The organism is Enterobacter sp. Taxon_8, assembly GCF_058354585.1.
Map to the genome: position 1 here is coordinate 1 of NZ_CM177989.1, position 57,189 is coordinate 57,189.

Here is a 57,189-nt window from a genome sequence, read left to right on the forward strand (position 1 = left end):
GTGTCACTTTCGCTTTGGCAGCAGTGTCTTGCCCGATTGCAGGATGAGTTACCAGCCACAGAATTCAGTATGTGGATCCGCCCGTTGCAGGCGGAACTGAGCGATAACACGCTGGCTTTGTATGCGCCAAACCGTTTTGTGCTCGATTGGGTAAGGGACAAGTACCTTAATAACATCAATGGATTGCTGAACGATTTCTGTGGGTCAGATGCCCCGCAGCTGCGCTTTGAAGTGGGCACAAAGCCGGTCACCCAAACCGTACGTGAAACCGTGAACGTCGCAGCGCCTGCTCAGGCCGCTCCTGCTCCGGCCCCTCGCGTCGCACCCGCTCGTCAGGGCTGGGATAATGTCCCTGCACCGGCTGAGCCAACCTACCGCTCTAACGTTAACGTGAAACACACGTTCGATAACTTCGTTGAAGGTAAATCGAACCAGCTGGCGCGCGCGGCGGCTCGTCAGGTTGCTGATAATCCCGGTGGAGCCTACAACCCGCTGTTCCTTTATGGCGGCACGGGTCTGGGTAAAACGCACCTGCTGCATGCGGTGGGCAACGGCATCATGGCGCGCAAGCCCAATGCCAAAGTGGTGTATATGCACTCCGAACGCTTCGTTCAGGACATGGTAAAAGCCCTGCAAAACAATGCGATCGAAGAGTTTAAACGCTACTATCGTTCCGTTGACGCGCTGCTGATCGATGACATCCAGTTCTTTGCCAATAAAGAACGATCGCAGGAAGAGTTTTTCCACACCTTCAATGCCCTGCTGGAAGGCAATCAGCAGATCATTTTGACCTCGGATCGTTACCCAAAAGAGATCAACGGCGTTGAAGATCGTCTGAAATCCCGCTTCGGCTGGGGCCTGACCGTGGCGATCGAGCCACCGGAGCTGGAAACCCGCGTCGCGATCCTGATGAAGAAAGCCGATGAAAATGACATTCGCCTGCCGGGTGAAGTGGCGTTCTTCATTGCCAAGCGTCTGCGCTCCAACGTCCGTGAGCTGGAGGGGGCACTGAACCGCGTTATCGCCAATGCCAACTTCACCGGTCGTGCGATTACCATCGATTTTGTGCGTGAAGCGCTGCGCGATTTGCTGGCATTGCAGGAAAAACTGGTCACTATCGACAATATTCAAAAGACGGTGGCTGAGTACTACAAGATCAAAGTGGCAGATTTACTGTCTAAACGTCGTTCCCGCTCGGTGGCGCGTCCGCGTCAGATGGCGATGGCGCTGGCAAAGGAGTTAACCAACCACAGTCTGCCGGAAATCGGGGATGCGTTTGGTGGCCGTGACCATACGACCGTGCTGCACGCTTGTCGCAAGATTGAGCAGTTACGCGAAGAAAGCCACGACATAAAAGAAGATTTTTCCAATCTAATCAGAACATTATCATCGTGACGCTATGAAATTTACCGTTGAACGTGAACATTTATTAAAACCGCTGCAACAGGTGAGTGGCCCATTAGGCGGCCGCCCAACGCTGCCTATTCTCGGAAACCTGCTGCTTCAGGTCGCGGACGGTACGCTGTCGCTGACCGGTACAGATCTGGAAATGGAAATGATCGCGCGCGTTACGCTGACGCAGCCGCACGACGCGGGCGCGACCACGGTTCCGGCACGTAAATTCTTTGATATCTGCCGCGGGCTGCCGGAAGGCGCTGAAATCGCCGTGCAGCTGGAAGGCGACCGTATGCTGGTGCGTTCTGGCCGCAGCCGTTTCTCGCTCTCCACGCTGCCAGCAGCGGACTTCCCGAACCTGGACGACTGGCAGAGCGAAGTTGAATTCACCCTGCCTCAGGCGACGATGAAGCGTCTGATTGAAGCCACGCAGTTTTCCATGGCGCATCAGGACGTTCGTTACTACTTAAACGGCATGCTGTTCGAAACCGAAGGTGAAGAGCTGCGTACCGTGGCAACCGACGGCCACCGTCTGGCGGTCTGTTCTATGCCGATTGGCGACTCACTGCCAAACCATTCGGTGATCGTGCCGCGTAAAGGGGTGATTGAGCTGATGCGTATGCTCGACGGTGGCGACACGCCGCTGCGCGTGCAGATCGGCAGCAACAACATCCGCGCACACGTGGGCGACTTTGTCTTCACATCGAAGCTGGTTGACGGCCGTTTCCCGGATTATCGCCGCGTATTGCCGAAGAATCCGGACAAAACGCTGGAAGCAGGCTGCGACAGCCTCAAGCAGGCCTTTGCCCGTGCCGCCATCCTCTCTAACGAGAAATTCCGCGGCGTGCGCCTGTACGTGAGTGAAAACCAGATCAAAATCACCGCTAACAACCCGGAGCAGGAAGAGGCAGAAGAGATTCTGGACGTCACCTACGCCGGGGCTGAGATGGAAATCGGCTTTAACGTCAGCTACGTACTGGATGTGCTGAATGCGCTGAAATGCGAAAACGTGCGCATTCTGCTGACCGACTCCGTTTCAAGCGTACAGATTGAAGATGCCGCATCACAGTCGGCTGCCTATGTTGTTATGCCAATGAGACTGTAATGTCGCTCACCCGTCTGTTGATCCGCGACTTTCGCAATATCGAAAGCGCGGATCTCGCTTTATCCCCTGGCTTTAACTTCCTGGTTGGCGCAAACGGCAGCGGCAAAACCAGCGTGCTTGAGGCCATCTATACGCTCGGCCACGGTCGGGCGTTTCGCAGTTTGCAGATTGGTCGCGTCATTCGCCATGAGCAGGAATCCTTTGTTCTGCACGGGCGTTTGCAGGGCGAGGAGCGGGAGACCGCCATCGGCCTGACCAAAGATAAGCAGGGCGACAGCAAGGTGCGCATCGACGGCACTGACGGCCATAAAGTGGCGGAGCTGGCGCTGCTGATGCCGATGCAGCTGATAACGCCCGAGGGGTTTACTTTACTCAACGGCGGCCCCAAATACAGAAGAGCGTTCCTCGACTGGGGATGCTTTCACAACGAAGCCGGTTTCTTTAACGCCTGGAGCAACCTGAAGCGTCTGCTCAAGCAGCGTAACGCCGCGCTGCGCCAGGTTACCCGTTACGCCCAGCTGCGTCCGTGGGACATGGAGTTAATCCCTCTCGCGGAACAAATCAGCAACTGGCGTGCCGAATACAGCGCTGGTATCGCCGAAGACATGGCCGACACCTGCAAACAGTTTTTACCTGAATTCTCTCTCACCTTCTCCTTCCAGCGCGGCTGGGAGAAAGAGACGGACTATGCCGAGGTGTTAGAGAGAAGCTTCGAGCGCGACCGCATGTTGACCTATACCGCGCACGGCCCGCACAAGGCGGATTTCCGCATTCGTGCTGACGGTGCGCCAGTGGAAGACACGCTGTCGCGCGGGCAGCTCAAGCTCCTGATGTGTGCGCTGCGCCTGGCACAGGGAGAGTTTCTGACCCGCGAGAGCGGAAGACGCTGCCTGTACCTGATAGATGATTTTGCCTCGGAACTTGACGACGCGCGGCGCGGGCTGCTTGCCAGCCGCTTAAAAGCCACGCAGTCGCAGGTTTTCGTCAGCGCCATTAGCGCTGAACACGTTATAGACATGTCGGACGAAAATTCGAAGATGTTTACCGTGGAAAAGGGTAAAATAACGGATTAACCCAAGTTGAAATGAGCGAGAAACGTTGATGTCGAATTCTTATGACTCCTCCAGTATCAAAGTCCTGAAAGGGCTGGATGCGGTGCGTAAGCGCCCGGGTATGTATATCGGCGACACGGATGACGGCACCGGTCTGCACCACATGGTATTCGAGGTGGTAGATAACGCTATCGACGAAGCGCTCGCGGGTCACTGTAAAGACATCGTGGTCACCATCCATGCGGATAACTCCGTCTCCGTCACCGATGACGGTCGTGGCATCCCAACCGGTATTCACCCGGAAGAGGGCGTCTCTGCGGCGGAAGTGATCATGACCGTCCTGCACGCAGGCGGTAAGTTCGACGATAACTCCTATAAAGTTTCCGGCGGCCTGCACGGCGTAGGTGTTTCGGTAGTAAACGCCCTGTCGCAGAAGCTGGAGCTGGTTATCCAGCGCGAAGGCAAAATCCACCGTCAGCTTTATACGCACGGCGTGCCGCAGGCACCGCTGGCCGTCACTGGCGACACCGACAAAACCGGTACCATGGTGCGTTTCTGGCCGAGCCTCGAAACCTTCACCAACGTCACCGAGTTTGAGTACGACATCCTGGCGAAACGCCTGCGTGAACTGTCGTTCCTGAACTCCGGCGTCTCGATTCGCCTGCGCGACAAGCGTGACAACAAAGAAGACCACTTCCACTACGAAGGCGGTATCAAGGCGTTCGTTGAGTATCTGAACAAGAACAAAACGCCTATTCACCCAAATATCTTCTACTTCTCCACCGAAAAAGACGGTATCGGCGTGGAAGTGGCGCTGCAGTGGAACGACGGTTTCCAGGAAAACATCTACTGCTTTACCAACAACATTCCACAGCGTGACGGTGGTACTCACCTTGCAGGCTTCCGTGCGGCGATGACCCGTACCCTGAACGCCTACATGGACAAAGAAGGCTACAGCAAGAAAGCGAAAGTCAGCGCCACCGGTGACGATGCCCGTGAAGGCCTGATTGCCGTGGTTTCCGTGAAGGTGCCGGATCCGAAGTTCTCCTCACAGACCAAAGATAAGCTGGTCTCTTCTGAGGTGAAATCGGCGGTTGAGCAGCAGATGAACGAACTGCTGAGTGAATACCTGCTGGAAAACCCGTCCGACGCGAAAATCGTGGTGGGCAAAATTATCGATGCGGCGCGTGCCCGTGAAGCGGCGCGTAAAGCGCGTGAAATGACACGTCGTAAAGGCGCGCTGGACCTGGCAGGCCTGCCGGGCAAACTGGCTGACTGTCAGGAACGCGACCCGGCATTGTCCGAACTGTACCTCGTGGAAGGGGACTCCGCGGGCGGTTCTGCGAAGCAGGGCCGTAACCGTAAGAACCAGGCGATTCTGCCGCTGAAGGGTAAAATCCTCAACGTTGAGAAGGCGCGCTTCGACAAGATGCTCTCTTCTCAGGAAGTGGCGACGCTCATCACCGCGCTGGGCTGCGGCATCGGCCGTGACGAGTACAACCCGGACAAACTGCGCTACCACAGCATCATCATCATGACCGATGCGGACGTCGACGGCTCGCACATTCGTACGCTGCTGTTGACCTTCTTCTATCGTCAGATGCCTGAAATCGTTGAACGTGGCCACGTCTACATTGCCCAGCCGCCGCTGTACAAAGTGAAGAAAGGCAAGCAGGAACAGTACATCAAAGATGACGAAGCGATGGATCAGTACCAAATCGCGATCGCCCTTGATGGCGCGACCCTGCACGCGAACTCGCACGCCCCTGCACTGGCCGGTGAGCCGCTGGAGCGTCTGGTATCCGAGTTCAACGCCACGCAGAAAATGATCACGCGTATGGAACGCCGTTATCCGAAAACGCTGCTGAAGGAACTGGTTTATCAGCCAACCCTGACCGAAGCAGATCTGAGCGACGAGCAGACCGTCACCCGCTGGGTGAACGCCCTGGTGACCGATCTCAACGAAAAAGAGCAGCACGGCAGCCAGTGGAAATGCGATATTCAGCAGAATGCCGATCAGCAGTTCGAGCCGATCGTTCGCGTGCGTACCCACGGCGTCGACACCGACTACCCGCTGGAGCACGAATTTGTGACCGGTCCGGAATACCGTCGTATCTGCACGCTCGGCGAGAAGCTGCGCGGCCTGATCGAAGACGATGCGTTCATCGAACGTGGCGAACGTCGTCAGCCGGTAGCCAGCTTCGAGCAGGCGCTGGACTGGCTGGTGAAAGAGTCCCGTCGCGGCCTCGCGATCCAGCGCTATAAAGGTCTGGGCGAAATGAACCCGGAGCAGCTGTGGGAAACCACCATGGATCCGGAAAGCCGCCGCATGCTGCGCGTTACCGTTAAGGACGCGATTGCTGCAGACCAGCTGTTCACCACCCTGATGGGCGATGCGGTTGAACCACGTCGTGCCTTCATCGAAGAGAACGCCCTGAAAGCGGCAAATATCGATATTTAATCGACGTTATACCGCACGATAACTGGCCGCGCGTTTAGCGCGGCTTTTTTATGGGCGCAGGCATATCCAGCGACATCACGGATGGTAAACGGCTCGCCAGCGTATCTATCGCTATTCTTACCCTCAGCGGCAGATGCGGCGTCTGCTGCCACACGGCATGAACGTTGAAATGCACATCCGGTGCCTGCTTCAGGAGCGGGACGAGTTTACCCTGGTGAATATCTTTGACGACCATCCAGCAGGGCAGCCATGCAATGCCGTGTCCGGCCAGCGCAGCGTCGCAGATCGCCTGCAAATCATCCATATTGAGTGATGACCGGGGTGTAAAGGTGTGCGACGTTCCTTCGTTATCCATCAGCTGCCAGGAAAACACTCTGCCTGCGCTCAAATAGTTGATGGCCGTATGCTGGGATAAATCATTAACGCTTTGTGGGTGGCCTTTCTTCAGCAGATACTCCGGCGTGGCGCACAGCACCATGCGGTGTTCTCCCAGCTTTCTGGCGACCAGCACGCTGCTGTCCTGAAGCGTGCCATTACGCACCGCCATATCAAACCCTTCCTCCACCAGATCCACCACGCGGTCGCTGAACGACATTTCAAGCTCAAGCCCGGGGTGTTCCTGCGCCAGTTCAATCAGCAGCGGCGCGACGCACTGGCGGCCAAACAGTACCGGCATGGCAACGCGCAGGCGGCCGCTGACCTGCTGTTTCCCCGTTTCAAGCAGCGACTCTGCGCCCCGAATCTCCTCCAGCGCGCGCAGGCAGCGTTCATAAAAAAGGGCGCCGTTATCGGTCAGCCTCTGGCTGCGGGTGGTGCGCTGAAAGAGCCGTACTCCAAGGCGTTCCTCTAGGCGAGCAATGCTTTTTCCCACCGCCGAGCGCGACAGGTGCAGGCGAACTGCGGCCTGTGCAAAGCTTCCTGCCTCCACGGCAGCGACAAAAACAGGAATATCCTTCAGCGTATCGGTCATGGATTGTATCCATTCAGGCATCAATAAAGAGAAAACTTATCGCCACTGGTGACGAAGAGTCAACGCTAGACTGTCGGTACTGAAGCTTATTTGATCGCAGGAGAGAGAAATGACAGAGACAATGCAACGCTGGACGATGAGCACCCTCGGGCGCGAGAGCCTCACGCTTATTCAGGAGCCCATTCCACAGCCAGGTCCGGGTGAAGTGCGCGTACGGGTGAATGCCGTCGCGCTCAACTATCGCGACAAAATGGTGATTGAAGGCACGATGCCGATTCCTCTTTCCTTCCCGTTTACCCCGGCGTCTGACATGGCGGGCGTCGTCGACAGCATTGGTGAAGGCGTCACGCGTTTCCAGCCAGGCGCCCGCGTCATCTCAACCTTCTTCCCGGAGTGGATCGACGGTAAACCGCAGGCTGACGCGCGCAATTTGCCCTATAAAACGTCCGGCGGATACTTCCAGGGAATGCTGGCCGAGTACGTGATTGTGAAGGAAGACGCGCTGGCGGCCTCCCCGGAGACCCTGGATGACGCCGAGGCCAGCACCTTACCCTGCGCAGGGCTTACCGCCTGGTTTGCGCTGGTGGAACGCGGCCAGCTGCGCGCCGGGCAATCGGTGCTGGTACAGGGAACGGGCGGCGTGGCGATTTTCGCCCTGCAAATTGCAAAAGCGCACGGCGCGGAGGTGTTTGTCACCTCGGGGAGCGATGAAAAACTGGCGCTGGCCAAAACGCTGGGGGCCAGCCAGGGCATCAACCGTCTGAAAGGCGACTGGGCTGAAAATACGCTGGCGCTGACTCAGGATCGCGGCATAGACCATATTATTGAAACCGTGGGCGGGGAGAACCTGAAGCATTCCCTGCGCGCCGTTGCCGTTCATGGACGCATATCGGTCATTGGCGTGCTGGCCGGGTCTGACATTTCGCTCTCTGCTGGCGAACTGTTGCTGAAATCTCCCGTCATTCAGGGGATCGGCGTAGGCCCCCGCAGGGCGCTGGAAGATTTCGTTCGCGCTGTTGACGTCACGGGACTGAAGCCGGTGATTGAGCATCGCTACCGCTTTAACGAGCTTGAACAGGCACTTGAACATCTGGATCGCGGCGCGTTCGGTAAAATCGTTCTCACCCGCGAGTAAGCCTTTGTTCCCCGGAATAAACGTAAAAGGGGTGTTCCTGTTGCGCAATGTAGCTCTATTTTTGTGTGCTTAATCGCGTTAGCATGAGGCAGCACTCATTTATCCCGGGGAACTCATGGCTATCAAACTCATTGCAATCGATATGGACGGCACGCTGCTGTTGCCGGACCACACCATTTCTCCAGCTGTTAAAAACGCGATCGCCGCGGCGCGCGCAAAGGGCGTGAATGTGGTCCTAACCACGGGGCGTCCGTATGCGGGCGTGCACAGCTACCTGAAAGAGCTGCACATGAATCAGCCTGGCGACTACTGCATCACCTATAACGGCGCGCTGGTACAGAAAGCCGCGGATGGCAGTACGGTTGCGCAAACCGCGCTAAGCTACGATGACTACCGGTTCCTGGAAAAACTGTCCCGTGAGGTGGGTTCCCACTTCCACGCTCTCGATCGCAATACGCTTTACACCGCCAACCGTGATATCAGCTACTACACGGTACATGAATCCTACGTTGCGACCATTCCGCTGGTGTTCTGTGAAGCCGAGAAAATGGACCCGGCGACCCAGTTCCTGAAAGTGATGATGATCGACGAGCCGGAGATCCTGGATAAGGCGATTGCACGCATTCCGGCCGAGGTGAAAGAGAAATACACCGTGCTGAAAAGTGCGCCGTACTTCCTCGAAATACTCGATAAACGCGTCAATAAAGGCACCGGCGTTAAATCGCTGGCCGACGCGCTGGGCATCAAGCCGGATGAAATCATGGCGCTGGGCGATCAGGAAAACGACATCGCGATGATTGAATTCGCGGGCATGGGCGTGGCGATGGATAACGCTATTCCGTCGGTGAAAGAAGTGGCTAATTTTGTCACCAAATCCAACCTCGAAGACGGCGTGGCCTACGCGATCGAGAAGTTTGTGCTGCAATAACGCTTATTTTTAATCATCTGCCTCGGTTATCACCCGGGGCTTTTTTTTGCGCTGAATTTATTGAATTGTTCTTTTTGTGATCTTGATTGTAGTACAACATTAAATAATTGTACTACATTGCAGCCATGACAAAGACGAACTCCCTCACGTTTGTACTGCAAAAGTGAGGTGAAATTCAGCGGTCGCGGTAAAGTAGTGATGGACATACAGAGCACAAGGACTCTCCATGACACTCAATAAAACCGATCGCATCGTCATCACGCTGGGCACACAGATTGTGGGTGGCAAATACGTTCCCGGTTCGCCGCTGCCGGCAGAGGCCGAACTGTGTGAGGAGTTTGAAACCTCGCGCAACATCATCCGGGAAGTATTCCGCTCGCTGATGGCGAAGCGGCTGATTGAAATGAAGCGCTATCGCGGCGCGTTTGTTGCCCCGCGTAACCAGTGGAACTATCTCGATACCGACGTGCTGCAGTGGGTGCTGGAAAACGACTACGACCCGCGGCTTATCGGCGCGATGAGCGAAGTACGAAACCTGGTTGAACCGGCCATCGCCCGCTGGGCGGCGGAACGCGCAACTTCCGGCGATTTGGCCCAGATCGAGTCGGCTTTAAACGACATGATCGCCAATAACCAGAACCGGGAGGCGTTTAACGAGGCAGATATTCGCTACCACGAAGCGGTGCTGCAGTCGGTGCATAACCCGGTATTACAGCAGCTTAGCGTAGCGATCAGCTCGCTACAGCGAGCAGTATTTGAACGTACCTGGATGGGCGATGAGGCCAACATGCCGAAAACGCTCCAGGAACATAAAGCGCTGTTCGATGCGATACGGCATCAGGACGGCGATGCGGCAGAGCAGGCGGCACTTACCATGATTGCCAGCTCGACACGAAGGCTGAAGGAAATCACATGACATCTCGCTACATCGCAATTGACTGGGGATCGACCAATCTGCGCGCCTGGCTGTATCAGGGCGAGCAGTGCCTGGAAAGCAGGCAATCAGAAGCAGGCGTGACGCGCCTGAACGGTAAATCCCCCGAGGTGGTGTTAGCAGAGGTCACACAAAACTGGCGCGACAGCGCCACGCCGGTGGTAATGGCGGGAATGGTAGGCAGCAATGTAGGCTGGAAAGTTGCGCCTTATCTGCCGGTTCCCGCCCATTTCTCCGCGATTGGCGAGCAGTTAACGTCCGTTGGCGACAATATCTGGATTATTCCCGGCTTGTGCGTTTCTCGCGACGACAACCACAACGTGATGCGCGGCGAAGAGACGCAGCTGCTTGGCGCGCGCGTGCTTTCTCCTTCTTCTGTCTACGTCATGCCCGGAACACACTGCAAGTGGGTCCAGGCTGACGCTGAGCAAATCCACGACTTTCGCACCGTAATGACCGGCGAGCTGCACCATTTGCTGCTCAACTATTCGCTGGTCGGGGCCGGTTTACCTGAGCAGGAAGCCTCGGCAGAGGCGTTTGCTGCCGGGCTTGAACGTGGGATCGCTTCTCCTGATGTCTTGCCGCACCTTTTTGAGGTTCGCGCCTCGCACGTGCTGGGAAATCTCCCGCGCGAGCAGGTCAGCGAGTTTCTTTCTGGCCTGCTGATTGGCGCTGAGGTTGCCAGCATGCGTGATTTCATCGCGCACGAGCAGGCCATCACCATTGTCGCAGGCGCATCGCTGACGCCGCGCTACGAGCAGGCGTTTCGCACCGTTGGGCGTATCGTTTCAACGCTATCCGGCGACACGGCATTTCAGGCAGGAATAAGGAGCATCGCTCATGCAGTGGCAAACTGATCTTCCCCTTATCGCAATTTTGCGCGGCATCACGCCCGATGAGGCGTTAGCCCACGTCGGCGCGGTTATTGACGCCGGGTTCGACGCGGTGGAAATCCCGCTTAACTCTCCGAAGTGGGAAAAAAGCATTCCGGCCGTGGTGGAGGCCTTCGGCGATAGGGCGCTGATTGGCGCAGGCACAGTGTTACGGCCTGAGCAGGTGGATGAACTGGCGAAAATGGGCTGCAAGCTTATCGTCACGCCCAACATTCAGCCTGAGGTGATCCGCCGCGCGGTAGGTTACGGCATGACCGTCTGCCCGGGCTGCGCCACCGCCACGGAAGCCTTTACTGCCCTTGAAGCAGGCGCACAGTCGCTCAAAATTTTCCCGTCATCGGCTTTTGGTCCGGACTACATCAAAGCGCTGAAAGCGGTATTGCCCGCCAGCGTGCCGGTCTTTGCCGTGGGCGGCGTAACGCCAGAAAACCTGGGCCAGTGGATGAGCGCTGGCTGTGTGGGCGCGGGGCTGGGAAGCGATCTTTATCGTGCCGGACAGTCCGTGGAGCGTACCGCACAGCAGGCGGCAGCATTTGTGAAAGCGTATCGAGAGGCAGTGAAATGAAAATAACCAAACTCACCACGTACCGTTTACCCCCGCGCTGGATGTTCCTGAAAATCGAAACCGATGAAGGGGTTGTGGGCTGGGGCGAACCGGTGATTGAAGGGCGGGCGCGTACCGTAGAAGCGGCGGTGCACGAGCTGGGTGAATACCTGATTGGTCAGGATCCTGCGCGCATTAACGACCTTTGGCAGGTAATGTACCGCGCGGGCTTCTACCGCGGGGGGCCGATCCTGATGAGCGCCATCGCCGGCATCGACCAGGCGCTGTGGGATATCAAAGGCAAAGTGCTGAACGCGCCGGTATGGCAATTGATGGGCGGCCTGGTGCGCGACAAAATCAAAGCCTACAGCTGGGTCGGCGGTGACCGTCCTGCGGAAGTGATTGATGGCATCACGCAGCTGCGCAACATCGGCTTCGACACTTTCAAGCTCAACGGCTGCGAAGAGATGGGCATTATCGACAACTCGCGCGCGGTAGACCGGGCGGTGAATACCGTGGCGCAAATCCGTGAAGCCTTCGGCAACGAGATTGAGTTTGGCCTGGATTTCCACGGCCGCGTCAGCGCGCCGATGGCCAAAGTGCTAATCAAAGAGCTGGAGCCGTATCGTCCGCTGTTTATCGAAGAGCCGGTGCTGGCCGAGCAGGCCGAGTACTACCCGAAACTGGCTGAACAGACCCACATTCCTATCGCGGCGGGTGAACGTATGTTCTCGCGCTTCGAGTTTAAACGCGTGCTTGAAGCGGGCGGCATAGCGATTCTGCAGCCGGACCTTTCTCACGCGGGCGGCATCACCGAATGCTATAAAATTGCCGGGATGGCCGAAGCTTACGATGTGGCGCTGGCACCGCACTGCCCGCTTGGCCCGATCGCGCTGGCTGCCTGTTTGCACGTCGACTTTGTCTCCCGCAATGCGGTGTTCCAGGAACAGAGCATGGGGATTCACTATAACAAGGGCGCGGAACTGCTCGATTTTGTGAAAAATAAAGAAGACTTCTGCATGGAAGGCGGTTTCTTTAAACCGTTAACGAAGCCGGGCCTTGGCGTGGAAATTGACGAAGCCAAAGTCATTGAGCTGAGTAAAAATGCGCCGGACTGGCGCAACCCGTTGTGGCGTCATGAGGACGGCAGCGTAGCGGAATGGTAATCGCCATCCCGTAGACCCGATAAGCCTCCGGGCAAAAATCATACATACAAAAATATAACCCTCTGTAAATTACAGGGCATGGTGAGCGGCTTCGCTATGCCCAAAATCTGGAGACAGATTGCGATGGATATTCCAGTTACCGCTACAAAAACCGGGCGTCGCCGCTACCTGACGCTGATTATGATCTTTATTACCGTGGTCATTTGCTATGTAGACCGCGCCAACCTTGCCGTGGCATCGGCCCATATCCAGGAAGAGTTTGGCATCACCAAAGCGGAAATGGGCTACGTCTTTTCTGCGTTTGCCTGGCTGTATACGCTCTGTCAGATCCCGGGCGGCTGGTTCCTTGACCGCGTGGGCTCACGTTTGACCTACTTTATCGCCATTTTCGGCTGGTCCGTGGCGACCCTGTTCCAGGGCTTCGCGACCGGGCTGATGTCGCTGATTGGCCTGCGCGCGATCACTGGGGTGTTCGAAGCGCCCGCGTTTCCTACCAACAACCGCATGGTGACCAGCTGGTTCCCGGAACACGAGCGCGCTTCCGCCGTTGGCTTTTACACCTCCGGGCAGTTTGTCGGCCTGGCGTTCCTGACGCCGCTGCTGATCTGGATCCAGGAGCTGCTGAGCTGGCACTGGGTATTCATCGTTACGGGTGGGATTGGCATTATCTGGTCGCTGATTTGGTTCAAGGTTTACCAGCCGCCGCGTCTGACCAAAAGCATCACCAAAGCCGAGCTGGACTACATCCGCGACGGCGGTGGCCTGGTGGACGGCGATGCGCCGGTGAAAAAAGAGGCGCGTCAGCCGCTGACCAAAGCGGACTGGAAGCTGGTCTTCCATCGTAAGCTGGTGGGCGTTTATCTGGGCCAGTTCGCGGTGACCTCAACGCTGTGGTTCTTCCTCACCTGGTTTCCGAACTACCTGACCCAAGAGAAGGGGATCGCGGCGCTGAAGGCGGGCTTTATGACCACCGTGCCGTTTCTCGCAGCATTCTTCGGCGTGCTGCTCTCCGGCTGGCTGGCCGATAAGCTGGTGAAAAAAGGCTACTCGCTGGGCGTGGCGCGTAAAACGCCGATCATCTGCGGCTTGCTGATCTCAACCTGCATCATGGGTGCCAACTACACCAACGATCCGGTGTGGATTATGACCCTGATGGCGGTGGCGTTCTTCGGTAACGGTTTCGCCTCTATCACCTGGTCACTGGTCTCATCCCTTGCGCCGATGCGGCTGATTGGTCTGACCGGCGGCGTGTTCAACTTTGTCGGCGGGCTGGGGGGGATCACTGTACCGCTGGTCATCGGCTACCTGGCGCAGGACTACGGCTTCGGCCCGGCTCTGGTCTATATTTCTGCCGTGGCGCTGATCGGGGCACTCTCCTACATCCTGCTGGTGGGTGATGTGAAACGAGTAGGCTAATCCCTGCGGATGTTTTACCCTGATGCACTCACCGTGCATCAGGGTATCCTCATGAAACAAATCACCTTCGCTTCCCGCAACCACCAGCTGACCAACATCAATACCTGGACGCCGGACAGCCAGTGGCTGGTCTATGACGTGCGCCCGTCAGGTGCGTCGTTCACCGGTGAAACCATCGAGCGGGTCAACGTCGGCACGGGTGAGGTGGAGGTGGTTTATCGCGCCACTGACGGCGCGCACGTCGGCGTGGTGACCGTTCATCCGGCACAGGACAAATACGTCTTTATCCACGGTCCGAGAAACCCGGATGCAGACTGGCACTACGATTTTCATCATCGTCAGGGGGTGATTGCGCATCACGGCCAGTTGAGCAACCTGGACGCGATGGATATCACTTCGCCGTACACTCCTGGCGCGCTGCGCGGCGGAAGCCACGTCCATGTCTTCAGCCCGAACGGCCTGCTCGTCAGCTTTACCTATAACGACCACGTGCTCCACGAGCGCGATCCTAAACTTGATTTACGCAACGTCGGCGTGGCGGCGCCTTACGGGCCGGTGAAGCCGCAGGGTAACCATCCCCGCGAATACCCGGGCGCTTACTGGAGCGTGCTGGTCAGCCGCACGACGCCCAATCCGCAGCCGGGCAGCGACGAGATTAACCGCGCTTACGAAGAGGGCTGGGTGGGCAACGACAGGCTGGCGTTTATCGGCGATACCCTGTCTGCAACGGGCGAGAAAGTGCCTGAACTTTTTATTGTTAATCTGCCCGAAGACGAGCAGGGCTGGAAGCGTGCGGGCGATGCGCCGCTACAGGGCACGACGGATACCCTGCCAGCTCCGCCAGCGGGAGTAGAGCAGCGTCGTTTAACCTTTACGCATCAGAGGGCGTATCCGGGTCTGGTAAACGTGCCGCGTCACTGGGTTCGCAGTAATCCGCAGGGGACACAGATTGCGTTTCTGATGCGGGATGATAACGGCATTGTGCAGCTGTGGCTGATCTCGCCGGAGGGCGGCGAGCCGTGCCAGTTGACGCGAAACGGAAGCGATATTCAGTCTGCATTTAACTGGCATCCTTCCGGCGATCGTTTGGGGTTTGTGCTCGAAAATAGGATTGCGTGCTGCGACGCACAGAGCGGAGAGGTGACGTTTTTGACGTCCGATCACGGCAATCCGCCATCTGCTGATGCGGTCGTGTTTTCTCCGGACGGGCGCGTTATTGCATGGATGGAAGAGACAGCCGGTTTCCGTCAGCTTTGGGTAACGGAAACCGCGCAGCGCTAGCGTGGAGGCATGTCAGCGGGCGGGATGACGGCGTTTGTCGCCAGATTCTCCTGCTCGCTTTTTTCTACCCGTGAGCGTACGGAGTTGTCCTTACGAAACATATCCCACGGTAGCAGAAGCGTATCCGCCACGGCCGTAAACGGCATATCGAGGATTACCAGGGATTTGGTGCCCCAGTTTGTATCGTCATCGGAGAGCATCGTCGCGCTGGCTCGCGTCCCCGGATATGTTCCTTCTTTACCGCCGGTGTGAGACATCACGCTCGAACACCCGCAAAGTAAAACAACCCCGCTGAACGTCGTCAGCTTTATCAGAACATTTTTCATCATCACTCAGTCATCGTTAATGGCACTGCATAGACCTTCAACTCAGGGTTATAGCGAGCCTTATCCAAAATGGATAGCCCGATAACCCCGCACTGTGGCAGCCATCGCAATTTAACCCTTTGTGCTGTTGTCCCAGTCTAAGCGAGATGCAGGAAAGTGCAAAAAAAAGTGCAGGTGTCGTTCTTGAAAAGGCCGATTGCAGACCCATTTTAATCATGTAGCCCGATAACGAACTCGCCTGATGGGTGTTCGGGGGCGCAAAGGCCTGTCCATGGTGGAAGGCTACAATTTCTCGCTGATTTCAGGAGTTTTATTTATGCGTAACTTCGATCTTTCTCCGCTATACCGTTCTGCAATTGGTTTTGACCGCCTGTTTAACCATTTAGAAAATAACCAAAGCCAGAGCAACGGCTACCCTCCATACAATGTTGAGCTGGTTGACGAAAACCACTACCGCATCGCCATTGCCGTCGCCGGTTTTGCAGAAAACGAACTGGAGATCACCGCTCAGGACAACCTGCTGGTGGTGAAAGGTTCCCATACGGCCGAGCAGAAAGAACGTACCTACCTTTATCAGGGCATCGCCGAGCGCAACTTTGAACGCAAGTTCCAGTTAGCCGAGAACATTCACGTGAAAGGCGCGAACCTGGTCAACGGCCTGCTGTTTATCGAACTGGAACGTGTGATTCCGGAAGAGAAAAAACCGCGTCGTATCGAAATTAACTAATTATGCGGGTCGCGCGAGCGGCCCACCCAGACTTGCTTGCCGTAACGGGAGCATATGCGAATCCATGAGGATTTGCAGGAACAACTGTGCACAAAATTAAACTGTGCCGAACTCGCTTCTCAGAAGGAGATTTAGTATGCGTAACTACGATTTATCCCCCTTGCTTCGTCAGTGGATTGGTTTTGACAAACTGGCTAACGCCCTGCAAAACACCGCTGAACAACAGACGTTTCCGCCTTACAACATCGAAAAAAGCGACGATAACCATTATCGCATTACCCTTGCGCTGGCCGGTTTCCGCCAGGAGGATCTGGATATCCAGCTTGAAGGCACGCGTCTGACCGTGAAAGGTACGCCGGAGAAACAAGAGACCGAGACCAAATGGCTGCATCAGGGGCTGGTTAATCAGCCGTTTAGCCTGAGCTTTACTCTGGCAGACCATATGGACGTCTCCGGCGCAACGTTTACCAACGGGCTGCTGCATATTGACCTGACCCGTAACGTGCCGGAAGCCATCGCGCCACAGCGTATCGCCATTAGCGACCGGCCGGCGTTAAACAGTTAACAGGGTGCGGGCTGGTGCCCTCACCCCGACCCTCTCCCACAGGGAGAGGGTGAAAAGATAAAGCCCTGCCCCGGCAGGGCTTTTTTGTGCGCCATCGCCCATACAACCGCCCACGGCTCTGAGAGAATCCTTATCATAACTAAGGTTATGCCAAGGAAGTGGATCATGAGTGATATCGCGTTAACCGTAAGCGTGTTGGCCCTGGTCGCTGTTGTTGGCCTGTGGATAGGGAATATCAAAATCCGCGGCGTCGGGTTTGGGATAGGCGGGGTGCTGTTTGGCGGCATTTTTGTCGGGCACTTTGCCGACAAGCTCGGGCTGGTCCTCAGCGCCGAAATGCTCCACTTTACCCAGGAGTTCGGCCTGATCCTCTTCGTTTATACTATCGGTATTCAGGTGGGACCGGGGTTTTTCGCCTCACTTAGGGTCTCCGGATTACGGCTCAACCTGTTTGCCCTCGGCATTGTGATAATGGGCGGGCTGGTCACCGCGATTCTGCACAAAATCTTCGATATCCCGCTCCCCGTAGTGCTGGGCATTTTCTCCGGGGCGGTCACCAACACGCCTGCGCTCGGCGCGGGGCAGCAGATCCTTCGCGATTTGGGTATCGAACCCGGCATCGTCGACCAGATGGGGATGAGCTACGCCATGGCCTATCCGTTTGGCATTTGCGGCATTCTGCTCTCCATGTGGCTGGTCCGCGTCCTGTTTCGCATTAACGTCGACAAAGAGGCGAAGGACCATGAAACCACGCTCACCAACGGCCATATGCCGATCAAAACCATCAACATTCGGGTCGATAACCCTAATCTGAATAATATGGCGATTCAGGACGTGCCGATCCTGAACAGCGCCAATATCATCTGCTCCCGCCTTAAGCGCGACGATATGCTGATGGTCCCCGCACCCGGCACCGTCATTCAGCAAGGCGATCTGCTGCACCTTGTCGGTCAGCCCGGGGATTTAAATAACGCGCGGCTGGTAATTGGTCAGGAAGTGGATACCTCGCTCTCAACCCGCGGCACCGATATGCGGGTGGAGCGCGTGGTGGTAACAAACGAGCATGTTCTCGGCAAGAAAATACGCGATCTGCAGGTAAAAGAGCGTTATGACGTGGTGATCTCCCGCCTTAACCGTGCGGGTGTCGAGCTGGTCGCCAGCCCGGAGGCCAGCCTGCAGTTCGGGGATATCCTCAACCTGGTTGGGCGCCCGTCTTCCATCGACGCCGTCGCGGATATGGTGGGTAACGCCCAGCAGAAGCTGCAGCAGGTGCAGATGCTACCGGTGTTTATCGGTATCGGGCTTGGCGTGCTGCTCGGTTCCATCCCGCTGTACGTGCCTGGCTTCCCGGTGGCGCTCAAGCTGGGCCTGGCGGGCGGACCGCTGATTATGGCGTTGATCCTCGGGCGTATCGGCTGCATCGGTAAGCTCTACTGGTTTATGCCGCCAAGCGCTAACCTGGCGCTGCGCGAGCTGGGCATCGTGCTGTTCCTTGCGGTGGTCGGGCTGAAGTCCGGCGGGGATTTCGTCGACACCCTGATCAAGGGCGAAGGGATGAGCTGGGTCGGTTACGGCATATTTATCACGGCTATTCCGTTGCTGACGGTGGGCACACTGGCGCGGATGTTCGCCAAAATGAACTACCTGACGCTGTGCGGCATGCTGGCGGGTTCCATGACCGATCCGCCCGCGCTGGCCTTTGCCAATAACCTGCACACCACCAGCGGCGCGGCCGCGCTCTCCTATGCCACCGTCTACCCGCTGGTGATGTTCCTGCGCATCATCACCCCGCAGCTACTGGCGGTGCTGTTCTGGGGGATGAGCTAGTAAATCTTCCGGGTGGATGCGCCGCAGATGGTAGTCCACCTGGTAATCACTGGTATTTCGGAACATCACGGAATAGTTGAGGAACTCGCCGCTGTCGCTGTAGGAGAGAGATGTAATTCGCAGCAGCGGCGTCTGTTCCGGCAGGTTCATATAACCGGCCAGCGTTTTATCTGCCAGCACCGGCGTCAGGCTCTCGTAGTTGCCGCTGATGGTGACCCCGCACTCCTTCTCGATGTAATCAAACTTTGACCCTTCAAGATGCGCCAGCGACAGGTTGCGAAACAGCTTCACCGGCATAAAACTGTCCTCCAGCATCAGCGGTTTTCCGTCCACGTAGCGCACCCGCCGGGAAAAGTAGATCCGCTCATCCACCTGAATTCGCAGCTGGCTGGCGATGGCGGGCGGGGCGGGCATCACTTCAAACTGCAGCACCTTGCTCTGCACCTCTTTTCCCTGCTGACGCAACACTTCCACCAGCCCGGTCAGGTTGGTGGTTTCGTGGTGAACGTCTTTGCGTGACACAAACGTGCCGCTGCCGTGCCGCCGTTCAACCAGCCCCCAGCTCACCAGCAGATCCAGCGCCTTGCGGATGGTCATTCGCGCCACGCCGAACTCCTGCGCCAGCGCTTTCTCGCCCGGCAGCGGACTGCCGATATTGTAGTCCGACGAATTCAGCCGCAGCCGCAATCTGTCAGCAATGGATTTGTAGATCACCAGTAGACCTCTCTGCCCTTATCAGGGCGTGGATGGCGTCCTGACATGTCCATATTTACCGCAAAAAGTAGACCTGATTGGTCAAAATAAAACCATGAATGCGATCACGAATCGCAGCGGCACGCCATGTTCGCGCATCAGTAAGTTCTTATGCTCACCTCAGGCCAGCAAAAAACCATAAAGGCCTCTACCCCTACAGGTTGTTTCATGAGGATTTAAAAATGCTCAGTCAAATACAACGTTTTGGCGGTGCCATGTTTACCCCGGTGTTGCTGTTTCCGTTCGCCGGGATCGTGGTGGGAATCGCCATCATGCTTCGCAACCCGCTGTTTGTCGGCGAAGCCTTAACGGCCCCCGATCATCTTTTCGCGCAGATTGTTCACATTATTGAAGAGGGCGGCTGGGCGGTGTTCCGCAATATGCCGCTGATTTTTGCCGTCGGCCTGCCGATTGGCCTGGCGAAGCAGGCCCAGGGCCGCGCCTGTCTGGCTGTGCTGATTAGCTTCCTGACCTGGAACTACTTCATCAACGCGATGGGGATGACCTGGGGCCACTTCTTCGGCGTCGACTTCTCCGCCGAACCGACGGCGGGTAGCGGGCTGGCGATGATTGCCGGGATCAAAACGCTCGATACCAGCATCATCGGTGCCATCGTGATTTCAGGCATCGTCACCGCCATCCACAACCGCTATTTTGACAAGCCGCTGCCGGTGTTTCTGGGGATTTTCCAGGGCAGCTCGTTTGTCGTTATCCTCGCGTTCTTCGTCATGATCCCCTGCGCCTGGCTGACGCTGCTGGGCTGGCCGAAAGTGCAGATGGGCATTGAGTCTCTGCAGGCGTTCCTGCGCTCTGCCGGGGCGCTGGGCGTGTGGGTGTATACCTTCCTGGAACGCATTCTGATCCCAACCGGATTGCACCACTTCGTCTACGGTCCGTTCATCTTCGGCCCGGCGGCGGTGGAGGGGGGGATTCAGGTCTACTGGGCACAGCACCTGCAGGAATTCAGCCAGAGCACCCTGCCGCTGAAAACCCTCTTCCCGGAAGGCGGCTTCGCCCTGCACGGTAACTCAAAAGTGTTCGGTTCGATCGGGATTGCGCTGGCGATCTGGTACACCGCGTCGCCGGAAAACCGCGTCAAGGTCGCGGGGCTGCTGGTCCCGGCCACGCTTACCGCGGTGCTGGTGGGCATTACTGAACCGCTCGAATTCACCTTCCTGTTTATCTCGCCGCTGCTGTTTGCCGTTCACGCCGTGCTGGCGGCGACCATGGCAACGGTGATGTACACCTTCGGCGTGGTCGGCAACATGGGCGGCGGCCTGCTGGACCAGTTCCTGCCGCAAAACTGGATCCCGATGTTCCACAACCACGCCTCGACGGTGTTCACCCAGATCGGCATTGGCGTGTGCTTCACCGGAATTTACTTCGTGGTCTTCAAAACGCTGATTGCGCGTCTGAACCTGAAAACGCCGGGCCGGGAAGAGAGCGAAATCAAACTCTACAGCAAGGCCGACTATAAGGCGGCGCGCGGGCAAACCACCGCCCCGGCGGCGGCCAGCCAGCAGGTCGGACAGGCCGCCGGGTTCCTGCAGGCGCTTGGCGGCGCGGCCAACATCGAAAGCATCAACAACTGCGCCACCCGCCTGCGCATCGCCCTGGTCGATATGGCGAAAACGCAAAGCGATGACGTCTTCAAAGCCCTCGGCGCCCACGGCGTGGTGCGACGCGGCAACGGTATTCAGGTGATTGTCGGCCTGCACGTTCCTCAGGTGCGCGACCAGCTGGAATCGCTGATGAAAACCCCCTTAACGAATGAACAAACCACCCTGACAGAGGCTATATCATGAAAAAATTCTCAGTTGTCATTGCAGGCGGCGGCAGCACCTTTACGCCTGGTATCGTCCTGATGCTGTTAGCCAACCGTGACCGTTTCCCGCTGCGCGCCCTGAAGTTTTATGACAACGACGGCGCGCGTCAGGAGACCATCGCCGAAGCGTGCAAAATCATCCTTAAGGAGCAGGCTCCGGAGATTGAATTCAGCTACACCACCGATCCGAAAGCGGCGTTTACCGATGTCGATTTCGTAATGGCGCATATCCGCGTGGGCAAATACCCAATGCGTGAAAAAGATGAAAAAATCCCGCTGCGCCACGGCGTGCTGGGCCAGGAAACCTGCGGCCCGGGCGGCATCTCCTACGGCATGCGCTCTATCGGCGGCGTGCTGGAGCTGGTGGATTACATGGAGCAGTACTCCCCAAACGCGTGGATGCTGAACTACTCCAACCCGGCGGCGATTGTCGCGGAAGCCACGCGCCGTCTGCGTCCGAACGCCAAAATCCTCAACATCTGCGATATGCCGATCGGCATTGAAGGGCGCATGGCGCAGATAGTCGGCCTGAAGGACCGCAAAGAGATGCGCGTGCGCTACTACGGTCTGAATCACTTCGGCTGGTGGACGTCGATTGAAGACCTGAACGGCAACGATCTGATGCCGAAGCTGCGCGAATACGTGGCGAAAAACGGCTATGTTCCGCCTTCGGAAGATGCGCACACCGAAGCGAGCTGGAACGATACGTTCGCTAAAGCAAAAGACGTGCAGGCGCTGGATCCGGACACCATGCCGAACACCTACCTGAAGTATTACCTGTTCCCGGACTACGTGGTCGCGCATTCCAACCCGGAACGCACCCGCGCCAATGAGGTCATGGATCACCGTGAAAAGCATGTGTTCAGTTCCTGCCGGGCGATTATCGAGGCGGGCAAATCTTCCGCCGGTGAGCTGGAAATTGATGAACATGCGTCGTATATCGTCGATCTGGCGACGGCAATTGCCTTTAACACCCAGGAGCGGATGCTGCTGATTGTGCCTAACAACGGGGCCATCCATAACTTCGATGCCGATGCGATGGTGGAAATTCCTTGCCTGGTGGGCCATAACGGTCCTGAGCCGCTTACGGTGGGCGATATTCCACACTTCCAGAAAGGGCTGATGAGCCAGCAGGTAGCGGTGGAAAAACTGGTAGTGGATGCCTGGGAGCAGCGCTCGTATCAGAAACTCTGGCAGGCGATTACCCTGTCGAAAACCGTGCCGAGCGCGTCCGTCGCGAAAGCGATTCTGGATGACCTGATCGAGGCCAATAAGGATTACTGGCCAGAGCTGCACTGATCGTCCTGACCGACATCGCCCGATGTCGGTCTCCTTGTCCTTGTCGATTTACGCTATGCTGAAGCCTGCCCGTAGCTCGACAAGGAACCTTCATGAAAATTTCCCGCCTCGGCGAAGCGCCGGACTACCGCTTCTCACTGGCTAATGAACGCACGTTTTTAGCGTGGATCCGCACCGCGCTGGGATTCCTTGCCGCCGGGGTGGGGCTCGACCAGCTCGCGCCTGATTTCGCCACGCCGCTGATTCGCGAGGTGCTGGCGCTGCTGCTGTGCCTTTTCGCGGGCGTGCTGGCGGTTTACGGCTACCTGCGCTGGCTGCGCAATGAGAAGGCGATGCGTCTGAAGCAGGATCTGCCCTATACGCACGGGTTACTCATCATCAGCGCGGTTTTGCTGGCGGTGGCGGGCGTGGTGATGGTGCTGGTGTTCTATGGCGGATAGCCGCAAAGCGCGACGGGAAGCGGACCCCGGCCTGCAGCCGGAGCGGACGTCGCTCGCCTGGCTGCGTACGCTGCTGGGGTATGGCGCGCTGATTGCCCTGGCGATTAAGCACAACTGGCACCGCACCGGGGTGCCGTTCTGGATCTCGCTTGTTGTGCTGGCGCTGGTGGCGATCGTTTTATGGCGCTATACCCGCAGCCGTAACCTGATGGACGTGGCGCAGAACGACTTTGTGCAGCCGAAGGCGGTGCGGGATAAGTTCCTGATTGCGCTGGCCGTGCTGTCTCTGTCTTTACTCTTCGCAGTGACTCACATTCAGCAAATTGTGAGCTTTTAAAGCCCGGTGGCAGCTACGCCTTACCGGGCCTACGATTAGCGGCCTTTTGCTAAATACTTCGCCATCTCGTCTTCCGGCACCATCCCGCCGCCGGTCGCCCACACAACGTGGGTAACGTTCGCACCGGCACTGACGCGCACCGGCCCGGCCATCCCCGCCAGCGCCGACGGTTCCAGACGAATGCCTTCCTCCTGCGCCAGCCAGCCGAGCATGTCGTACATGCTCTGATCGGAAAGCGTATAGAACCCATCAAGCAGGCGCTCCATCGCGCGGCCCACGAAGCCGGAGGCACGTCCTACCGCCAGCCCGTCCGCCGCCGTCACGTTATCAATGCCCAGGTCCTGCACGGCAATCTCGTCGTGCAGGCCGGTGTAGACGCCCAGCAGCATGCACGGGGAGTGCGTGGGCTCCGCGAAGAAGCAGTGAACGTTGTCGCCAAAGGCCAGCTTCAGGCCAAACGCCACGCCGCCGGGGCCGCCGCCGACGCCGCACGGCAGGTAGACATACAGCGGATGCTCCGCATCCACCACGCGGCCCTGTGCGGCAAACTGCGCCTTCAGCCGCTCGCCTGCTACCGCGTAACCCAGGAACAGGGTGCGGGAGTTTTCATCGTCAATGAAGAAACAGTTCGGATCGCTTTCCGCCGCTTTGCGTCCCTGCTCCACCGCCACGCCATAATCCTGCTCGTATTCCACGACGATCACGCCATGGCTGCGCAGTTTGGCTTTCTTCCACTCGCGGGCGTCGGCGGACATATGCACCGTCACCTTAAAGCCGATGCGGGCGCTCATAATGCCGATGGACATACCCAGGTTGCCGGTTGAGCCCACGGCGATGCTGTACTGGCTGAAGAAGTCCTTAAAGCGCGGCTCCAGCAGAACGCTGTAGTCGTCTTCAACGCTCAGCAACCCGGCTTCCAGCGCCAGTTTTTCCGCGTGGGTCAGCACCTCATAGATACCGCCGCGCGCTTTAATCGAGCCGGAGATCGGCAAATGGCTGTCTTTTTTCAGCAGCAGGGTGCCGGGAATGGCCTTGCCGGACTCTTTCTCCAGCCGCGCCTGCATTGCCGGAATCGCGACCAGCTCGGATTCAATAATCCCGCCCGTTGCCGCCGTCTCAGGGAAGGCTTTCGCCAGATAAGGCGCGAAGCGTTTCAGGCGAGCGTGGGCGTTGTCCACATCGGCTTTGGTCAGCCCAACATGGGGCAGCCCTTCAGCCAGCGTCGTGGTGCGGGGGTTAATCCAGGTGGTTTCTTTCAGGGCAATCAGATCCTCAACCAGAGGAAACTGTGCGGTTAAAGTAGTGATAGTTGCGTTTTCCATAATACGTCTCTTCGCGCTCAGATAATGAAAGAAAGCAGGAATGTGCCACCAAGTGCAAGCACCGAGGCGATAAACGTCGCCGTCGTATAGTATTTGAAGGTCTCATTCAGGGTCGCGCCGCAGTATTGCTTCACCAGCCAGAAGAGGGAATCGGTTACGATTGTGCAGCCAATGGCGCCGGAACCGATGGCAATGGTGATGATCTCCGGGCTCACATTCGGGTAGAGCGGCAGCATCGGCGCGACTATCGCCGTGGCGCCCATCATCGCCACCGTCGCGGAGCCTACGGCGGCATGCAGCACCAGCGCCACCAGCCAGGCAAGCAGGATAGGGTGCATGTGCAGGTTCGAGAGAATATGCGCCAGCGAGTCCGCCAGTCCGCTGGTTTTCAGGATGGCGTTAAACGCGCCGCCCGCGCCGATAATCAGCAAAATGTTGGCGATAGAGCCGAAGCCGTGCTCGGTATGGGTTAGCATCGCGCCCATGCCCATATGCTGGCGGATGCCCAGCAGGTAGTAGGCGACAAACACGGCGATAAACATCGCGGTGATCGGGTTGCCGATAAACTCCAGCAGCGTATACAGCGTGCCTTCTTTCGCCATATTCAGCTCGGCGATGGTTTTCAACAGCATCAGGGCAATCGGCAGCAGCACCGTGAACAGCGTGGCGCCCAGCGACGGCAGGGTGTGCTCTTCCCGCACCTTCAGGTCTGAAAATTCCGCCGGAACCGGTTTAAACGGCAGACGATTGCCGAGCAGCTTCAGGAACAGCGGGCCGCCGACCAGCGAGGCCATCAGGCCCACCATCAAACCGTAGACAATGACCGTTCCGACGTCCGCGCCTAATTTATTGGTCACAAACAGCGCGGCCGGATGCGGCGGCACTACGCAATGCACCGCCATCAGCGCGGTACAGAGCGGAATGGCCAGCTTGAGCAGCGACGTGTTGGTCTTTTTGGCGATGGAAAACGCCAGCGGGATCAGCAGTACCACGCCCACTTCCACAAACAGCGTAATGCCGCAGATAAGGCCTACCAGCACCATAATCACGTCCGCCGACAGCCAGCGGCAGCGCTGCAGTGCGATCCCGATGCGCTCTGCCGCGCCGGAGACTTCCATCATCTTGCCGAGAATGGTTCCCAGACCAATCACCGCCGCCAGGAAGCCCAGCGTACCGCCAATTCCGCTCTCGATGGCGTTCACCATATCCAGCGGGCTCATCCCCATCATCGCGCCGACGAAAAAGCTCGCCAGCAGCAACGCGAGGAACGGGTGAAACTTCAGTTTTACGATGGTTAAAACAATCAACACAATGCTGACCAGCAGCGTTGCCACAACCCAGACCTGAGATCCCATATCTCACCTCACCCTTATGTCATCTGTGGGTATTGGACGAAAAAACGGCGTGGGCTGACAAACGATATAAATTGGCGTTCAGGTGAGCCAGATTGGATCAACTGAGTGACTGCGCTCTAAAAAGCGCACTTAATTCGTATTAGGTTCACATAAATTCACCCTTGAGCGGTATGCTGAGCGCAGAAAACCCGCGTGAGAATTGTGATGACCGATGCGAATGAAGCCAGAAACCGCCTGTTAAACGGCTGGCAACTGTCGAAAATGTATACCTTTGAAGTGGCCGCCCGGCATGAGTCCTTCGCCCTGGCGGCGGAGGAGCTGTCGCTCAGCCCCAGCGCGGTGAGCCACCGCATCAACCTGCTGGAAGAGGAGCTGGGCATTCAGCTGTTCGTCCGCTCGCACCGTAAAGTTGAGCTGACGCAGGAGGGAAAGCGCGTTTACTGGACGCTGAAATCGTCCCTCGATACTCTGAATCAGGAGATCCTGGACATCAAAAACCAGGCGCTGTCCGGCACGCTGACGGTCTACTCCCGGCCGTCGATCGCCCAGTGCTGGCTGGTGCCCATGCTGGGGGACTTTACCCGCCGCTATCCGTCGATTTCACTCACCATCCTGACCGGCAATGATTACGTCAATATGCAGCGAACGGGCGTCGATCTGGCGCTCTATTTCGACGATACGCCGCCAAACCACCTCTCTCATCACTTCCTGATGGACGAGGAGATTTTGCCCGTCTGCTCACCGCAGTATGCCCGCGAGCATGAACTGCTGAAAAACCCCGATAACCTCAGCCACTGCACACTGCTGCACGACCGTCAGGCCTGGAGCAACGATTCCGGGACGGATGAGTGGCTGAGCTGGGCGCAACACTTTGCGGTGAATATGCCGCCATCGTCGGGCATTGGTTTCGATCGTTCCGATTTAGCGATTATTGCGGCCATCAACCACGTCGGCGTCGCGATGGGCAGAAAGCGGCTGGTGCAGAAGAGGCTCGAACGGGGCGAGCTGATCGCCCCGTTTGGTGACAAGACCCTGAAATGCCATCAGCACTACTATGTCTCGACGCTTTCTGGCCGTCAGTGGCCGAAAATAGACGCCTTTATCGGCTGGCTGAAAGAACTGGCAGGTTGAAGAATTATTACGCTTTCGCTCTACACCAAATGTCAAAAAGCGTGCTAAATACAGGTAATGCTTTCGATTTATCCAGGGTAAACCGTGTTAAAGCCTTTTATTGCCTCTGCATTACTGATCTCTTCCGGCTGGGCGATGGCCGCTGAGCCGCCGCTGACGGCTGCCCGTTATGCGCAGCAGTTGGGCGTCGGGATGGATGTGGACTGGGCGCGCACCGAGCGCGGCATACGTGAATTCGACCCGCTGGTGGTCCGCGATTTTCGTGCAAAAGGCATTACCCACGTGCGCATCCGCGTGGCCGATGAGCCGACGGAAGCGCGGTTAATTCACCTTCGCAAGCTGGTAGAAGCCTGCGAGCAGTATGGCGTGATCCCGATAATTGCTTATCAGGCTGATGAATATAAAAACGACCCGAAAGCCGATAACGAGAAAGAGACGGTCAACTGGTGGATTGCCGTGGCACACTATTTCGGCCAAAGCTATCCGCAGCTGGGTTTTGATCTCATCTATGAGCCGGCCGACAAGCTTAACCACAGCCTGGCGTCGCTAAACCGCGTGTATGAAAAATCTATTAAAGCGATCCACGACATCGACCCCCAGCGCATGATCTTTATTGCGCCGCGCCTGCGTGCCGCACCGGAGGATTTATCCAGCCTGAAGCTGCCTGCGCACAGCCAAAACTACCTGCTGGCGGAGTGGCATATTTTCCCGTGGGGGCCGCTGAAAAATGGTGGTAAATACCCGTGGACGTCCGGCACGGCGGCGGAGAAAGCGGCTATCCATAATCGCATCAATACCGCCCTGCACTGGCAGCAAAAAACCGGTCACGTTAGCTGGGTCGGGGGCTGGGGCGTGGGGGAGTCAAACCACCTTACGCCAACCGCTTCGCAAATGGCCTTCGCCACCTTTATGGCCTGCGAACTGCAAAAAGCGAAAATCCCGTATGCGCTTAACGCGGATTTCCAGTTTTACGACGGGGAAGAGGGGGCCTGGCGGCCTGCGCCAGAGCCCTTACTGCAGGCGATGATAACGCCTGCCTGTGAAAAGCCCGGCGAGAAGCCGGGCCATCATGCGCTTAAACCGGCTGCTCGTGATGCGGAACGCGCGACGCCAGCGGCAGCCAGCACAGTAAAATCAGCAGCCCCATCAGCGTCATCAGCAACCCCAAACTAGACTGCCCGGTCTGCGGCATCATCGCCGACAGCCAGGCCAGCGCGCCGGAACCAATGTTCTGCAAACCGCCCACCAGCGCGCCCGCCGTGCCTGCGAGGAACGGGAACGGCTCCATCGCACCGCTGGTGGCGAGCGGGAACAGCATCCCCGCGCCGAAGAAGAACAGCGCTGCAGGGATGAGCAGCGTCCAGACGGTCATCACGCCAAACAGCCCTGGGATCCACATCATCAGACCCGCCAGCAGGCAGCTGATCACCGACTGCCACATCAGGGTGGAGAAGCGCTTGTTCTGACGCCCGGCAAACCACGCGCCGAAGAACGCCGCCGGGATTGGCAGAATAAACAGAATGCTCACCACCATGCTGCTCAGGCCCAGCCCCGCGCCCAGCAGCACGCCGGAGCAGGCTTCAAAGACTGCGATACCCGCCAGGCCGCCAATCAGCATCAGCAGGTAGAAGGTGAACGCGCCGTTGCCGAACAGCGTTTTATAGCTGGCGATAAGCTTCGTGCGCGGCGCGTCCTGCGGACGCGTTTCCGGCATCCAGCGCGCCATGCTGAAGGTGACAATGATGCACAGCACCAGCAGGAAGGCGTAGCAGGCGCGCCAGGACCACATAGTGTCCAGCAGGCCGCCAATCAGCGGGGCCAGCAGTGGGCTCACCAGAATCCCCATATTCAACAGGCTATTGGCATGGCGCAGCTGAGTGCCCTGATACATATCGCGCGGTAGGGTTCGCGCCATCACGCCGCCAACGCCGGTTCCGACGCCCTGCAGAGCGCTGGCGGCAATCAGTACGGTCAGGCTGTGGGTGGTCATCGCAATCACGGTCGCCACCATGAAAATGCACATACCGACTAAAATCACCGGACGGCGTCCGATACGGTCGGAGAGCGGTCCATAGAACAGCTGCGAAACGCCATAGGTCAGCAGGTAGGCTGCCATCACGCTTTGTACCGAGCCCTCGCGGACGTTTAATTCCTTTGCCATGTCGGCAATCGCCGGAATGTAGATGGTTTGCGCCATCTGACCGACGGCCACCAGTAACACCAGCATCAACAATAAGTTAACGTTCCGTTGCTTTTTCATGTCGCTGAATACTTTTGCCAAAAGAGAGAAATGAAGAATAAGTGACTGCGCATTCCCATAAATGCGCGAGGAATCTACCACAGAGAGATGACAAATTAAGCATTGTCGTGGTGAATGAAAAAAACGTGAAAGGCAGGATTTGTAAACAAGAACGGCAACTAATGTTGCCAGTGATTTACGCCAGACGTAGCAAAATGGCGCCGCCGGCGATACCCAGCGCCGCCGCGATGCGCAGGCCCGCAACCTTCTCTTTTAAAAGGACAAACGCGATTAGCGCGCCGAAGAGTATGGAAGTTTCACGCAGCGCCGCGACTACCGCCAGCGGCGCCTGCGTCATCGCCCACAGCGCCAGACCGTAAGAGCCCATGGTGCCAACCCCGCCGAGCAGCCCCTTTTTCCAGTGCAGGCGCAGGTAGCCGGACGCCTGGCGCCGACGCGCCACCATCGCCCAGCCGAGCAGGCAGAAGCCGTTCATAAAGAAGGTCCACAGCGTATAGCCCAGCGCGGTCTCCGACAGCCGCACGCCGGTGCCGTCCACCAGCGTATACCCGGCAATAAAGCAGGCATTTAGCAGCGCCAGCCAGATCCCTTTGCGTGACTGCATGCGCCCGTTCATCGCCATCGCCAGAATCGACAGGCAGATCACCCCAATGCCGGACCAGGCGAGCCAGGAGAGACGATCGCCGAGCGCCAGCACGCTGATCAGCGCCACCAGCAGCGGGGCGGTGCCGCGCATCAGCGGGTAGGTCTGGCTCATATCGGAGACTTGATAGGTCTTCGCAACCAGCACGGTGTACACCACCTGTAGGGCGCAGGAGACAATCAAAAACGGCCAGCTTGCAGCAGATGGCTGTGGGGAAAACGGCAGTAAGACCAGAGCGATAAGCGTGGCGGATCCGCTGACGCTTATGGCGGAATAGAGCTTGTCCGTTCCGGCCTTAACGATGGCGTTCCAGCTGGCATGCAGCAGCGCGGCGAAGAGCAAAATGCAGAATACGGTGATGGTCATGGCGTATCGGGTGGTGAATTGTCACTCAACTGTAACATTCACGCCCTGAAGCTGCCAGCCGCTTACACCGCACAAAAAAGGCGGTGCGTCACCCGCGGTTCGTCCGAGACCAGCGTAAATCCTGCCTGGCGATAAAACCCGTAGGCAGCGTCCGGCGCATGGGTATTGAGGAAATCAAACCAGATGCTGGCATCGGCCATCACCACGGTCAAAAGCTGCTTGCCAATTCCCAGCCCGCGGCACTTTTCGCTGACGTAGAGATGACGAATACGTCCGGCGCGCGGCTGCTGGCTGAACGGATCGCGATTCAGACCGCACACGCCGACCAGCTTGCCGTTGAGAAACGCGCCTAACAGCTTTTCGCCCGGCGCGTTAAAGCGGTTCTCACCCCGCTGCCAGCTCTCTTCGAGCCTGCGCAGCATATTGAAATTCAGTGCAATACTTTCCGCCTTCAGGGCGATATACCCCGGCTCATCGGGCGTGACAGGCTCAATTAACAGACGCGACATAGCATTCCCTCGTTATTAAAGAGGGGCGGTTGCCCGCCCCTCTCAGGTGCGACTTGAACCTGAATTACCGAACGAATTTCAGGACAGCATCAAGCAGTTGCAGTACAGCAACAATGAGTTTGAGGATAAGTATCACCATATCCACTACGCTCATACGCGTCTCCTTTTGGTTAAAAGGAGCACGATGCTGGCGTACCTTTCCGCCGCCTGTTGCCAGCACCTGGATTGACGTAACACAGTGTGCTCACTTCAGAGGGTTAAGGCACTGACGGCACCACCCGTTTCAGCCAGGACTTCGTTGCGCCGGTAGAACTGCGGCCCCCTCGCTCACTGCGAACACCCTCAGTATAGATAAATACTGTACGTATGAACAGTATTTTGTGGACAAAATCTGGATGGCGATCCATACTCAAAAACGTCAAAATCCGTGCCGGAATTGCGCGTTCGTCTTCGATCGCGTATACTTTTTTGCGTTGACGTAACACAGTGTGTTCTGCGGCGACCAACCGCAAAACCCTGATAAAAACCTCGCTTAGGCGGGGTTTTTTGTTTTCATCACCCAACAAACGAAACGTGATCCCTGACGCATTTTTGCGCAGATGAAAATTTTTCCATTGTCACGCCCGAAAACCTGTGTTTGTATAAATTCAATCAATGAATCCAAACACAGGTCCCCAATGACTTCATCCATCTTCACTTCGACCCTACTAAAAACTGCGCAACCAGCCGCAGTGGTCGTCGTGCGTGTGGTGGTGGTCGTCGGCAATGCGCCGTAGGGACTGGATCAACACACGAATCCAAAACCCCGCCGGCGCAAACCGGGCGGGGTTTTTCGTTTAGGACCCTCCCCGGAAAGTCGGCCCAGAAGAAAAGGACTGGAGCATGGCAAGTTCGGGCACAACATCCACCAAGACGCGTTTTACCGGTGCGCAGCTGATCGTTCATCTGCTGGAACGACAGGGCATCACCACGGTTGCGGGTATTCCGGGCGGCACGGTGCTGCCGCTGTACGATGCGTTAAGCCAAAGCACGCAGATCCGCCACGTGCTGGCGCGCCACGAGCAGGGGGCAGGCTTTATCGCTCAGGGCATGGCGCGTACCCAGGGTAAACCGGCGGTCTGTATGGCCTGCAGCGGGCCGGGTGCAACCAACCTGGTGACCGCCATCGCCGACGCGCGCCTCGACTCCATTCCGCTGATCTGCATTACCGGCCAGGTGCCGTCCTCAATGATCGGCACCGATGCGTTCCAGGAAGTGGATACCTACGGCATCTCTATCCCCATCACCAAACATAACTATTTAGTTCGCGATATCAGCGAGCTTCCTCAGGTTATCAGCGATGCGTTCCGCATTGCGCAGTCCGGCCGCCCGGGCCCGGTGTGGATAGACATTCCTAAGGATGTCCAGACCGCAGAGATCGAGATCGACGTTCTGCCGGAGCCGGGCGAGCGAGCCCCCGCGCCGGAATTCAGCGCTGAGAGCGTGCGCGACGCTGCCGCCATGATTAACGCCGCCAAACGCCCAGTGCTCTATCTGGGTGGCGGGGCGATTAACGCCGCAGATGAAATCCGCGAGTTTGCAGAAAAAGCCAACCTGCCGACTACCATGACCCTGATGGCGCTCGGCATGCTGCCAAAAGCGCACCCGCTGTCCCTGGGGATGCTGGGGATGCACGGCGCGCGCAGCACCAACTACATCCTGCAGGAGGCGGATTTATTGATTGTTATGGGCGCGCGTTTTGATGACCGGGCGATTGGCAAAACCGAGCAGTTCTGCCCGAATGCCAAAATCATTCACGTGGATATCGATCGCGCCGAGCTGGGTAAAATCAAGCAGCCGCACGTGGCGATTCAGGGCGACGTAGCCGAAGTGCTGGCGCAGTTGATCCCGCAAACCGAGGCGACCGATCGCGCCGACTGGCGCCAGCTGGTGGCCGACCTGCAGCGCGAGTTCCCGGGCGCGATCCCAACTGAAGGCGATCCGCTGAGCCATTACGGCCTGATCAACGCCGTGGCCGCCTGCGTCGACGACAGCGCGATTATCACCACCGACGTGGGACAGCATCAGATGTGGACCGCCCAAGCCTACCCGCTGAACCGTCCGCGCCAGTGGCTGACCTCCGGTGGTCTGGGAACTATGGGCTTCGGTCTGCCTGCAGCAGTTGGTGCGGCGCTGGCGAATCCGGACCGCAAGGTCATCTGCTTCTCCGGCGACGGCAGCCTGATGATGAACATTCAGGAGATGGCGACCGCGGCCGAAAACCAGTTAGACGTGAAAATCATCCTGATGAACAACGAGGCGCTTGGCCTGGTGCACCAGCAGCAGAGCCTGTTCTACAAGCAGGGCGTGTTTGCGGCGACCTATCCGGGGATGATTAACTTTATGCAGATTGCCGCCGGCTTTGGCCTGCACACCTGCGATCTGAACGCGGAAGAGGATGCCCACGCGGCGCTGCAGGCGGCGATCTCGCGTCCGGGCCCGGCGCTGATCCACGTCCGTATCGACCCTGAACAAAAAGTGTATCCGATGGTGCCGCCGGGTGCGGCAAATACTGAGATGGTGGGAGAATAAGCCATGCAGAAACAACATGATAACGTCATTCTGGAACTCACCGTCCGCAACCACCCTGGCGTCATGACCCACGTCTGCGGGCTGTTTGCCCGCCGGGCGTTTAACGTGGAAGGCATTCTCTGCCTGCCGATTCAGGGCAGCGAGCACAGCCGCATCTGGCTACTGGTCAACGATGACCAGCGTCTGGAGCAGATGATGGCGCAGATCGACAAGCTGGAGGACGTCACCAACGTGGCGCGCAACCAGTCCGATCCCACCATGTTTAACAAAATTGCGGTGTTCTTCGAATAGATCGCTTAAGGTAAGCGTCTTTCGCTCTTGTAGGCCGGATAAGCGCAGCGCCATCCGGCTTTTTCAGACCGCAGGAACACACATGACCACCATCGCCCTTATCGACGACCACCTTATCGTCCGCTCTGGCTTTGCCCAGCTTCTCAACCTCGAACCGGATTTCCAGGTCGTGGCCGAGTTTGGCTCCGGTCGCGAAGCGCTGGCGGGCCTGCCGGGGCGCGGGGTGCAGGTCTGTATCTGCGACATTTCGATGCCAGATCTCTCCGGGCTGGAGCTGTTAAGCCAGCTGCCGAAAGGGATGGCGACCATTATGCTCTCGGTCCACGACAGCCCGGCGCTGGTCGAGCAGGCGCTCAACGCGGGCGCGCGCGGGTTCCTCTCCAAACGCTGTAGCCCGGACGAGCTGATTGCCGCCGTGCGCACCGTCTCCACCGGCGGCTGCTACCTGACGCCGGATATCGCCATCAAGCTGGCGGCCGGACGACAGGATCCGCTCACCAGACGCGAGCGTCAGGTGGCTGAGAAGCTCGCGCAGGGGATGTCGGTGAAAGAGATTGCGGCTGAGCTGGATTTGTCGCCAAAGACCGTGCATGTCCATCGCGCCAACCTGATGGAAAAACTCAACGTCAGCAACGACGTCGAGCTGGCGCGCCGCATGTTCGACAGCTGGCAATGAGTTCCGCTTTTTCACGGCTGATCGCCGTCTTCGCCAGCTTTTTTATCTTCTCCACCGCGTGGTTCTGCCTGTGGAGCATTAGTCTGCATCTGGTGGAGCGCCCGGAGCTGGCGGTGCTGCTGTTTCCATTCGGCCTGCGTCTGGGGCTGATGCTGCAATGCCCGCGCGGCTACTGGCCCGTTTTGCTTGGGGCAGAGTGGCTGATGCTGGTCTGGCTGGCTCAGGAGGTTGCCCTCGCGCATCTTCCCTTATTGATGACCGGAAGCCTGCTCACGCTTCTCCCGGTTGCCCTCATTTCTCGCTATCGTCACCAGCGCGACTGGCGCACCCTGCTGCGGCAGGGTGCGGCGCTGATTGCCGCCGCACTGCTGCAGTCCCTGCCGTGGGTTGGCGACAAGGAGATGCTCAACGCGCTGCTGCTCACCCTCACCGGCGGCCTGACGCTGGCACCCACCTGCCTCGTGATCTGGCACTACCTCACCAGCACCGTCTGGCAGCCGCTTGGTCCGGGGCTGGTGTCCCAACCGGTGAACTGGCGCGCCCGGCATCTCATCTGGTATCTGCTGCTGTTCGTGGTGAGCCTCTGGCTTCAGCTGGGTTTGCCCGCCGAGCTTTCACGCTTCACGCCGTTTTGCCTTGCGCTGCCGATTATTGCTCTGGCCTGGCACTATGGCTGGCAGGGGGCGCTGATCGCCACCCTGATGAACGCCATCGCGCTGATCGCCAGCCAGACCTGGCACGACCATCCGGTGGATTTGCTGCTCTCGCTGCTGGCCCAGAGTCTGACCGGGCTGCTGCTCGGCGCGGGCATTCAGCGCCTGCGCGAGCTGAACCAGTCCCTGCAGACCGAGCTGGCGCGCAATCGCCGTCTGGCTGAACGCCTGCTGGAGACGGAAGAGAGCGTGCGGCAGGAGGTGGCCCGCGAGCTGCACGATGATATCGGCCAGACGATCACCGCCATCCGCACCCAGGCGGGCATTGTCCAGCGTCTTGCGGCGGAAAATGCGGGCGTGAAGCAGGGCGGGGCGCATATCGAGCAGCTTTCACTTGGCGTATATGACTCGGTGCGACGCCTGCTCGGCAGGCTGCGCCCGCGCCAGCTTGACGACCTGTCGCTGGAGCAGGCGGTACGCTCCCTGATGCGCGAGATGGAGCTGGAAAGCCGCGGCATTGTCAGCCATCTCGACTGGCGCATTAGCGAACCTGCGCTGAGCGAAGGCCAGCGCGTAACCCTGTTCCGCGTCTGTCAGGAAGGGCTGAACAATATTGTCAAACACGCCAGTGCCAGCGCGGTCACGATCCAGGGCTGGCAGCAGGACGAGCGCCTGATGCTGGTAATTGAAGACGACGGCTGCGGCCTGCCGCCGGGCTCCGGCCAGCAGGGCTTTGGCCTGGCGGGCATGCGCGAGCGCGTCAAGGCGCTGGGCGGCACGCTGAACCTTTCCTGTACCCACGGGACGCGCGTCAGCGTCAGTTTGCCGTTAAGGACGCATCATGTTTAAAACCCCAGCCAGCGCAGCCCCATTAAGCAACAAAGCGGAAATTGACGCCCGCTACCGCTACTGGCGACGTCATATTCTGATTACCATCTGGCTCGGCTACGCGCTGTTCTACTTCACTCGCAAAAGCTTCAACGCCGCCGCGCCGGAGATCCTCGCCAGCGGCGTGATGACGCGCACCGATATCGGCCTGCTGGCGACGCTGTTTTACATCACCTACGGCCTGTCGAAGTTCTTCTCCGGTATTGTTAGCGACCGCTCTAACGCCCGCTATTTCATGGGCGTTGGGCTGATCGCTACCGGGGTGGTGAACATCCTGTTTGGTTTCTCCACATCGCTTTGGGCCTTCGCCCTGCTGTGGGCGCTGAACGCCTTTTTCCAGGGCTGGGGCGCGCCGGTCTGCGCCCGCCTGCTTACGGCGTGGTACTCGCGCAACGAGCGCGGCGGCTGGTGGGCCGTCTGGAACACCGCGCATAACGTCGGCGGGGCGCTGATCCCGATGGTGGTCGGCGCCGCGGCGCTGCACTACGGCTGGCGCGCGGGGATGATGATTGCAGGTGGCCTCGCCATTCTCGCCGGGCTGTTCCTCTGCTGGCGCCTCCGCGACAGGCCGCAAACCGTTGGCCTGCCTGCGGTGGGCGACTGGCGGCACGACGAAATGGAGATTGCCCAGCAGCAGGAGGGGGCGGGGCTGACCCGTAAGGAGATCCTCACCAAATACGTGCTGAAAAACCCGTACATCTGGCTGCTGTCGCTCTGCTACGTGCTGGTCTACGTGGTGCGCGCGGCTATCAACGACTGGGGCAATCTGTACATGTCCGAGACGCTCGGTGTGGACCTGGTCACCGCTAACTCGGCGGTGACGATGTTCGAACTGGGCGGGTTTATCGGCGCGCTGGTGGCGGGATGGGGCTCGGATAAGCTGTTCAACGGCAACCGCGGCCCGATGAACCTGATTTTTGCCGCCGGGATTTTGCTCTCCGTCGGCTCGCTGTGGCTGATGCCTTTCGCCAGCTACGTGATGCAGGCGGCGTGCTTTTTTACCACCGGCTTCTTCGTCTTTGGCCCGCAGATGCTCATCGGCATGGCAGCGGCGGAGTGTTCCCACAAAGAGGCGGCAGGCGCGGCGACGGGCTTTGTCGGGCTGTTTGCCTACCTTGGCGCATCGCTCTCCGGCTGGCCGCTGGCGCGGGTGATCGATATCTGGCACTGGAGCGGTTTCTTCGCGGTGATCGCCATCGCGGCGGGAATTTCCGCCCTGCTGCTGCTGCCTTTCCTGCACGCGCAGGCCCCGCGCGAGATGGGTGAAGCGTGATGCGCCTCACCTTTCTGGCCCGAGTGGCGTAAAACTAAGAAATTTTCCCGGTTTTACCTGGACACTGTCTCAGGCATCTCTCCTGGCTGATTTTTACAATGCCTGCCATTCGCAGGTAAAAATCAGCTCAGGAGCAAACCATGCTGGCCTTCCTCAACCAGGTGCGCAAGCCGACCCTGGATCTGCCGCTCGACGTGCGGCGCAAAATGTGGTTCAAACCGTTCATGCAGTCCTATCTGGTGGTCTTTATCGGCTACCTGACCATGTACCTGATCCGCAAAAACTTTAATATCGCGCAGAACGACATGATCTCCACCTACGGGCTGAGCATGACGCAGCTGGGGATGATTGGCCTGGGCTTCTCCATCACCTACGGCGTGGGAAAAACGGTTGTGTCCTACTACGCGGACGGCAAAAACACCAAGCAGTTCCTGCCGTTTATGCTGATCCTCTCCGCCATCTGTATGCTCGGCTTCAGCGCCAGCATGGGCGCAGGGTCTGTCAGCCTGTTCCTGATGATCGCCTTCTACGCCCTGAGCGGCTTCTTCCAGAGTACCGGCGGGTCGTGCAGCTACTCCACCATCACCAAGTGGACCCCGCGCCGCAAGCGTGGTTCGTACCTCGGCATGTGGAACATCTCCCACAACCTCGGCGGAGCGGGTGCGGCAGGCGTGGCGCTGTTTGGCGCAAACTACCTGTTCGACGGCCACGTGATCGGCATGTTTATCTTCCCGTCGATTATTGCCCTGATTGTCGGCTTTATTGGCCTGCGCTACGGCAGCGACTCCCCGGAATCGTACGGCCTCGGCAAAGCCGAAGAGCTGTTCGGGGAAGAGATCAGCGAAGAGGACAAAGAGACCGAAGAGAATGAGATGTCCAAATGGCAGATATTTGTTGAGTACGTGCTGAAAAACAAAGTGATCTGGCTGCTGTGCTTCTCAAACATATTCCTCTACGTGGTGCGCATCGGCATCGACCAGTGGTCCACCGTATACGCCTTCCAGGAGCTGAAGCTCTCTAAAGAAGTGGCGATTCAGGGCTTCACCCTGTTCGAAGTGGGCGCGCTTGTCGGCACCCTGCTGTGGGGCTGGCTCTCTGACCTCGCCAACGGCCGTCGTGCGCTGGTGGCCTGCGTCGCGCTGGCGCTGATTATCGCCACACTTGGCGTCTACCAGCATGCCAGCAACCAGTACGTTTACCTCGCATCCCTGTTCGCGCTTGGCTTCCTGGTGTTTGGTCCGCAGCTGCTGATCGGCGTGGCGGCAGTGGGCTTCGTACCGAAAAAAGCGATCGGCGCTGCCGATGGGATTAAAGGCACCTTCGCCTATCTGATTGGCGACAGCTTCGCCAAGCTGGGTCTGGGGATGATCGCTGACGGTACGCCAATTTTCGGCCTCACCGGCTGGGCGGGCACCTTCGCGGCGCTGGATGCGGCAGCGATCGGCTGTATCGTCCTGATGGCGATGGTCGCGGTGCTGGAGGAACGTAAAATTCGCCGTGAGAATCGTGCGCAGAAATTAAAAACAGCCTGAGTGTGCAGGTAACGTCTTTGCCCGGTGTGTGATGCCGGGCTTTTTTATTTCCGCCGACGGCATTAATACCTTATCCCTCGTCCCGCAACGTCTTTTCAGTGCACTATTCTGGTTCTGCCCGCTGTTGACGCCGTGCGTTTCCCGCTATGATGAGCGGCTAGTCAAAGGAGAACGCATGGTCTGGATAATGCTGGCAACGCTTGCCGTGGTGTTTGTGGTGGGATTTCGCGTCCTGACCTCAGACTCCCGCCGCGCCATCAAACGTTTAAGCGAGCGTCTGGGCATCACCCCGATGCCGGTTGAGTCGATGATCGATCAGTTCGGCAAAATGCCGGGCAATGAGTTTATCCGCTACCTTGAGCGCCCGGACGAAGCGCATCTGCAAAACGCCGCGCAGGTGCTGCTGATCTGGCAGGTCTGCATTGTCGACGGCAGCGAGGAGAACCTGCACGCCTGGCACCGCATGCTGCGTAAAGGCCGCCTTGCCGCACCCATTACCGATGCGCAAATTCGTCTGGCGCTTGGCTTTATGCGCGAGATGGAGCCCGATCCGCAGGAGCTGAACGCCTTCCAGCTACGCTACAACCAGCTCTTTCTGCCGGAAGAGGGTGTGTTTTATCTGCACTGATCCCCTCTAAAAACCACAAAAGTTGTCTAAACGTTAAATCCGTCACACTTTTGATGATAAACTGCGCGACTTTTCCGCACGTTTTTATCTTCAGGTGACGCCATGACAGAACATATCCAGCCCACGACCAGACCGCAGATCAAAGAGGTTTCACGCCCCAACTGGTCGGCGGTTTTCTCCGTGGCGTTCTGCGTCGCCTGCCTGATTACCGTTGAGTTTCTGCCGGTGAGCCTGCTGACACCGATGGCGCAGGACCTGGGCATTTCCGAAGGCGTGGCGGGGCAGTCCGTTACCGTCACCGCGTTTGTGGCGATGTTTGCCAGCCTGTTTATCACCCAAGTGATTGGCACCATCGACCGCCGCAAAGTGGTCATTCTGTTCAGCGTGCTGCTGACGCTCTCCTGCCTGCTGGTCTCCTTCGCGGAAAGCTTCACCCTGCTGCTGCTCGGTCGCGCCTGTCTGGGACTGGGGCTCGGCGGCTTCTGGGCGATGTCCGCCTCGCTCACCATGCGCCTGGTGCCTGCGCGCACCGTGCCGAAAGCGCTGTCCGTCATATTTGGCGCGGTCTCCATCGCGCTGGTGATTGCCGCGCCGCTGGGCAGCTTCCTGGGCGGGATTATCGGCTGGCGTAACGTCTTTAATGCGGCGGCGGTTATGGGCGTGCTTTGCGTTATCTGGGTGTGGAAGGCGCTGCCGTCCCTGCCTGGCGAAGCGGCGCACCACAAACAGAACATGTTTAGCCTGCTGAAGCGTCCCGGCGTGCTGGCGGGGATGACCGCGATCTTTATGTCCTTTGCCGGGCAGTTTGCCTTCTTTACCTATATCCGCCCGGTGTTTATGACCATGGCGGGCTTTGACGTAGACGGCCTGACGCTGGTGCTGCTGAGCTTCGGTATCGCCAGCTTTGTCGGTACCTCGCTTTCGTCCCAGTTCCTGAAGCGCTCCCTGAAAGTGGCGCTGGCGGGTGCGCCGCTGGTGCTGGCTGCAAGCGCCGCGGTGCTGGTGATGTGGGGCAGCGATAAGTGGGTCGCGTCTGCCATTGCGATTATCTGGGGCTTTGCCTTTGCGCTGGTGCCGGTGGGCTGGTCGACGTGGATCACCCGCTCGCTTGCCGATCAGGCTGAAAAAGCCGGGTCGATTCAGGTGGCGGTGATCCAGCTGGCAAACACCTGCGGCGCGGCGATTGGCGGCGTGGCGCTCGACCACCTGGGGCTGACGTCACCGCTGGTGATTTCAGGCGCGCTGATGCTGCTGACGGCGCTGCTGGTGGCAGGGAAGGTTAAAGCGAAGTAGTGTTTTTTCCCTCTCCCGTGGGAGAGGGTTGGGGTGAGGGCATCAGGCTACGCCGATGCCTTAACCCTTCTACGCGAATCCATCGAAATCAGCACCACCGACGACACGATCAGCAGCGTCCCCAGCCAGTCCGGCAGGGTGAACGCCACGCCCAGCAACACCACCGACAGCAGCGCGCTGCTCAGCGGCTCGGCGCAGCTCAGAATGCTCGCCTTCGGCCCGCCGATCGTCTGCGCGCCTTTCAGATACAGGCTGAACGTCAGCGCGGTGCCGATCACGACCAGGTAGAAAAACGCCAGCAGCAGGCTGCCGTCAATGACGAAGGTCGTCCCGCGCCCGGCGTAGAACGGCGTCAGCATTAACCCGGCAATCAACATACTCCAGCCGACAATCGGCAATGTGCCGTAGCGGGCAATCAGCGTTGACGGATAGGTAGTGTAAAACGCGGCGGCAAACGCCGAAGCGATGCCGAAGAACAGCGCGGCTGGCGAGATGGAGAGCGAGGTTGGATCGCCGTGGGTCACCAGCAGGAACGTCCCGACAAGCGAGGTCACAATCGCGGATAAAACAAACACGCCGGGGCGCTTTTTCCGCGCCAGCGCGAACCACGCCACGATAATGGTTGGTGACAGAAACTGCAGAACGGTAGCGGTCGCGGCGTTGGATTTTTCAATCGTCAGCAGGAAGGTGAGCTGCACGGTGAGCGCGCCGACCAGCGAGAAAAACAGCAGGCTGAGGGCGTCTATGCGATGTTTGATGACCGAGAAAATCTTGTCACCGTGAACGAAGGAGAGCGTCAGCAGGATCACGCCGGTAAACAGCAGGCGAACCATGGTCAGGTAAGGCGAAGAAATGTGGCTTTTCTCCATGATGTACTGCGCGCAAACGCCGGAACTGCCCCATAAAACGGCGGCGATCAGGACGTTCAGCATCCCTTTACGTGTAGAACCCATTTTCTCCCCTGTTATGTTGGTTTTTTTCTAGCATAACATGGGATCTTTCCGGGTGGCGCTACGCTTACCCGGCCTACAAAACCTTGTAGGCCCGTGCAAGCGCAGCGCCGCCGGGCGAAACAAACGGCGCTGTACTAGAACCACGCCTCCCACATCGCGCCGACGTTGAAGTCGTCGAGCGTTTCGTCTTTGGTGTTGTTCACGCGCGCGGTGCGTGCGTTATCCACTTTGCCGCCGGTCACGTAGAAGCGCAGCATCGGACGGAACTCTGGCCCCATGGCGATAGACATGTTCTGCGACAGGGTCAGCTTCCAGCCCTTGTTGTCGCCGCCGTTGTCGTAGTCAACGTGCTGCCAGCCTGCTTCCAGCCAGGTGGAGTGAACGTCGTTCCACCAGTGCATCGGACGCACGATGGCGTTGTAGTTCTTGCGGTTGTCGGTCTTATCGCGGCTGTTGTCGTAGTCGTGGAAGGCGAGGATATACTCCACCTGCGTGGCCTGGGTGAATTTGTATAGCCCTTCGAAGCTGGCGTAGACCGTGGTCAGATCCTCGGTTTTGTTGAACACGCTGTTGTCCGCGTTATCGGAGTAGCGGGCAATCACCTTGTTCACGCCGCTGTCGTTGGTGTGGCTCAGCACCACGCCGCCCTGCCACGCGTTCAGACGTTCGTCGCTCTCCACCGCTTTGGAGTCAAAGCCGTAGTTGGCGTAAAGCTCCATGTCGATCGGTCCGAGCTTCATGCCGTGGATTTTTGAGGTCGCGGCGTAGTTGCCTTTGTCGCCCGTGCCGGACCCGCCGGTACAGGTGATGCGCGACGGGTTGGCTTCATCTTCCATCACTTCCGGGCTACAGGATTCCACCGCCGCCACGGCGGCGACGTCAAACTGCACGCCGCCGATGTCGAAGTTCTTCACCCCGGCGCCCTGGCCGTCGTGGTTCATCCAGAAGTAATCGTTGATGCCCTGCTGCGGACGCTGGTGGAAGTCACGACCGGCCCAGAAATAGGCGTTCGGGTTGGAGGCCATAATGTTGGTCACCCCGGCGTAGGCTTTTTTCAGGTTAACTTCGTCGCCCCAGTGGTCGATCATCACGTTGATGTCCCAGATGGCGCCGTTTTCGCCTTTAAAGGCCTTGGAAAGCTGGAATTCCCCGCCGTTGCCTTCGTTGCCCAGACGACCAATGGCGGACGCGCCGTTGTATGAACCGTCCACCGCCACGTATTTCTGATCGGCGGCCTGGAAGTGCGCGCCGTATCGGGCGTAGCCGGTAAATTTAACCCCAAACGGAATCGCCATATCCGGAGATTGCGCCGCGCTTTGCGGCTCGGTCACCACGTCCGCTTTTTTCGCGACGGCAGCATCCATTTTGGCCTGACGTTCAGCCAGGGCTTTATCCACCGCTTTCGCCACAATGGCGTCGATTTGTTCCTGCGTGAATTCCTGTGCGAGCACGGAAATTGGGCAAAGCGCGGCGATAACCGCCATGGTTAATGGAAGTTTTTTAATCGTATTCATGGTTATCTCAATATAGTTTAATTTTATTCAGACAATAACCATCCCGCTCCGATCTGACAGAATATGTCGCTATCATCAGAACAAGTGGATTTCTAGTTTTAGGTACAGAGGTGTTACATTAATTTATTTCGCCATAGGCTATCTCTGATATAAATGAATAATTTCTTCGGATAATTCACGCGCTAATAAGGAATTCATTAAATGATCCTGCGCGTGCACCATAATTAACGTCATCGGCTGGCGGCCTTCGCCCGCATCCTGCTCGATCAGTTTGGTCTGCATCTTGTGCGCCTGGCGCGCGTAGCCGTCGGCTTCGCGCAGCAGGCTTTTGGCTTCGTCAATGTTGCCCTGACGCGCGGCGTGCAGGGCTTCAAAGCACAGGCTGCGGGACTGCCCGGCATTGACGATAATTTCCATTACGGCTTCTTCTAGTGCGATCATCATCATTACTCTTTATCAAAGCTATTATTTAAGGCGGTGGCGGCAAACCACTCCCCGCTTTTCTTAATGGTGCGTTTCTGCGTCTCTATATCGAGCTGGATAAATCCGTAGCGATTTTTATACGCGTTGCACCACGACCAGTTATCTATAAACGTCCACATATGGTAGCCAAGACAATTACACCCTTCGCTAATGCCTTTATGCAGCCAGGCTAAATGTTCGGAAATAAACTCGATGCGGTATTGATCGTTAATCTGACCATTTTCAATAAAACGCTGCTCATTTTCGACGCCCATGCCGTTTTCAGAAATAAAGCAGCGAGGGTTGCCGTAATTGTCGCGCAGGTTAATCAGAATATCGTAGATACCCGGCTCGTAGATTTCCCAGCCGCGGTGCGGATTCATCTTGCGGCCCGGCATCTCGTAATTATCAAAGAACCACTCCGGCATAAACGGCGCCTGCGGGTTCACCGCGCTGTCGCGACACTTCACGCGACGCGGCTGATAGTAGTTAATGCCGAGCAGGTCGATTTTCCCTTCTGCAATCAGGAAACCGTCTTCCGGCTTGCAGGCGGGCAGCTGGTCGTAAGATTTCAGGAGCGCCACCAGATCCGCCGGGTATTCGCCTCGCAGAACCGGGTCGAGGAAGCTGCGGTTAAACATCAGATCCGCAACGTGCGCCGCCTTCACGTCTGCCGGGTTCTGCGAACGCGGATACGACGGCGTCAGGTTCAACACGATGCCGATCTCCCCCGCGTAGTGCCCGGCGCGGTAGGCCTGCACCGCCTTCGCATGGGCCAGCACCGTGTGATACGCCACGGTGGCCGCCCGGCGGAAATCCACTACGTTGGGGTAGTGGAAGTCGTACAGATAACCGCCTTCCACCGGCACGATCGGTTCGTTGAAGGTAAACCAGTGCAGCACGCGATCGCCGAACAGCTCGAAGCAAATCTGCGCGTAACGTGCGTACGCGTCCACCACGTCGCGGTTTTCCCAGCCGCCTATTTCCTGCATCGCCATCGGCATGTCGAAATGGAACAGAGTGATAAACGGCGTGATGCCCTGTTCGTTCAGCTCGTCAATGACCTGATTATAAAAATCGACCGCGTCCGGGTTCACTTCACCGATACCGTCGGGGATCAGGCGCGCCCAGCTAATCGAGGTGCGAAAGCTGTTGTGGTTCAGCTGCTTCAACAGCTGAATGTCCGTTTTCCAGTGCTGATAAAACGTGGAGGTCTGCTGTGGCCCCACGCCGTTGTGAAAACGGTTCGGCTCGCGGGCAAACCAGTAGTCCCAAGTGGTTTCACCCTCTCTTGCCCCTTCCGTCTGGAGAGCGGAGCTTGCGCTGCCCCACCAGAAGTTATCGGGAAATGCGTATTTCATGACTCTTCCTCTTTGACTTAATTGCTGGCGGTCTCAGCGGCACCGACGGTTGCCTGGGCCTTCTGCTCTTCGTTTTTGATGAGCGTACGCTCATAGGCGCGCAGGAACGGCAGGTACATCAGCGCGGACATCACCATACAGACCAGGCACATCACCATCGGGCTCAACGCCCAGTTCGCCGCCCACGAGGCGCCGATCGGTGCAGGGGTAGTCCATGGGGTCAATGACACAACCTGTGCCAGCCAGCCGAGCTTGGTTGCTGCGTACGCCAGACAGGCGTTGACCAGCGGAACGAACACGAACGGGATAAACAGCATCGGGTTCATGATGATCGGCGCGCCGAACAGAATCGGTTCGTTGATGTTAAAGAAGCTTGGCACCACGCCCATTTTGCCGATGGTGCGCAGGTGGGTAACGCGGCTGCGCAGCAGCAGGAACGCCAGCGGCAGTGTGGAGCCGACGCCGCCAATCAGCAGGTAGTGATCCCAGAAGCCCTGCAGGTAAACGTGCGGCAGCGCCGCGCCTGCTGCCAGTGCCGCCTGGTTTGCCGAGAGGTTGGCCATCCAGAACGGGTTCATGATGCCGGTGACAATCAGCGAACCGTGGATACCGGCGAACCAGAAGATCTGGCACAGCAGCACGGAGAGCAGAATGGCTGGCAGCGAGTCAGACGCGGACACCAGCGGCTCCAGCAGGTGCATAATCGCCTGCGGGATAATCATCCCGGTCTGCGCTTCAATGAACAGGTTCAGCGGGTGCAGCGTACCGATCACCACCATCACCGGGATCAGGATCTCAAACGAGCGCGCCACGCCGGTTGGCACTTCCTTCGGCAGACGAATGGTGACGTTGTTCTGCTTCAGCCATGCGTAAACGCGGGTGGCGTAAATCGCGGTGATCAGCGCGGTGAAGATGCCCTGACCGGAGAGATACTGGGTCGAGATTTTGCCGTCGGCATACGGCGCGGCGACCAGCAGGAAGGCCATAAAGGCCAGCAGGCCGGACATCACCGGGTCGAGGTTAAACTGACGTCCCAGGCTCGCCCCAATCCCCACCGAGATGAAGAAAGTCATCACGCCCATGCTGAGGTTAAACGGCAGCATCAGCTGCTCGCGGTAGGTCTGGGAGAAATCCAGCCAGCCGCGGGCGAAGCTGTTGGTGGTATCCGCCGAGAACGGCGGGAAGATGAACACCAGCATAAACGAGCCGATGATCATGAACGGCAGCGCGGCGGTAAAGCCGTCGCGGATGGCAATCACATACTTTTGCTGGCCGAGCTTCGCGGCCAGCGGGGTAATTGACTGCTCAATCACCGCGACCATGGATTGATATAACGAACTCATGTGAACACCTTTTAGTGTGCCGCTTCGATGAGCGACAGAGCATAGTCCAGTACTTTATCGCCACGCTGCATGCCGTAGTCCATCATATCGATGGGCTGCACCGGAATGCCATGCGTCGCCGCCTTGTCTGAGAGTGTCTGTAACATGTATTTCACTTGCGGTCCGAGAAGGACAACCTGGTATTGCGGAAACTGCGTATCAAATTCGGAAACACCGTACGCATCAATCTTCACCGGCAAACCACGTTCTTTCGCGACATCGACCATTTTGCTGACCAGCAGGCTGGTGGACATCCCGGCAGAGCAGCACAGCATAATCTTGAACATCGACAACCATCCTCTAAATGTAAAAAGTTATTGCGAGGATGATTGGACATTATACGGAAACCGGTTTCCATTCATAAAAGACAGAAGTGTGACAACCATCAAGATCCCTTACTTATGAGGCTAATTAACCCGATGTGCGTCACATAATTTGGCTGTTTTGACATCATTTGGAGTGGAAACGGAAAATCGGTTTCCATGAAAAACGGAAACGGATATACTCCGTTCTGGCTATAATGTGAGCCGAAGCGGTGATGGAATTTGCAGGCGCGAGGTAAGCCTGCCAGGGGAAAGAGATGTCGACAATCAATGATGTATCACGTCTTGCCGGGGTGTCTAAAGCCACGGTTTCGCGAGTGTTGAGTGGGTCGCGTGGCGTTAAGGAAGCCAGCCGTCAGGCCGTTCTGAAAGCTGTGGATGAGCTGAACTATCGTCCCAACGTGATTGCCCAGTCGCTGCTGAGCCAGTCGACGGGCTGCATTGGGGTCATTTGCGCGCAGGAGAATATTAACCAGACCACCGGTTATCTGTACGCGCTGGAAAAACAGCTCAGCCAGCATCAAAAACACCTGCTGCTGCGTTTCGCGCACGGTAAAGCGGAAGTGATGAACGCCCTTGAAGAACTTTCCTGCGGGCTTTGTGATGACATCCTGGTGATCGGCGCCCGTTTCCCGCTGGACATCGACATGGACAACGTCATTCTGGTGGACTGCATGGAGTCTGATAATTCCAACAGCATCCAGTTCGATCACGCTTTTGCCGCAGAAACTGCCTGTAACTATCTCACCAGCCAGGGGCGTCGCCAGATTGCGCTGATCCACCCCCACGGCAGCGGTTTTGCCGACCAGGTGCTGCTCGGCTACAAGCACGCGCTGGAGAAAAATTTCCTGCCCTTTAATCGCAACCTGGTCTTTATGGACGCGACGTCTTCGTCCGTTGCGCTGCAGGAGCTGCTTAATAACGCCAGCACGCTGAACTTCAACGCGCTGCTGGTGGCGGACGAGCAGGAAGCCCAGCGGGTGATCCCGCAGCTGCAGGCGTTTAATAAATCGGTACCGGACGACATCATGGTCTTTAGCCTTGCCGGATCGCTGCACCTGCCGGGTATTCCGGTGATCCCGGCGATTGAATATTCCATGGATGCCATGGCGGCGCGCATTGTGGGCTGGCTGACGGAGAAAACGCAGATGCTGGGCTCGTATGTGCTGCGCGGAGATTTAATTATTCCGGATGTGCGTAAGCGTTAAACATGTTTTCCAGGCCGGGTAAGCGTAGCGCCACCCGGCAAGCAGCATTCAATAATCTTCCATACAATCCACTTGACCAATCGCCCCCCAGTAGGCATCCAGGTTGTCGCGCTTCACGGCGGTAATAGCATTTTTGATCAGCAGCTGATTGGCCTCGGAGGACAAAATCATCTCCTGCCAGGCTTTATCGCTCTGCTTTTTCTGTGGCGTACAGGTTTTCTTAATATCTTTAAGGACCTGCTGCTTTATTTGCGCCTCTTTCACGGGATCGTCCTTTTCCTGAGCATGGACAAATGCGGCGAAGAGCAGACAAACCAGCAGGCAGACCAGGTGCGCAGCTTTCATCAACAACCCCCTTTTGACGTCACAGGCTTCCCATGAAATATATCGTTACATTCAGTGTAGCGACGCCAGCCGAAAGTATGAATTTTCTCCGTAGAGTATCTGTGAGATAGTCAAACAGCACACAAAAACAGGGAGAACGTCATGCAACTGAGCATTACCAATACGGTTACGCAGCAGGAAAAAGAAGAGTTATTCGTGGGGCTGCGTGCCTACAACGCGCAATTTTTGGATATGGCGACCTTTAGCGGCGACGTTGGCGTTTACGTGCGTGACGATAATGGCGCCATGCTGGGCGGGTTAATCGGTGTGCGAAAAGGCGACTGGCTGAATATCGACTATCTCTGGGTGAACGAGACCGTGCGCGGATCCGGCGTTGGCAGCCAGCTCATCAGAACGGCCGAAGAGGAAGCCAGACGCAAAGGCTGCAAGCACGCGCTGGTCGATACCGCCAGCTTCCAGGCGCGGCCGTTCTATGAAAAACAGGGGTACCAGCTGCAAATGTCTTTGCAGGATTATCCTTATCCGGGCATGCAGCGACATTACCTGGCGAAAGCCCTTTAAGCTTTGAATCCGCAGGCCGGGTAAGCGCAGCGCCACCCGGCCATAGCCGCATATAACTTATCCTTCTTATTGATTCTTTTTCGGTTTTTATTTCACCGCCTCGTTGTCGATATAGTCACTACAACATTCAGCAAAAGGAACTGTCTTGTGAAACGTCGATTGGGTGCTCTGGTACTGGCTGGCCTGCTGCTGGCAGGGTGCGATCAAAGTGGCAGCGATGCCAAACACATTAAAGTCGGCGTCATCAACGGCGCCGAGCAGGACGTGGCGGAAGTCGCCAAAAAGGTGGCAAAAGAGAAATATGGCCTGGACGTGGAGCTGGTAGGCTTCAGCGGCTCGCTGTTGCCTAACGATGCCACCAACCAGGGGGAACTGGATGCCAACGTCTTTCAGCATCGCCCGTTCCTTGCAGAGGATAACAAGGCGCATGGCTACAAGCTGGTGGCCGTGGCGAACACCTTTGTTTTCCCGATGGCCGGCTATTCCCGCAAAATCAAATCCGTCTCTGACCTGAAGGACGGAGCGACCATTGCCATTCCAAACGACCCTACAAACCTGGGCCGCGCGCTGCTGCTGTTGCAAAAAGAGAAGCTCATCACCCTGAAGCCGGACACCGGGCTGCTGCCAACGGCGCTGGATATTACCGCCAACCCTAAACAGCTGAAAATCATGGAGCTCGAAGGGGCGCAGCTGCCGCGCGTGCTGGACGACCCGAAAGTCGATGTCGCCATCATCAGCACTACCTATATCCAGCAAACCGGGCTGTCGCCGGTGCATGACAGCGTCTTTATCGAAGACAAAAACTCGCCGTACGTGAACATCGTTGTGACGCGCGAAGAGAACAAAGACGCGGAGAACGTGAAGGAATTTATCAAGTCGTATCAGTCGCCTGAAGTGGCGAAAGCGGCGGAGACGATCTTTAACGGCGGGGCGGTGCCGGGCTGGTAACAATCTGATGGAAAAAGGGTTGCTTAAATTGGCCCGATTCCATCGGTAATCGCCCTTTAACCCACAGCGTCAGCTGAGACGGCTGGCTATCCTCCTTATCACACCAACCGGAGGATAGCCCATGAACATTACCCACATTCGCAACGCCACCCAGCTGATTACCTACGCCGGAAAACGTCTTTTAATCGACCCGATGCTGGCCCCTAAAGGGGCTTACCCGGGCTTTCTCGGCACTGCGTATGCCGAACGCCGTAATCCGACTGTCGAGCTCCCCGTTGACGTCAACACGCTGCTGGACGCCGACGCGGTGATCGTCACCCATACTCATGACGATCACTGGGATCGCGCCGCGGCGGAACTGATCGCCAAAGACAAACCCATTTACGTACAAAACGAGCGTGACGCCGCGCTGCTGCGCAGCCAGGGGTTTAGCAACCTGACGGTCATGACCGACGAGACCACTTTCGGCGAGATTCGAATTGCGAAGACCCACGGCGGCCAGCACGGTACCGATCGCGCATACGCGGTGCCCGAACTGGCGGAGCGGCTGGGCGAGGCCTGTGGCGTGGTGCTCCGCCATCCTGATGAGAAGACGCTCTACATTGCCGGGGATACCGTCTGGCGTGACGAAGTGGCGGCCGATCTGCAAAAGCACCAGCCGGACGTGGTGGTGCTGAACGCCGGCTATGCTCACGTCATTGGCTTTGGGCCCATTATTATGGGGCAGGAGGACGTGCTTAACGTCCATTTCCTGCTGCCGCAGGCCAAAATTGTGGCGAGCCATATGGAAGCCATTAACCACTGCCTGTTAACCCGCAGCGCGCTGCGTGAGTACGTTGAAGCCAACCAGGTGAGTGACGCAGTGAGCATTCCCCAGGATGGCGAAACCGTTATATTCTGAGTATCTAAAAGGGAAAGGAGAGACAAATGCCGCTAGTCAACGTCGCGATTGTCGCGGTAGACGGGTTCAGCCCGTTCCACTACTCCGTTCCCTGCATTCTGTTTGGCGACTCGGTCTCCGGAGAAAAGCGCTTTAACGTGACGATCTGCGCCGAAACGCCGGGGTTCCTCACCTCAAAAGACGGATTTGCCCTCAACGCCACGCAGGATTTTACCGCCATTGGGCAGGCCGATATTGTTGTCGTTCCCTACTGGCAGCACGTTCTTGAACGCCCGCCGCAGTCGCTGCTCGACAGCCTGGTGCAGGCGAGAGACAACGGCGCAGAAATCGTCGGGCTGTGTCTGGGGTCGTTTGTGCTGGCCTGGGCGGGTCTTCTCGACGGTAAGCGTGCGGCCACCCACTGGGAGTTCGAACGTCAGTTTCAGTCCCTCTTCCCGAACGTTCGACTGGATATTAATGCCCTTTATGTGGATGACGGCAATATCATTACCTCTGCCGGGACTGCCGCCGCACTGGACTGCTGCCTGTATATCATTCGCCAGCGCTTTGGCAGCGTGGTCGCCAACCAGATTGCCCGCCGGATGATTGTACCGCCCCACCGCGAGGGCGGTCAGGCGCAGTTCATCGCCCAGCCGGTACCCAAAGATACCCGCGACGGACGCATTAACTGCCTGATCGACTATCTTCAGCAGCACATCACCGAACCACATAGTCTGGACTCGCTGGCGGAGGTCGTCTCGATGAGCCGCCGCACCCTGACCCGCCATTTTGTTAACGCTACGGGGATGAGCGTCGCCGACTGGCTGACCGCCGAACGCCTGCGGCGCAGCCAGATCCTGCTTGAAGCCGGAAATATGCCGATTGAGCGCGTGGCTGAGCTGGTGGGATTTAATTCCGCCGTCACCTGGCGACAGCAGTTTAAGGCTCGTTTTGGGGTGAGCCCTGCGGAATGGAGAAAAACCTTTCGTCTTCACAGCTAGTTTATTTTGGCTAACTCAAGATTTAAGGCTTAGTTAAATAATTTATTATTTTTTCTTAATCGGCCTCTCATTTTTCTAAAAAAATATTTTATTTGATGAGCCCTAACGCAAATTAGATATACTCGCATTAAGAATGCTCTTATATTTCGAAAATATTAATTTCGAATAATTTTGTGGCATGGATGAATAGCAATAAAATAAAAAAGAGAATAATTTCATTAGCAAATTATATTATTTTTATCTTATCGGTTGCGCTTTTTTCAGCGAGCGCTAACGCTGCCCCCTTGTCTCCAGCCGATCGCGATTCCATTCAACAGCAACAGCAGCAGCTTTTATTACAGAACCAGCAACAGCGTGAGGAGCTGGAGCGGAGTATTCCTCGCCCCGCGCCCGCCAGACCGCTGCCTGTTTCCGGCTCCGGACCCTGTTTCACCATTCATACCATTACCCTTTCCGGTGCGACCTTAATCTCCCCGAAAACCCGGCAGACCCTTGTCGCGCCGTGGCAGGGCCGCTGTCTGTATATGGCGAAAATAACGGAACTTCTCGCCCATATTTCTGACTGGTATATCAGCCGGGGATATATCACCAGCCGCGCTTTTCTTACCGAGCAGGATCTCTCCGGCGGCCAGCTGAATATTGTTGTGCTGGAAGGCAGACTGGAAGCGATCCGTCTGGAAGGCGAAACGCCGCGTATGCTGAAAATGGCGTTTCCGGGACGGGTGGGCGGCATCCTTAATTTACGCGACATCGAACAGGGCATGGAGCAAATTAACCGTTTGCGCGCCGATCCGGTTCAGATTGAAATTCTTCCGGGAACGCAGGCCGGATATTCCATTGTTAATCTTACGGCAAAGCCGGAATTTCCCTTAAGTGCATCGGTAAGCCTGGATAATAGCGGGCAGAAGAGTACCGGCGAAGATCAGCTGAGCGGCGTGCTCACCGCCAGTAATATGCTGGGGCTGGCGGATAAATGGTTTGTCAGCGGCGGGCGCAGCAGCGATTTTGCCAGCGCGTACGATGCGCAGAACTTCCAGGCGGGCGTCAGCGTGCCGTTTGGCTACGGCCTGCTGGACTACAGCTACGTCTGGAGTAACTACCGGACCACCATCAGTAACCAGGGGTTTAACTGGCTCTCCACGGGCGATACGAAAACCCACCGCGTTAACGCGTCCTGGGTGGTCTTTCGCAACGGGGAGGTGAAAACCGGCATTGCGGCTGGCGTGGTTCAGCGATCCAGCCGCAACTGGCTCAACGACGCGCCGCTTCAGAGCAGCACGCGCAACCTCTCCAGCCTGGTACTGGGCATTACGCACACGCAAAAAATGCTGGGCGGCGTGGCGACCTTCAACCCGACCTGGAGCCACGGCATGCCGTGGTTCAGTGCCGAAACCGACGAAGATAAGTCCGGGGATGTGCCGCGTGCGGAATTCCGCAAATGGAGTCTGAACGCCAGCTTCCAGCGGCCGATTACCCGTAATGCCTGGTGGCTGACCAGCGCCTATGGCCAGTGGTCGCCCGACCGGCTGTACGGCTCTGAGCGCCTGACGCTCGGCGGCGAAAGCTCCGTGCGCGGTTTTAAAGAGCAGTACCTGTCCGGGGATAACGGCGGCTACTGGCGTAACGAGCTGGGGTACTCCCTCTTCACCCTTCCGGTGATTGGCGCGGTGAGCGCAACGGTCGCCGTTGACGGCGGCTGGCTGGAAAAAGACCGTCAGGACCGCTTTGCCTCCGGCACGTTATGGGGAGGCTCGGTGGGGCTGAGCAGCGCAGGGCGCTGGTACAGCAGCCAGATTTCGGTCGGTACGCCCCTGCACTACCCCGACTGGCTCGGCCCGGATCATGTGAGCGTTAACTGGCGCATTGCCTTCATGCTTTAAGAGACTCTACGACTATGGATACCCGTCACCCACCCGTTCGTTTCTCACAGCGTCTGATCAGCTGGATTGTCTGCGGCCTGATGGTCTGGCAGCCGATGGCACCTGCCGTCGCGGCGGCGCTTACGCCAACCGGGCAGACCACGGTCGATCGGGCGGGGAACGGGGTGCCGGTCGTCAACATCGCCACGCCCAACGGGGCGGGTATCTCGCATAACCAGTTCGGTGAGTATAACGTCGGCAAAGAGGGGCTTATCCTCAACAACGGCACGGACCGTTTAACCCGGACCCAGCTGGGCGGGCTTATCCAGAACAACCCCAACCTGCAGGCCGGGCGGGAAGCGAAAGGCATTATCAACGAAGTCACGGGCGCCAGCCGCTCGCAGCTGCAGGGCTATACGGAAGTCGCCGGTAAAGCAGCAAACGTCATGGTGGCCAACCCGTACGGCATTACCTGTAACGGGTGCGGATTTATCAACACCCCGAACGTCACCCTGACCACGGGGAAACCGCAGTTCGACGCCAGCGGTAACCTGCAGGCGCTGGAGGTGACGAAAGGCGCCATCACGGTTGAAGGCCAGGGGCTGGATGCCAGCAAGAGCGACGCGCTGTCGATTATTGCGCGCGCAACGGAAGTGAACGCCGCGATTCATGCGAACGACCTGACGGTGACGGCAGGAGCGAACCGCGTGGGCGCAGACGGCAGCGTCAGGCCGATTGCCGGTGAGGGTGCCGCGCCCGTGGTGGCCGTGGATACCGGCGCGCTCGGCGGGATGTATGCGAACCGTATCCGCCTGGTCTCCAGCGAGACGGGCGTGGGGGTGAACCTCGGCAACCTCACCGCGCGCCAGGGCGACATTCAGCTGGACGCGGGCGGGAAACTGACGGTCACGAACAGCCTGGCCAGCGGATCGATTACCGCGAACGGCGCGGGAGTGGCCCTCAACGGCAGCCATCAGTCCGGTGGCGCGCTGAATGTGGCCAGCTCGCAGGATGTGGAACTCAATAACAGCACGCTCGCCAGCCAGGGCGATATGCGCCTTTCCGCTGCGGGGAAAGTGCAGACGACGGGCGGCGGGTCAAACAGCGCGGGCGCGCTGTCGGTGAGCAGCGGGCAGGGGATGACGCTCAGCAATACCTCCCTGGTCTCCCGCGGCGCGGCGACGCTGGACAGTAAAGCTACCCTGACCGTCAACGGCGGCGGCGTGTCGGCTCAGGGCGGGGCGCTAACCGTCACGAGCAAACAGGGAATGGCGCTTGCGGATGCGACGCTGACGGGTCAGGCCGACACCACGCTGTCCACCGACGGCAGCCTGACGCAGCGCGGCGGCAGCGTCACCAGCAAAGGCGCGCTCAGCGTGGCGGCCGGGAAAGATATCACGCTGACGAATACCCGCAGCGGTAGCGATACCCGCGCGACCCTCAGCAGCGGCGGCACGCTGTCATCCACGGCCAGTGCGGTCTCGGCAGGAGAGAATCTGGCCCTGAGCGGCGGGCAGCTGGTGCTGGACGGCCAGAGCCGGGCCGATGCCACGGGCGATATCCGCCTGACGGGCAGCGCCGTCAGTAATCAGGGGCAGGTGAATGCGGGGCGTGACATTGCCCTCTCCGGCGACAGGGTATCCACCAACGGCCAGCTGGCGGCGAAAGGCCACCTTGACGTGAACGCAGGAGTGCTGACAAACGGCGGCACGGTGCAGGGTAACGACGTCACCCTGAAGGGGCAGACGGTCACTAACAGCGGTACCCTGCAGAGCGCAGGCAACCTGGCGCTGAGCGTTGATACCCTGGAGCAGCGGGGCACGCTGAGCGCGAAAGGCAATGCGAACGTCACGGCGCAGCAGGCCCTGCGTAACAGCGGCAGCCTGCTGGCTGACGGGGCGATGAGCGTGACGGCAGACGCGCTTGAACAGAACGGCACCCTGTCCGGCGCGACGGCGCTGACGGCGCAGGCCGGCACCCTGACCAGCGGTCAGGCGTCCCGCACCACCAGCCAGGGCAATGTACAGATTTCCGCGACCCGCAGCGCCAGCCTGAACGGGCAGACGGACGCGGCGGGGGCCTTAACCGTCAGCACCGGCGACCTGACCACCGGCCAGGATGCGCACCTGCAGAGCGGGCAGGGGCTTACCCTGCAGGCGCAGAATGCCGCGCTGAACGGCACGCAGGCGGCGAAAGGAGCCCTGTCGGTGACGGCGGGCACCCTTGCGCACGCCGGGAAATCCACCGGTAACGCGCTGAGTTTTAACGCAACCGGCGACCTGACCAGCGGCGGCGAGCTCACCGCCGGTACCCTCAGCCTCAGCGGAAATAACATCCTCCAGTCCGGCGTCGCAAAAGCGGACCGCATGACCCTGACGGCCCCCGGGCGCATCACCAGCAGCGGCTCGCTGGTTGCCGGTACGCTGGCGCTGGACGCTGCCTCGGTGGAGAACGGCGGGCTGCTGCAGGGAACCACCCTGCTCGGCCTGAAGACCGGGTCACTCACGAACCTCGCGGGCGGGTCGGTCTACAGCGCGCAGGATTTAACGCTGAATATCCCGGCGCTGGCCAACAGCGGGCTTATCACCACCGACGGCACGCTGCGCATTAAAGGCGACACGCTGACAAACCAGGGTGAAATCAACGGCGTCAGCCTGAGCAGCGACTACCTCAGCCTGACCAACAGCGGACGCCTGCTGGCGGACGACCGGCTCACCCTGAACGGCACTGCGTTTACTAACGCGGGCAATATTGCGGCCGGCGACCTGCACATCACGGCGGACAGCCTGCAGAACCAGGGCACCGTCGGGGGGGACTCGGCGCTGACGCTCGGCGTGGCAGACCTCACTAACCGGGGCGCGCTGCGCAGCGGCGGAACGCTGACGCTTAACGGTGAAACGCTGGCCAACAGCGGCGAGCTCAGCGCCACCGCGCTGCTGCTGAACCTGACCCGCCAGGCCAGCAACGATGCCGACGGGCGGGTAATTGCCCGGGACGGCCTGACGCTGACCGCCGCCAGCCTGACGAACGGCGGCCTGATGGCCGGTACCGACGCGCAGTTTAACAGCGCGTCGGTGACCAACGGCGGCACGCTGCAGGGGACACACTCCCTCACGGCGACCGGGGCACAGCTCAGCAACCTGCAGGCGGGCATGCTGCTCTCCGGCGGCGCGCTCGGCCTGCACCACACCACCCTGAACAACGCCGGGCTGCTGCAGGGCAACACCCTGAACCTGGCCACCGGCGAGTGGATGAATACAGGCAACGCGCTGGGGGAAGCGGGCGTGACGGCGGCGGTGACCGGCACGCTGACCAACAGCGGCAAGGTGCTCAGCCAGCAGGCGCTGGACGTCCAGGCCGGCAGGACCGATAACCGGGGCCAGCTGCTGGCGAAAGTGCTGACCCTGCGGGGCGACCTGCAGAACAGCGGCCTGCTTCAGGGCAGCAGCACGCTGGCCTGGTCCGGCAACACCTTCACGAACCAGCCTCAGGGCCAGGTGACGGGCGGCGAGACCCTGACGCTCAGCGGACAAACGCTGAGCAACGCGGGCAGCCTGCAGGGGCGCAGCGCGACGCTTGACGCCGGGAGCCTGAATAACCAGGGCAGCGTTCAGACGCTGGA

The 57,189-nt window shown here is 58.3% G+C and carries 53 protein-coding genes and 1 other annotated feature (1 of these 54 only partly in view); of the genes, 37 read left to right on the forward strand and 16 right to left on the reverse strand.

Features of this window, described 5'->3' with window-relative positions:
- The 4 genes from dnaA to gyrB are packed head-to-tail and all read left to right on the forward strand — an operon-like array spanning position 1 to position 6,013.
- Positions 1-1,395 carry a chromosomal replication initiator protein DnaA gene (dnaA, locus tag AC4IBF_RS00005; RefSeq protein WP_010426558.1) on the forward strand — a complete coding sequence of 465 codons (1,395 nt, stop codon included), beginning with the start codon at positions 1-3 and terminating at the stop codon, positions 1,393-1,395.
- 4 nt (positions 1,396-1,399) lie between these two features.
- Positions 1,400-2,500: a DNA polymerase III subunit beta gene (gene dnaN, locus AC4IBF_RS00010; protein WP_008500170.1), complete on the forward strand. Its 1,101-nt coding sequence runs from the start codon at positions 1,400-1,402 to the stop codon at positions 2,498-2,500.
- On the forward strand, positions 2,500-3,573 hold the full coding sequence (gene recF / locus AC4IBF_RS00015) for a DNA replication/repair protein RecF (protein ID WP_325848804.1): 1,074 nt from the start codon (positions 2,500-2,502) through the stop codon (positions 3,571-3,573). Before dnaN ends, recF begins: the two co-directional genes overlap by 1 nt.
- Before the next feature lie 28 nt (positions 3,574-3,601).
- Complete coding sequence (gyrB, locus tag AC4IBF_RS00020; RefSeq protein ID WP_143344448.1) at positions 3,602-6,013, forward strand: DNA topoisomerase (ATP-hydrolyzing) subunit B; 2,412 nt, start codon at positions 3,602-3,604, stop codon at positions 6,011-6,013.
- A 34-nt stretch (positions 6,014-6,047) separates the two neighbouring features.
- Here the strand turns inward: gyrB and AC4IBF_RS00025 are convergent, their stop codons facing one another.
- Positions 6,048-6,983, reverse strand: coding sequence for a LysR family transcriptional regulator (locus tag AC4IBF_RS00025; protein WP_491463090.1), 936 nt, complete (start codon positions 6,981-6,983; stop codon positions 6,048-6,050).
- 109 nt (positions 6,984-7,092) lie between these two features.
- On the opposite strand from AC4IBF_RS00025, the gene AC4IBF_RS00030 reads away from it, so the two are divergent.
- The 8 genes from AC4IBF_RS00030 (at position 7,093) to AC4IBF_RS00065 (ending at position 15,280) form a co-directional block, all read left to right on the forward strand.
- Positions 7,093-8,118 carry a zinc-dependent alcohol dehydrogenase family protein gene (locus AC4IBF_RS00030; protein WP_491463091.1) on the forward strand — a complete coding sequence of 342 codons (1,026 nt, stop codon included), beginning with the start codon at positions 7,093-7,095 and terminating at the stop codon, positions 8,116-8,118.
- A gap of 115 nt (positions 8,119-8,233) precedes the next feature.
- Complete coding sequence (yidA, locus tag AC4IBF_RS00035; protein WP_133293459.1) at positions 8,234-9,046, forward strand: sugar-phosphatase; 813 nt, start codon at positions 8,234-8,236, stop codon at positions 9,044-9,046.
- A gap of 226 nt (positions 9,047-9,272) precedes the next feature.
- Positions 9,273-9,962, forward strand: a complete 690-nt coding sequence (gene dgoR / locus AC4IBF_RS00040; RefSeq protein WP_003861109.1) for a D-galactonate utilization transcriptional regulator DgoR — start codon at positions 9,273-9,275, stop codon at positions 9,960-9,962.
- Positions 9,959-10,837 (forward strand): 2-dehydro-3-deoxygalactonokinase, encoded by an 879-nt coding sequence (locus AC4IBF_RS00045; protein WP_325849573.1) that lies wholly within the window; start codon positions 9,959-9,961, stop codon positions 10,835-10,837. The genes dgoR and AC4IBF_RS00045 overlap by 4 nt, the downstream gene beginning before the upstream one ends.
- Positions 10,821-11,438, forward strand: coding sequence for a 2-dehydro-3-deoxy-6-phosphogalactonate aldolase (locus tag AC4IBF_RS00050; RefSeq protein ID WP_248175535.1), 618 nt, complete (start codon positions 10,821-10,823; stop codon positions 11,436-11,438). Before AC4IBF_RS00045 ends, AC4IBF_RS00050 begins: the two co-directional genes overlap by 17 nt.
- Positions 11,435-12,583: a galactonate dehydratase gene (gene dgoD, locus AC4IBF_RS00055; protein ID WP_023309812.1), complete on the forward strand. Its 1,149-nt coding sequence runs from the start codon at positions 11,435-11,437 to the stop codon at positions 12,581-12,583. Before AC4IBF_RS00050 ends, dgoD begins: the two co-directional genes overlap by 4 nt.
- Before the next feature lie 78 nt (positions 12,584-12,661).
- The gene (locus tag AC4IBF_RS00060) at positions 12,662-13,999 is read left to right on the forward strand and encodes an MFS transporter (protein WP_048702291.1); all 1,338 of its coding nucleotides are present in this window, start codon (positions 12,662-12,664) and stop codon (positions 13,997-13,999) included.
- Positions 14,000-14,050: 51 nt separating this feature from the next.
- On the forward strand, positions 14,051-15,280 hold the full coding sequence (locus AC4IBF_RS00065; protein WP_491463092.1) for a YidR family protein: 1,230 nt from the start codon (positions 14,051-14,053) through the stop codon (positions 15,278-15,280).
- Here the strand turns inward: AC4IBF_RS00065 and AC4IBF_RS00070 are convergent.
- Entirely contained in the window at positions 15,277-15,609 is a 333-nt protein-coding gene (locus AC4IBF_RS00070; protein ID WP_096150942.1) for a YceK/YidQ family lipoprotein, read from the reverse strand. The two genes, AC4IBF_RS00065 and AC4IBF_RS00070, sit on opposite strands and share 4 nt — an antisense overlap.
- 248 nt (positions 15,610-15,857) lie before the next feature.
- Positions 15,858-15,929: a sequence feature (ROSE (Repression Of Heat Shock gene Expression) occurs in the 5'-region of heat shock genes and acts as an RNA thermometer to modulate expression.), on the forward strand.
- Between AC4IBF_RS00070 and ibpA the strand changes: the two genes are divergently transcribed.
- The 3 genes from ibpA to AC4IBF_RS00085 all read left to right on the forward strand — a co-directional run bounded on the left by ibpA (position 15,923) and on the right by AC4IBF_RS00085 (position 18,725).
- A complete protein-coding gene (gene ibpA / locus AC4IBF_RS00075) occupies positions 15,923-16,333 on the forward strand; it encodes a small heat shock chaperone IbpA (protein ID WP_008500162.1) in 411 nt (136 codons plus the stop codon). (Overlaps the previous feature by 7 nt.)
- 136 nt (positions 16,334-16,469) lie before the next feature.
- Positions 16,470-16,898, forward strand: a complete 429-nt coding sequence (ibpB, locus tag AC4IBF_RS00080) for a small heat shock chaperone IbpB (RefSeq protein ID WP_008500161.1) — start codon at positions 16,470-16,472, stop codon at positions 16,896-16,898.
- A 165-nt stretch (positions 16,899-17,063) separates the two neighbouring features.
- Entirely contained in the window at positions 17,064-18,725 is a 1,662-nt protein-coding gene (locus AC4IBF_RS00085; protein ID WP_491463093.1) for a putative transporter, read from the forward strand.
- Here the strand turns inward: AC4IBF_RS00085 and AC4IBF_RS00090 are convergent.
- Positions 18,693-19,439, reverse strand: a complete 747-nt coding sequence (locus AC4IBF_RS00090; RefSeq protein WP_133293465.1) for a GntR family transcriptional regulator — start codon at positions 19,437-19,439, stop codon at positions 18,693-18,695. The genes AC4IBF_RS00085 and AC4IBF_RS00090 overlap by 33 nt on opposite strands.
- A 221-nt stretch (positions 19,440-19,660) precedes the next feature.
- Between AC4IBF_RS00090 and AC4IBF_RS00095 the strand changes: the two genes are divergently transcribed.
- The 4 genes from AC4IBF_RS00095 (at position 19,661) to AC4IBF_RS00110 (ending at position 23,379) form a co-directional block, all read left to right on the forward strand.
- Entirely contained in the window at positions 19,661-21,283 is a 1,623-nt protein-coding gene (locus tag AC4IBF_RS00095; RefSeq protein ID WP_133293466.1) for an alpha-glucoside-specific PTS transporter subunit IIBC, read from the forward strand.
- Positions 21,280-22,602: a 6-phospho-alpha-glucosidase gene (locus tag AC4IBF_RS00100; RefSeq protein WP_111964251.1), complete on the forward strand. Its 1,323-nt coding sequence runs from the start codon at positions 21,280-21,282 to the stop codon at positions 22,600-22,602. Before AC4IBF_RS00095 ends, AC4IBF_RS00100 begins: the two co-directional genes overlap by 4 nt.
- Positions 22,603-22,694: 92 nt before the next feature.
- Complete coding sequence (locus AC4IBF_RS00105) at positions 22,695-23,042, forward strand: YidH family protein (protein ID WP_143344454.1); 348 nt, start codon at positions 22,695-22,697, stop codon at positions 23,040-23,042.
- Positions 23,032-23,379: a DUF202 domain-containing protein gene (locus tag AC4IBF_RS00110; protein WP_115876759.1), complete on the forward strand. Its 348-nt coding sequence runs from the start codon at positions 23,032-23,034 to the stop codon at positions 23,377-23,379. Before AC4IBF_RS00105 ends, AC4IBF_RS00110 begins: the two co-directional genes overlap by 11 nt.
- Before the next feature lie 35 nt (positions 23,380-23,414).
- Here the strand turns inward: AC4IBF_RS00110 and dsdA are convergent, their stop codons facing one another.
- Positions 23,415-24,701 (reverse strand): D-serine ammonia-lyase, encoded by a 1,287-nt coding sequence (dsdA, locus tag AC4IBF_RS00115; protein ID WP_136195857.1) that lies wholly within the window; start codon positions 24,699-24,701, stop codon positions 23,415-23,417.
- A 17-nt stretch (positions 24,702-24,718) separates the two neighbouring features.
- Complete coding sequence (gene dsdX, locus AC4IBF_RS00120) at positions 24,719-26,056, reverse strand: D-serine transporter DsdX (protein ID WP_136195858.1); 1,338 nt, start codon at positions 26,054-26,056, stop codon at positions 24,719-24,721.
- 204 nt (positions 26,057-26,260) lie between these two features.
- Here dsdX and dsdC point away from each other — a divergent pair, with 204 nt between their 5' ends.
- Positions 26,261-27,187 (forward strand): DNA-binding transcriptional regulator DsdC, encoded by a 927-nt coding sequence (gene dsdC, locus AC4IBF_RS00125; protein ID WP_023309825.1) that lies wholly within the window; start codon positions 26,261-26,263, stop codon positions 27,185-27,187.
- An 84-nt stretch (positions 27,188-27,271) separates the two neighbouring features.
- Complete coding sequence (locus AC4IBF_RS00130; protein WP_133293470.1) at positions 27,272-28,360, forward strand: cellulase family glycosylhydrolase; 1,089 nt, start codon at positions 27,272-27,274, stop codon at positions 28,358-28,360.
- Here AC4IBF_RS00130 and emrD read toward each other — a convergent pair.
- The 4 genes from emrD to tisB all read right to left on the reverse strand — a co-directional run bounded on the left by emrD (position 28,263) and on the right by tisB (position 31,119).
- Entirely contained in the window at positions 28,263-29,447 is a 1,185-nt protein-coding gene (gene emrD, locus AC4IBF_RS00135; protein WP_252093518.1) for a multidrug efflux MFS transporter EmrD, read from the reverse strand. The two genes, AC4IBF_RS00130 and emrD, sit on opposite strands and share 98 nt — an antisense overlap.
- A 175-nt stretch (positions 29,448-29,622) precedes the next feature.
- Positions 29,623-30,456 (reverse strand): EamA family transporter, encoded by an 834-nt coding sequence (locus AC4IBF_RS00140; RefSeq protein WP_133293471.1) that lies wholly within the window; start codon positions 30,454-30,456, stop codon positions 29,623-29,625.
- A gap of 62 nt (positions 30,457-30,518) precedes the next feature.
- Complete coding sequence (locus AC4IBF_RS00145; protein ID WP_021242692.1) at positions 30,519-30,965, reverse strand: GNAT family N-acetyltransferase; 447 nt, start codon at positions 30,963-30,965, stop codon at positions 30,519-30,521.
- A 64-nt stretch (positions 30,966-31,029) separates the two neighbouring features.
- Positions 31,030-31,119 carry a type I toxin-antitoxin system toxin TisB gene (tisB, locus tag AC4IBF_RS00150; RefSeq protein WP_008500146.1) on the reverse strand — a complete coding sequence of 30 codons (90 nt, stop codon included), beginning with the start codon at positions 31,117-31,119 and terminating at the stop codon, positions 31,030-31,032.
- A 523-nt stretch (positions 31,120-31,642) separates the two neighbouring features.
- Between tisB and ivbL the strand changes: the two genes are divergently transcribed.
- From ivbL to nepI, 9 genes are all read left to right on the forward strand, one after another.
- Entirely contained in the window at positions 31,643-31,741 is a 99-nt protein-coding gene (gene ivbL / locus AC4IBF_RS00155; protein ID WP_057979964.1) for an ilvB operon leader peptide IvbL, read from the forward strand.
- Between the two features lie 106 nt (positions 31,742-31,847).
- Positions 31,848-33,536, forward strand: a complete 1,689-nt coding sequence (ilvB, locus tag AC4IBF_RS00160) for an acetolactate synthase large subunit (RefSeq protein ID WP_487165644.1) — start codon at positions 31,848-31,850, stop codon at positions 33,534-33,536.
- Positions 33,537-33,539: 3 nt separating this feature from the next.
- Positions 33,540-33,827 (forward strand): acetolactate synthase small subunit, encoded by a 288-nt coding sequence (ilvN, locus tag AC4IBF_RS00165; protein WP_008500144.1) that lies wholly within the window; start codon positions 33,540-33,542, stop codon positions 33,825-33,827.
- 82 nt (positions 33,828-33,909) lie between these two features.
- Complete coding sequence (gene uhpA, locus AC4IBF_RS00170; RefSeq protein WP_022646555.1) at positions 33,910-34,503, forward strand: response regulator transcription factor UhpA; 594 nt, start codon at positions 33,910-33,912, stop codon at positions 34,501-34,503.
- Positions 34,500-36,005, forward strand: coding sequence for a signal transduction histidine-protein kinase/phosphatase UhpB (uhpB, locus tag AC4IBF_RS00175; RefSeq protein ID WP_491463094.1), 1,506 nt, complete (start codon positions 34,500-34,502; stop codon positions 36,003-36,005). Before uhpA ends, uhpB begins: the two co-directional genes overlap by 4 nt.
- Positions 35,998-37,317, forward strand: a complete 1,320-nt coding sequence (locus tag AC4IBF_RS00180; protein WP_111964259.1) for an MFS transporter — start codon at positions 35,998-36,000, stop codon at positions 37,315-37,317. The genes uhpB and AC4IBF_RS00180 overlap by 8 nt, the downstream gene beginning before the upstream one ends.
- 140 nt (positions 37,318-37,457) lie before the next feature.
- Positions 37,458-38,849 (forward strand): hexose-6-phosphate:phosphate antiporter UhpT, encoded by a 1,392-nt coding sequence (gene uhpT / locus AC4IBF_RS00185; RefSeq protein ID WP_023309834.1) that lies wholly within the window; start codon positions 37,458-37,460, stop codon positions 38,847-38,849.
- Positions 38,850-39,024: 175 nt separating this feature from the next.
- On the forward strand, positions 39,025-39,477 hold the full coding sequence (locus tag AC4IBF_RS00190; RefSeq protein WP_143344459.1) for a DUF1198 domain-containing protein: 453 nt from the start codon (positions 39,025-39,027) through the stop codon (positions 39,475-39,477).
- A gap of 102 nt (positions 39,478-39,579) precedes the next feature.
- Positions 39,580-40,770 (forward strand): purine ribonucleoside efflux pump NepI, encoded by a 1,191-nt coding sequence (nepI, locus tag AC4IBF_RS00195; protein WP_491463095.1) that lies wholly within the window; start codon positions 39,580-39,582, stop codon positions 40,768-40,770.
- Between the two features lie 47 nt (positions 40,771-40,817).
- Here the strand turns inward: nepI and AC4IBF_RS00200 are convergent, their stop codons facing one another.
- From AC4IBF_RS00200 to AC4IBF_RS00225, 6 genes are all read right to left on the reverse strand, one after another.
- Positions 40,818-41,723, reverse strand: coding sequence for an EamA family transporter (locus AC4IBF_RS00200; RefSeq protein ID WP_491463096.1), 906 nt, complete (start codon positions 41,721-41,723; stop codon positions 40,818-40,820).
- A 134-nt stretch (positions 41,724-41,857) separates the two neighbouring features.
- On the reverse strand, positions 41,858-43,237 hold the full coding sequence (locus AC4IBF_RS00205) for a carbohydrate porin (protein WP_047649991.1): 1,380 nt from the start codon (positions 43,235-43,237) through the stop codon (positions 41,858-41,860).
- A 138-nt stretch (positions 43,238-43,375) separates the two neighbouring features.
- On the reverse strand, positions 43,376-43,678 hold the full coding sequence (locus AC4IBF_RS00210; protein ID WP_029741865.1) for a PTS lactose/cellobiose transporter subunit IIA: 303 nt from the start codon (positions 43,676-43,678) through the stop codon (positions 43,376-43,378).
- Between the two features lie 5 nt (positions 43,679-43,683).
- Complete coding sequence (locus AC4IBF_RS00215; protein WP_491463097.1) at positions 43,684-45,060, reverse strand: glycoside hydrolase family 1 protein; 1,377 nt, start codon at positions 45,058-45,060, stop codon at positions 43,684-43,686.
- Between the two features lie 17 nt (positions 45,061-45,077).
- Positions 45,078-46,403, reverse strand: coding sequence for a PTS sugar transporter subunit IIC (locus AC4IBF_RS00220; RefSeq protein ID WP_136195865.1), 1,326 nt, complete (start codon positions 46,401-46,403; stop codon positions 45,078-45,080).
- Positions 46,404-46,414: 11 nt separating this feature from the next.
- Positions 46,415-46,729, reverse strand: coding sequence for a PTS sugar transporter subunit IIB (locus tag AC4IBF_RS00225; protein ID WP_032644367.1), 315 nt, complete (start codon positions 46,727-46,729; stop codon positions 46,415-46,417).
- 293 nt (positions 46,730-47,022) lie between these two features.
- On the opposite strand from AC4IBF_RS00225, the gene AC4IBF_RS00230 reads away from it, so the two are divergent.
- On the forward strand, positions 47,023-47,973 hold the full coding sequence (locus tag AC4IBF_RS00230; RefSeq protein WP_136195866.1) for a LacI family DNA-binding transcriptional regulator: 951 nt from the start codon (positions 47,023-47,025) through the stop codon (positions 47,971-47,973).
- A 48-nt stretch (positions 47,974-48,021) separates the two neighbouring features.
- Here AC4IBF_RS00230 and AC4IBF_RS00235 read toward each other — a convergent pair whose 3' ends face one another.
- The gene (locus AC4IBF_RS00235; RefSeq protein ID WP_136195867.1) at positions 48,022-48,318 is read right to left on the reverse strand and encodes a YicS family protein; all 297 of its coding nucleotides are present in this window, start codon (positions 48,316-48,318) and stop codon (positions 48,022-48,024) included.
- Positions 48,319-48,459: 141 nt separating this feature from the next.
- Between AC4IBF_RS00235 and AC4IBF_RS00240 the strand changes: the two genes are divergently transcribed.
- The 6 genes from AC4IBF_RS00240 to cdiA all read left to right on the forward strand — a co-directional run.
- The gene (locus AC4IBF_RS00240; RefSeq protein WP_115876737.1) at positions 48,460-48,879 is read left to right on the forward strand and encodes a GNAT family N-acetyltransferase; all 420 of its coding nucleotides are present in this window, start codon (positions 48,460-48,462) and stop codon (positions 48,877-48,879) included.
- Positions 48,880-49,026: 147 nt separating this feature from the next.
- Positions 49,027-49,827, forward strand: coding sequence for a lipoprotein NlpA (nlpA, locus tag AC4IBF_RS00245; protein ID WP_136195868.1), 801 nt, complete (start codon positions 49,027-49,029; stop codon positions 49,825-49,827).
- Positions 49,828-49,948: 121 nt separating this feature from the next.
- Complete coding sequence (locus AC4IBF_RS00250; protein WP_136195869.1) at positions 49,949-50,728, forward strand: MBL fold metallo-hydrolase; 780 nt, start codon at positions 49,949-49,951, stop codon at positions 50,726-50,728.
- Between the two features lie 26 nt (positions 50,729-50,754).
- On the forward strand, positions 50,755-51,708 hold the full coding sequence (locus AC4IBF_RS00255) for a GlxA family transcriptional regulator (RefSeq protein WP_127729054.1): 954 nt from the start codon (positions 50,755-50,757) through the stop codon (positions 51,706-51,708).
- Positions 51,709-51,890: 182 nt separating this feature from the next.
- Positions 51,891-53,588, forward strand: a complete 1,698-nt coding sequence (locus AC4IBF_RS00260; RefSeq protein ID WP_491463098.1) for a ShlB/FhaC/HecB family hemolysin secretion/activation protein — start codon at positions 51,891-51,893, stop codon at positions 53,586-53,588.
- A 14-nt stretch (positions 53,589-53,602) separates the two neighbouring features.
- A protein-coding gene (gene cdiA / locus AC4IBF_RS00265) for a contact-dependent inhibition toxin CdiA (protein WP_491463099.1) crosses the window boundary here: on the forward strand, positions 53,603-57,189 show its start. Its footprint extends 8,818 nt past the window's final position; the window shows 3,587 of its 12,405 coding nt (coding positions 1-3,587); the start codon lies at positions 53,603-53,605; the stop codon falls past the right edge of the window.

Bases quoted from the DNA above. Each gene is read 5' to 3' on its own strand.
- dnaN (WP_008500170.1), top strand. From the start codon at position 1,400: ATGAAATTTACCGTTGAACGTGAACATTTATTAAAACCGCTGCAACAG.
- recF (WP_325848804.1), top strand. From the start codon at position 2,500: ATGTCGCTCACCCGTCTGTTGATCCGCGACTTTCGCAATATCGAAAGC.
- gyrB (WP_143344448.1), top strand. From the start codon at position 3,602: ATGTCGAATTCTTATGACTCCTCCAGTATCAAAGTCCTGAAAGGGCTG.
- AC4IBF_RS00025 (WP_491463090.1), bottom strand. From the start codon at position 6,983: ATGACCGATACGCTGAAGGATATTCCTGTTTTTGTCGCTGCCGTGGAG.
- AC4IBF_RS00030 (WP_491463091.1), top strand. From the start codon at position 7,093: ATGACAGAGACAATGCAACGCTGGACGATGAGCACCCTCGGGCGCGAG.
- yidA (WP_133293459.1), top strand. From the start codon at position 8,234: ATGGCTATCAAACTCATTGCAATCGATATGGACGGCACGCTGCTGTTG.
- dgoR (WP_003861109.1), top strand. From the start codon at position 9,273: ATGACACTCAATAAAACCGATCGCATCGTCATCACGCTGGGCACACAG.
- AC4IBF_RS00045 (WP_325849573.1), top strand. From the start codon at position 9,959: ATGACATCTCGCTACATCGCAATTGACTGGGGATCGACCAATCTGCGC.
- AC4IBF_RS00050 (WP_248175535.1), top strand. From the start codon at position 10,821: ATGCAGTGGCAAACTGATCTTCCCCTTATCGCAATTTTGCGCGGCATC.
- dgoD (WP_023309812.1), top strand. From the start codon at position 11,435: ATGAAAATAACCAAACTCACCACGTACCGTTTACCCCCGCGCTGGATG.
- AC4IBF_RS00060 (WP_048702291.1), top strand. From the start codon at position 12,662: ATGGTGAGCGGCTTCGCTATGCCCAAAATCTGGAGACAGATTGCGATG.
- AC4IBF_RS00065 (WP_491463092.1), top strand. From the start codon at position 14,051: ATGAAACAAATCACCTTCGCTTCCCGCAACCACCAGCTGACCAACATC.
- AC4IBF_RS00070 (WP_096150942.1), bottom strand. From the start codon at position 15,609: ATGATGAAAAATGTTCTGATAAAGCTGACGACGTTCAGCGGGGTTGTT.
- ibpA (WP_008500162.1), top strand. From the start codon at position 15,923: ATGCGTAACTTCGATCTTTCTCCGCTATACCGTTCTGCAATTGGTTTT.
- ibpB (WP_008500161.1), top strand. From the start codon at position 16,470: ATGCGTAACTACGATTTATCCCCCTTGCTTCGTCAGTGGATTGGTTTT.
- AC4IBF_RS00085 (WP_491463093.1), top strand. From the start codon at position 17,064: ATGAGTGATATCGCGTTAACCGTAAGCGTGTTGGCCCTGGTCGCTGTT.
- AC4IBF_RS00095 (WP_133293466.1), top strand. From the start codon at position 19,661: ATGCTCAGTCAAATACAACGTTTTGGCGGTGCCATGTTTACCCCGGTG.
- AC4IBF_RS00100 (WP_111964251.1), top strand. From the start codon at position 21,280: ATGAAAAAATTCTCAGTTGTCATTGCAGGCGGCGGCAGCACCTTTACG.
- AC4IBF_RS00105 (WP_143344454.1), top strand. From the start codon at position 22,695: ATGAAAATTTCCCGCCTCGGCGAAGCGCCGGACTACCGCTTCTCACTG.
- AC4IBF_RS00110 (WP_115876759.1), top strand. From the start codon at position 23,032: ATGGCGGATAGCCGCAAAGCGCGACGGGAAGCGGACCCCGGCCTGCAG.
- dsdA (WP_136195857.1), bottom strand. From the start codon at position 24,701: ATGGAAAACGCAACTATCACTACTTTAACCGCACAGTTTCCTCTGGTT.
- dsdX (WP_136195858.1), bottom strand. From the start codon at position 26,056: ATGGGATCTCAGGTCTGGGTTGTGGCAACGCTGCTGGTCAGCATTGTG.
- dsdC (WP_023309825.1), top strand. From the start codon at position 26,261: ATGACCGATGCGAATGAAGCCAGAAACCGCCTGTTAAACGGCTGGCAA.
- emrD (WP_252093518.1), bottom strand. From the start codon at position 29,447: ATGAAAAAGCAACGGAACGTTAACTTATTGTTGATGCTGGTGTTACTG.
- AC4IBF_RS00140 (WP_133293471.1), bottom strand. From the start codon at position 30,456: ATGACCATCACCGTATTCTGCATTTTGCTCTTCGCCGCGCTGCTGCAT.
- AC4IBF_RS00145 (WP_021242692.1), bottom strand. From the start codon at position 30,965: ATGTCGCGTCTGTTAATTGAGCCTGTCACGCCCGATGAGCCGGGGTAT.
- tisB (WP_008500146.1), bottom strand. From the start codon at position 31,119: ATGAGCGTAGTGGATATGGTGATACTTATCCTCAAACTCATTGTTGCT.
- ivbL (WP_057979964.1), top strand. From the start codon at position 31,643: ATGACTTCATCCATCTTCACTTCGACCCTACTAAAAACTGCGCAACCA.
- ilvB (WP_487165644.1), top strand. From the start codon at position 31,848: ATGGCAAGTTCGGGCACAACATCCACCAAGACGCGTTTTACCGGTGCG.
- ilvN (WP_008500144.1), top strand. From the start codon at position 33,540: ATGCAGAAACAACATGATAACGTCATTCTGGAACTCACCGTCCGCAAC.
- uhpA (WP_022646555.1), top strand. From the start codon at position 33,910: ATGACCACCATCGCCCTTATCGACGACCACCTTATCGTCCGCTCTGGC.
- uhpB (WP_491463094.1), top strand. From the start codon at position 34,500: ATGAGTTCCGCTTTTTCACGGCTGATCGCCGTCTTCGCCAGCTTTTTT.
- AC4IBF_RS00180 (WP_111964259.1), top strand. From the start codon at position 35,998: ATGTTTAAAACCCCAGCCAGCGCAGCCCCATTAAGCAACAAAGCGGAA.
- uhpT (WP_023309834.1), top strand. From the start codon at position 37,458: ATGCTGGCCTTCCTCAACCAGGTGCGCAAGCCGACCCTGGATCTGCCG.
- AC4IBF_RS00190 (WP_143344459.1), top strand. From the start codon at position 39,025: ATGGTCTGGATAATGCTGGCAACGCTTGCCGTGGTGTTTGTGGTGGGA.
- nepI (WP_491463095.1), top strand. From the start codon at position 39,580: ATGACAGAACATATCCAGCCCACGACCAGACCGCAGATCAAAGAGGTT.
- AC4IBF_RS00200 (WP_491463096.1), bottom strand. From the start codon at position 41,723: ATGGGTTCTACACGTAAAGGGATGCTGAACGTCCTGATCGCCGCCGTT.
- AC4IBF_RS00205 (WP_047649991.1), bottom strand. From the start codon at position 43,237: ATGAATACGATTAAAAAACTTCCATTAACCATGGCGGTTATCGCCGCG.
- AC4IBF_RS00210 (WP_029741865.1), bottom strand. From the start codon at position 43,678: ATGATCGCACTAGAAGAAGCCGTAATGGAAATTATCGTCAATGCCGGG.
- AC4IBF_RS00215 (WP_491463097.1), bottom strand. From the start codon at position 45,060: ATGAAATACGCATTTCCCGATAACTTCTGGTGGGGCAGCGCAAGCTCC.
- AC4IBF_RS00220 (WP_136195865.1), bottom strand. From the start codon at position 46,403: ATGAGTTCGTTATATCAATCCATGGTCGCGGTGATTGAGCAGTCAATT.
- AC4IBF_RS00225 (WP_032644367.1), bottom strand. From the start codon at position 46,729: ATGTTCAAGATTATGCTGTGCTGCTCTGCCGGGATGTCCACCAGCCTG.
- AC4IBF_RS00230 (WP_136195866.1), top strand. From the start codon at position 47,023: ATGTCGACAATCAATGATGTATCACGTCTTGCCGGGGTGTCTAAAGCC.
- AC4IBF_RS00235 (WP_136195867.1), bottom strand. From the start codon at position 48,318: ATGAAAGCTGCGCACCTGGTCTGCCTGCTGGTTTGTCTGCTCTTCGCC.
- AC4IBF_RS00240 (WP_115876737.1), top strand. From the start codon at position 48,460: ATGCAACTGAGCATTACCAATACGGTTACGCAGCAGGAAAAAGAAGAG.
- AC4IBF_RS00250 (WP_136195869.1), top strand. From the start codon at position 49,949: ATGAACATTACCCACATTCGCAACGCCACCCAGCTGATTACCTACGCC.
- AC4IBF_RS00255 (WP_127729054.1), top strand. From the start codon at position 50,755: ATGCCGCTAGTCAACGTCGCGATTGTCGCGGTAGACGGGTTCAGCCCG.
- AC4IBF_RS00260 (WP_491463098.1), top strand. From the start codon at position 51,891: ATGAATAGCAATAAAATAAAAAAGAGAATAATTTCATTAGCAAATTAT.